We start from the raw sequence: 57,671 nt of genomic DNA, 5'->3' as shown, positions 1-57,671 counted from the left end.
TCGCCACGCTCGTGGAAGTTCTCGACCTGCCTGCGATCGCGACACATGCTGCCCTCGACGACGCCAGGGCGTGCGGTCAGCTCGTTGTCCGTCTGGTCACCGACCACGGTCTCCGATTCCGGTCCGCGCCGCGGTTCCCGGCGCTTCCGCAGCTACCGCGCGGAGGACGGTGCGCACCGCGTGTCACGGCCATACGCGCGGGCGAGCGCGGCTGGATGGCGAGCCTGATGGACAGGTTGCCCGAATCGATGCCGCATGCGCACGACCCCGCGTTGGAGGCCGCATATCGTGACCAGCTTACGCAGGCCCTCGCCGACAACAAGATCTCCGGCAAAGAAGCCAAAGCGCTCGCGCAGCAAGCGCGCACGGCCGGTATGAGCGCGGCCGACGTACGACGCGTGCACACTGAGGCGATTGGTTCCCTGCGGCGGCTTGCTGAGCAAGACGGAGTCATCACGCCGAAGGAGTATCGAGATCTCACCAAGGCCGCAGCCGCTCTGGGCGTACCAGATCTGGTGGCAGACCTGGAGTTCGTAAACAACAAGGTCGAGGCTGCTGAAAAAACGACCGTACCGCTCCGGCCTACGCGCGTTTTGGTGCTGGGGGTATCGCCTGCCGCCGACGAAACGCGCGCCCGGGTGCTGACCGAAGGGCTTGCGCTGGCGAAGAATCTCACGGCGACGGTGACGCATGTGGTGGTGGATCACACGGTGCCGGACGACGATGCCCGTAAGCGTAAAGCTGCTGGCTCTGACGTTGCGCTGTTGACCGTGGACGAGGTGGCCTCCGTGTTGGGCTGGACGACTCCGCAACACGCTGACCAACATGAACCGGCAGCCGAAGCCGTCCCGCACGAACCGCAACCTCCGGCAACGGCTCACCTGACGCAACCGCAGGACATTCCGGAACCACAGGGCCTTCCGTATCCGACCGGGCAGCCTGCCTTGCCGACCACGGAGCCCGTTGTGAACGTGCCTGCCCGGGCTCCCGGCTATCCCGTCCGCGCGTCCTCGCATCAGCCACGCCCGGCGCCTGCCCCGCGTGCCTCGGCGTTGCTGTTGTGGACCGCACGTCTCGTGCTGGGCTTCGGTGTCGTTCTCGTTGTCATGGACCTGTTGGCCGCCGCCGGTGGAGCTCCGGCCACCGCACTGATCGGCTTCGGGATCTTCGCGCTGATCGTCGTCGCGGCCGGTGAATTCATGCGCCGCAAAGCCCGAGGCCGCGTCTAGCCAACGACGCCAGAGGAGTCTCACTTAAGCCACACGCGGCCGCGTCCCGACCCGGTGATCGAGTCACGGCTATCCCCTGCCACCGCGAAGGCTGCAACGTAGTCCCCGCATGCGTCTCAAGGTGCTCTACGCGGATCGGACAACGGTTATGACTGCCACCGCGATCTTGTACCGGCTAGCGAGATCCGGCCCTGGTCGCCGATCGCGGAGCCGAACATGGCTTCGCCCTGGGCCTGCACCGGTGCATCATCGAACAACCCGTCGGTGATCTACTGGATTCTGCTGCTGTCTACAACCAGTGCTGGCGGTACGTTGCACTCCGTTGCGAACCTATCGTCAACGGACTCCGTCACGATGCTGCAGTCGTCTGCCCCTCACCCGGAGTCCTGGAAATCCTCACAAACCCGCGCAGCCGGTTGCGCGAAACGGGTGACTGTCACCGATCACGATGTGTCGAGGGCCGCGCAGCAGGTAGACACATCGGAATGGACGATGACGACGAGCTGGTGGAGGCGTGGGAATCCGCAGGGGCGAAGATCCTCGTGCTCGCTGAGGCGGGTGTGCTGCCCGGCCGGATGCCGGTCGTCAGGTACCTGGGGCTGAAGGCGGCGCCGTTCTACCGGATAGTGCTCGACGTCTTGGTCGACGAGGAGTCGCGGCTCGGCCTCCAGCTCTCCACCGCGACCATCACCCAGCGGGTGACCGAACGGCTCGAACAGGCCACCGGCGGCGCCGTCGACTGTCCTCCGGTCGCGAAACTGCTGGAGCAGCTTTACGAGTGGGGCAACGTCGACCGGATCCACAATACGCACCGCAAGGGCAGCCCTCAGGAGTACCTGCGGCAGGACTACCTGTACCAGATGACACCGGCAGGCACGGTCGTGCACCGCGAGCTCGCCAGGATCGACCAGGAGCTCGGCATGACCGGCGCGCTGCAGGCGTCGATGCTGCCTGAGGTGCGCGCGGCTCTGGTGGCGTTGGTCGCGGCGCTCGGCGAACCCAAGGCTGAGGACCGCGACCGGCAGGCATACATCGCCTTCACGCGTGTGGTGAATGGGTTCACGCAGCTGTCGGAGAACGCCAAGCTGTTCGTCCAGGGCCTGAACCGGTCGCTGAACCTCGACTCTGCGGAGAAGGCCGAGAGGTTCCTGGCCTACAAGCAGCTCGTGGTCGACTACCTGCAGACCTTCTCGATCGGCATCGCAAAGTACGCGGCGGGTATCGCCGAGGGCATCGAGGCCGCCGAGCAGCGCGGTGTGCTGGCTGCTCTTTCCGAGATCGCCGCGGTCGAGGCCGCACCCGCACTCGGCGTGTCCACGGAACAAGCCGCTGCCCGTGACGCGGAGGTGATGCGCGCCCGATGGCTCGGGCTGCGGCGTTGGTTCTTCCCCGACGGCGACCAGCAGCCAGTGGTGACCACGCTGGCCGACCGTTCCGTCGAGGCCATCAGCCGGATCATGACGACGGTGCGCCAGCTGAACGAAGAGCGGTTCCGTCGGGTGAACCGCAAGGCGGACCTGGTGACGATGGCGCGGTGGTTCTCCGCCGCCGACACCGACGTGGTCTCTCTGTGGCGCGCGGGTTTCGGGCTCTACCCGGCGCGCCACGTCGGCGCACCGCACCCAGTGGAGACCGAGATCGACATCCGTCCGGGCATCGGCTGGTGGGAAGGCGTCGCCCCGCCGATCTCACCGCGCCTGCGCACGCAGGGTCCCAGGGCGAGTGGCGGAGTCGCGTCGAGGCTGCCGAACCAGGGCAAGGCGAAGAAGCTGCTCAGAGAGAAGCAACGGGCGGAGGACGCCGCGGTGGAGGCTGCGGCCAGATCCCTCGCCGGGCGAAGTCCGTGCCTGCTGTCGAGTCTCACCCATCTCCCCGCCGAGGAGTTCGACCTGTTGTTGCGCTGCCTGGACGTCGCACTGGCCAGACGTGCGCACGACGGGGTTCGGTACGCGGAGACCAGCGACGGGCTGATCCGGGTGACGCTGCGGCCACCAGCGCCCGATGACACCGCCACCATCACCACACCGCGCGGAACCATGTGTATCGCCGACTTCCACATCACGCTGGAGGACATGGGGAGCGCCCTGTGATCCTGGAAGAGACTGCACGGGAGGAACTTCGCCAGGCCGCCCGTTATCTCGTGTTGAACCCGTTGCTGCACAACAATGGGCGCCACGCCAAGATGGCGGCGCTGGTGCACAGCCACGCTAAGACGCTCAAGGCGTGGTTCGACGATTACCTGGGCTGGCCGCTGGTGGTCGAACGAGACGTCATCCGGCTGGTCAAGGTGCCGGAACCGCGGGCGGTGACGCACCAGGACGACGCGCCGGCCGCCCGGTGCTGCGCCTTGTTCTGCCTCCTGCTCGCCACTTTGGAGGACGCGGGCGCGCAGACCGTGATCACGGAACTCGCCGACAAGGTCGCCACGATCGCCGCCGCCACCGACGGAATTCCCGCCTACGAACCGGCCGAATACTCCGAACGCAAGGCGCTCATCCAGGCGCTCCGGCTGCTGACAGCCCGCGGTGCGCTGGTTCCCGTACAGGACAGTGCGTCGACCCACGAGGACGAGAACCGGTACGTCGAGGCCGAGGGAGACGCGCTCTACGACGTGGACCACCGCACGGCGGCATTGCTGCTGGCCTGTCCCACGCCTCCGACGCGGGCAGAGAAGTACCAGCACATCACGCATCAGTCCTATCCGGATACCGTGGAGGGCGCCAACAGGCGGCGGCGTCACGCCGTCATGCGCCGTCTCGTCGACCATCCGGTGATGTACTTCGATGAGCTGACGGAGGACCAGCTGGACTACTTCCGCAACCAACGCGCGCTCTTCGTGCGCCAGCTACGGGAAAAGCTGGACACCCGCCTCGAAGTACGGGCCGAGGGCGCTGCCGTCATCGACGAAGAGCTGACCGACCTGACTTTTCCCAAAGACACCAAGGACCAGTTCGCCGCACTGCTTTTCGCGCACGCCCTCGCTGACGAACCGAACGCGACGGAACCAGGGAAGGCGGTGTCAGGCGAAGTCTTGACCAGAATCTCGGAGTGCGTGGCGCCCCACCTTGCGGCACGCGGGATCAAAGCGAGCAGTCCCAAGGACGTTCGGCAGGCAGCGCTCACCGTGCTGACCAAGCTCCGGCTGGTCGAGCCCCTTGATGACGGCGGCGTCCGCACACTGCCCGCACTCGGCCGTTACCGTAACGTCCGGGAACCCTCCGCACCGCAGGAAGAACCGGCGGCGGTGCTCTTCGCGCTGCCCGGCGACGAGGAAACCGATGTCACTCAGTCCTGACTCCGCGCAGCTGCGCAACGACCAGCTCACGACGTTGCTCTCCGGCAGTGCCCCGACTCCCACCAGCACCCGGTTCAAGCCGTTGCGCCTGGGCCTGATGGGCATCTGGCAGTATGGCAACGAGGAGTTCCACTTCCACGACGGCCGGCTGATCTTGCGCGGCCGCAACGGCAGCGGCAAGACCAAGGTGCTGGAGGTGACCAGCCCGTTCCTCCTCGACGCAAACCTCTCCGCCCGGCGGCTCGACCCGTTCGGCAACAACGCCCGGTCCATGCGCGAGAACCTTCTTTACGAGGGACGCACGCACCAGATCGGTTACGTCTGGTGCGAGTACGGGCGAATCACCGAGGACGGCAGCGCCGAGTACCGCACGATCGGCGCCGGCATGCGTGCACGGGAGACCAAGTCCGGAGCCCCGGAGTCCTGGTATTTCATCACACCGTTGCGCGTCGGCGTGGACTTCAGCTTATGCGACAACGCGGAGCGGCCGTTCGACGGCGGCGAGCTCGCCAAGCGGCTCGGCGACTCCGACGACACCGTGTTCACCAAGGCGGAGGACTACCTGGCCAAGCTCGCACGTGAGCTGTTCGGGCTGAGCCCGCAACGCCTGCACAGCCTGGTGGAGCTGCTAATCATCCTGCGCAGGCCCAAGCTGAGCGAGAACCTCAGCGTCGAGCGACTCAAGGAGATCCTGTCCAACGGCCTGCCGCCGGTCGACGAAGAGCTCGTCGCTGGTCTCGCCAAAAACTTCGACGAGCTCAAGCAGGACGAGGAGGACCTCAGGAAGTTCGTCAAGGCGCAAGAGGAGGTCGATCTCTTCCTCGACAGCTACCGCGTCTACGCGCGGAGAATGACCCGGCACATCACCAACGACGTCATCGACGCCACGGAGAAACACCAGAAGGCGCTCGACCGCGGCGAACGCGCAGCACGCGACCTCGAGAAGAACCAGGTCGCCATCACCGAGACGGAGTCCGCACTGCAGCGTCTCGACGGCGAGCAGAACATGCTGCAAGGAAAGATCCGCGCACTCGAGAGCAGTCCCGAGATGAAGAACCGCGAGGCGCTCACCCAACTCAAGTCCGGAGTGGACGAAGCGGCAAAGACAGCGAAGTCCGCCAAGCGCCGCACCGCGCGGGCGGAAAACCAACTGGTCACCGATCGGCAGGCGCTCAACGAAACAGCTGACAGACTCACCGAAGCACACAGGGCGACGGCTGAGGCCGAGGTCAACACGCGCACTCTTGCGTCGACCGCGGGCCTTCACCAGGAGCTTGAATCCGAAGTAGACAAACTGCGCACGGACTCAACAAGCGCGCGGAACACACTGGAGGGCTACATCTCGGCGCGCCGGACGGCTGTCAAGGAGACCCGGCGGTTGTACGACAACCAGCAAGAGGCCCAAGCCACGGTCAACCGGGTGCAGGCCGCGCACGACGACCTGGCCGCGCGCCGGACCAGCGCGGCAGAGCAGGTGCTAAGTCTCGAATCTGACTTCGACGACCAGGTGGCGCTGCTGTCCCAGGAGATCGTCTCGTGGTCAGGGCACTGCGTGGAGTGCCTACTCACCGACGAGCAGATCACCCGGCTTGTTGAAGCCGCGGAGCGGCTCGGGGACGAGGAAGCCCTTCGGCTGGGTGCATTGATTGCACAACACGTGGACGACGCTCGTGCCAGGTTGCAGGAACAGCGCAGCCACGTGAATGCCGAGCTGTCCAAGTTGGCCAGCGAACACGAAAACGTTACGGCGCAACGAGAGCAGGTCGCGAAAGAAACCTACCCACCGCCACCGGATCCCTTGGTCGCTCGCCGGGACCGAACCGGGGTGCCCGGCGCGCCGCTGTGGCGTCTGGTCGACTTCCATCCCGAGGTCGCGAACGACACGCGGGCGGGCGTCGAAGCCGCACTGCTCGGATCGGGACTGCTGGACGCCTGGGTCACTCCGGACGGCACCCTCGTCGACTCCGAGAGCTGGGACGCGATCCTGTTGCCGGGGCCGGCCCGGACCGGCAGTGACTCGCTGACCAGCTTGCTGCACGCCGTGCCGCACGAGCACGTCACGAAAGCTGTGGTCACTGCGGTGTTGGCCAGCATCGCGGTGTCCGGTGACGAGCAGCCGTGGGTCGCGCCTGACGGCCGGTGGGCTATCGGCCCGGCGCGCGGGCGTTCCGGGCAGGAGCAGGCAAGCTACATCGGCGCGACCGCGCGGGAAGCCGCCCGGCAACGCAGACTCGCCCTGCTCGACGGCCGGCTCGCCGAGCTCACCGCGCTGATCTCCGGTCTGGACGGCGATCTGCGGCTGTTCGACGAGCGGCTGCACGCACTCGCCGAGGAACAGCAGAAGCAACCCACCGACACCGTCGCGCGCGGTGTACTCAGCGAAATGACCGCCGCACGCAAGCAGGACGAGCAGCTCAGCGGTGAGCTGGCAAAGTCCGCGGCGCGACTTGGCACCGTGAAGGGCACGCTCGCCCAAACCGTCGAAGCACTCCGCGCCTACGCCCACGCCCACCTCACACCGACGACACCCGACCAGCTCGACACGCTGAACTCGGCCCTGACCGACCTCCACGTCGCCGTCGAACGACTCGTGGCCAGGATCGGCACAGCCCTACTCCTGGCCGTTCAGCACGGAGATGCCGAGAAACGCGTCCGCCATCTAGCAGAAGACCTCCACGGACTCGCGGAGGAGTCGGCAGCGGCAGAGCACCGCGCCACCGCGTTGCGCGAGGAGCTGGACGAAAGGACACGGCTGCTCGGTGTGGGTATCCAGGAGACATTGCAGCGGCTGGATGACGCGCGAAACGAGCTGAACAGGTCCGAGGAGGAGAGCACCGCACTCACCAACCGTTTGCGGGAGCTGGGCGAGAAACGCGGAGCCCTCAAGCAGGAGGTCGGCACCGTCACCGAGGAGGCCGGAAGGCTGCTGGACGTGCGGCAGGCCGCGGTCGTGGAGTTCCAGCGTGCCAGGAACAGGGGCTTTCTCGGCCTGATCCATGTGTCCGACGTGGATGATCAGGTAACCGACGACCTGGCTGAGGCCACTCGGGTGCACTCGCTGCTGGCCGGGGAAGAGTTCGGCAAGACCGCCAGAAACACCGCCCGCAACGACGTCGACAGCCAGTTCCGCGACCTGCAGCTGGAAATCGAGGGGCCGGACTGGCACCCGTGGGGTGATAACGACGGCGATCTCTTCGTGGTCCAGGTGACGTTCAACGGTGCCGACCACCCCGTGCCCGACCTGCGGGACCTGATCGCGGCCGAGATCGAGACCCGCAGCACGTTCGTGCAGGCGAAGGAACGCAAGCTGTACGCCGAGGTGCTGCTCGGCAAGGTGGGTGAGCACCTGCGCCAGCGCCGCCTGGACGCGAGCAGACTCGTGAAGGAGATGGACGAGCAGCTCAAACGCCACCCCACCGCCTCCAAGATGCGGATGAGCATCGACTGGAAACCCGCGAAGAACGCCGGCAAACAGGTGCACGACGCGATCAAACTGCTGGACCGCGGGTCCACGAACTTCCTCGCCGAGGACGCGCGCGACGCGCTTATCGAGTTCCTCGGCGAGCAGGTCCGGGAGGCACGTCAGCGCGCCGAGTTCGGTGACTGGAAGACCCACCTCGCCGAGGCGCTGGATTACCGCCGCTGGTCGGAGTTCGAGCTGCAGGTCCTGTTCCACGACAATCCCAAGCCAGTCGAGCTGACCGGCGAACTACACAAGAAGAAGTCCGGAGGCGAGAAGGCCGCGATGCTGCAGCTGCCGATGTTCGCGGCGGCCGCCGCCCACTACGCTGGTGCGGCGCCGACCTCGCCCCGGCCGATCTACCTGGACGAGGCGTTCGCGGGCATCGATGCAGAGATGCGGGCGAGCTGCATGGGTTTGCTGACGGGATTCGACCTCGACTTCGTCATGGCCAGCCACGACGAGTGGGGTTTCCACACGACCGTGCCCGGTCTGATGACATACGCACTGCGCCGCGACCCGGAAATCTTCGGCGTGCTCGCCACCCCGATCGTGTGGGACGGCACCCGGCGGCACAGGCTGGAGGACCGGTCTCTGAAAGCCGGGCCTGCACCGTCGATTCTCGACACGGACGAGCAGGAGTGACTGTGCGACGTGCGGTGGACCCAGCCTTGCTCGCCTGGACGAAAACCAACGGTGGCAAGGAGTTCTGTGCGAAGGCGCGGGAGAAGCTCGTGCGGGGCCGCAAGCTAGACAAGTGGCTCGAGTACACCGTGAGCGAGAAGAACCTCGAAGACCTGCAGGCGTTGTTCGGCCACGACGAGCGTGTCGTCAACGCGACCGGCGTGCAGCTGCGCAAGGCGGATCTCGCACTGCGCCGCACCCGATTCGGAATCGGCCTGCACCAGCTCCTCATCGCCGTCGACGGACCGGTCATCAGCGCGCGTGCCCGTAAACGCTACGACGACCGCGTGAGTCTGCTTCGCGTGGTGCAAGAACGAGCGGCTCTTCGGCAGGTCATGGTCCTCGTGCCGCAGCTCGACCGGGAATGCCAACTGCTCGAAGCACTCGAGCTGGGGCCGACCTCGCAGGTGCCACCGGGGTCAGCGACCGAAACGAAATCATGGCCCACCTACGAAGCCGCGATCAGAGCCGCTGCCTACTGGTACCCAGAGTCGCTGACGAGGGTCCCGTGGGAGAAGGAGGTGGCGTCCAACGCCCTCAGCGGCTCCAAGAGGTGGACGATGGCGCAGCTCGAGGCGTTCTCCCGGCTTGTGGGGATAGGCCTCAAGGAAGCCCTGCAGTGGACCGATTCGCTGATCCGCGTCGCCGGACCACTGTCGTGGACGAACCAGACACCAATCGCCGACGCGGGCCTGGCCACGCCGTGGATCGACATCCCTGCTCAGGGCTCGATCGAGTCCGGCGAGCTGCACTGCCCAGCAGACGGCGTATTGCTGGTGGAGAACCAGACGACGTTTGAGCACCTCCGCCGCAACACCGACCTAACTAAGACATGGCTCTGTGTGTGGCTCGAAGGCAACATCAGCAAGGGACTCATCCCGTTCCTGCGGCACATCAACCCGCGGCATGTCGCCGCCTGGTGCGATCTTGACCCTGACGGCATCGAGATCGTGCAGAGCGTGGAGAACGGCCTCGAACGCGACGTTCTCCCGGTCGGCATGACACCCGAGATCTGGGCAAACGGCGCGAAGCTCGCGGAGAAGAAGCCGGAAGATCACGTCATATGGCAGCACGCTGCCGCCGCACTCGCCGAGCACGGCCCGGAGCTGCTGCGCCCGCTCGCCGCCGCCATCGCCACCAACGGTGACCGCTGCGAACAGGAGACCATCCAGTTCGAGACCACACCGGTGGTCGTGCGGCAGCTCAAGCAACTCGTTACTTCATCTGGTGACATGCCATGAACCCCGGGCAACCTTGCCCTTCCCGATAACCTCATCCGCCCTGGTGAGAGTTGATTCGTCGGTGTCGACGCCGATCGCTGGAGTCGGCGCTCTCGCACGACTGGCGATCACCGCCGCGATCTTTCCGCCGTGCTGCTGCGACTGGCCTACCTGGGCATCACGAACGCGTTCGCCGTGCTGCGTCCCTGCTGCCGATGAGCGACTGAGACAAGGACATGGAGATCCTGGCCCTGCGCCGCTGCCACACAGCCACCCGTGAGCAGAGCTTCGCGATGTTGCCCGCCAGTATGCGTCGAGGGCTGCCACGAACGCCGGACGGTTGGCTGCGCCAGGTCGACCGGATGGCACTCGGAGCGCACGCGGGGGCGGCCAGCTGATCGAGTGTCCCCCGCACCAAGGACGGGGATCACACCTGCCGCCCCGACACGACCTTCATTTGGGTCAACTAGAACGACCTCGTCAAAGGTCCGCTTGAACCCCGGTTTCGGTACTTATCCGACGGTTCCGCGCGACACGCAAAGAACGACGATTTCGCCGCGAACAAAGCCAGACTTCTTGAGGCGCAGTGACTTTCGACAGCGACAACAGGCCCGAACCGGCTGGCGCTTGATCGCCATACACAGCTACCGTCCGTCGCATGAACACCTGCATTGCGCAGGTATGCCACGAATACGTGCCCGATTCCCCCCTCGGACACAAAACCTGGGGAAATTTCCCCAACGACCAGCGTCGTTGACCAGTGATATCCCGTGGCAACCTGTGGGTTGCCTCGGCGGTTGTGTTTGCGGTCATGTTCTGCATCTCCCTCCCTGTTCGTTGCGGGGTGGGGCTCGTGGCTGAGCAGATCGTGTCGGCTGTCGTACCCCGTGCGGGCGGCACGACCACGCCGTCGGTACGCCCCGTTCGGGATGTGGCGCGGGCGTTGCCGCTGCCGGTGTTACCTCATCAGGCGTCGATGACCTACGGCATGGGCCGGGTCGATGCTTCCGGCCGAGTCGCCCAGCGGTCCGTCCTGCGGACGCTGGGCTGGAGCCCGGGCGAGGCGTTGGTGATCAACATCACCCGCACCGTGATCGTGGTCCGGCGCGATCCGCACGGGCCTTTCTGCCTGGGGCACAAGCCGTACCTGGTGCTGCCCGCCCCGGTACGCGACCGCTGCCAGATCCGGGCCGGAGACCAGGTGCTGCTGGCCGCCGACCCGCAACGAGACGTGCTGATCGTGCACACCCTGGCCTCCCTCGATCAGGTACTGGTGGAGCGCCATGCCGGACTGCTGGGTGGTGAGACCGCATGACACAACCCGACAGCCAGCCCCAGGGCACTCCGGGGCCGGAGGTGCTGGAGGCGGCTCGGCTGGTGCTGCAGCGGATGGGTGTAAGCCCGCACGACCTGCTGACAACACCCGGGGACCGCACGCCAGTGCCGACCTTCGACGACTACATCACCAAGGTCTCCGACGCGTCAGCGCCGGAACCCGCCGCGTGTACAGCTCCTACTGGAAACGGATCCGCGAACACTGGGGCCAGCGCCGCCTGGACGAACCGACAGCATCCGAGATCAAACAACTCGCCGAACACGTCAGGACTCACGTCCTGCGCCGCCGCAACGCCCGAGGCGGCCGCAGCGCAGCAGAACACCTCATCGCCGCCCTGCGATGCCTCTACAACCACGCCGTCAACGACGGCCTGATCAACGAAGCCGACAACCCCGCCCGCCGCGTCCCCAAGCCCCGACGACTCCCCAGCACCCGACGAGGACTACAAGACCACCGCCTGGCCGAGATCAACCAGATCGCGGCCACCACAGGCAACGACCCAGCCCTGGACGCACTGCTACTGCGGTTGCACACCGAAACCGCCTGCCGCCGCGGCGGCGCCCTCGCACTACGCCCCGAAGACCTCGACGAAGACCAATGCCTGATCCAACTCCGCGAAAAAGGAGGCACCCACCGCTGGCAACCGGTCTCACCAACACTCATGGCCCACCTGCTCAGCCACGCCGACGAACGCGGCGCCACCCACGACGGCGGACCGCTGCTGCGCTACCGCAACCGAACACCACTGACCCGGCGCCGCTACGACCATCTCTGGCAGCGCCTCGGCAAACACCTGCCCTGGGTCGCCCGCCAGCAGATCAGCACCCACTGGCTCCGCCACACCACCCTGACCTGGGTCGAACGCAACTTCGGCTACGCCGTAGCCCGCGCCTACGCCGGCCACACCGACAGCGCCACCGGCGACGCGGGCGCCACCACCACCTACATCCGCGCCAGCCTGCAAGAGATCGCCACCGCACTCGCAGCCCTCACCGGGGAACCACACCCACTGGCCACACCACCCGAAAGGTAAACCGACACAACCCGACAACAGGAGTCAGTCCCGCAGTGCGAACCCACCCAGGCTACGGGGCTGACGCCCCAAGGTTCACGCATTTGCCCGGGTCACATCCAAACCCGGCGCTACACGAACGGATCGACCCGCAACCGGCTACGGGTTCACGATCACACGACGCGACCTCTCCTGCGGGCAGTCAGGCACCCTAGAACACCTGCTTCATCGCAACCGGTGCCGGAGCAGGAGAAAACCCTGCTAATCCAGCAAATCTCCCGCGAAACCGTATCGGAGGGCAGCCGAACCTGTCCCACTCGCGTGCGCGCTCGTCCTCGTCACCAGATCCAAGAGGCGCACGAACGTTCAGACCGTGTTACCGCACAAAACATGGAGCGAGCACGCCTCCGTAAGCCGACAGCACCGCCAGCAGCAGGCACGAACCACACAAGAACCACCGGTGCCATCGGCTACCAACCCGGGATACCTGAAGGGTGCGTTGCGCGATGAGATGGAAAGCCACGCCTATAACGTCGGGGCACCGGCCACTCACGCGGACCCCGCAATATGAGAATGATCACCACCTCGGCGCGTCACCGCACCACCGACCAAACCGAAAAACAGCCTCATCGAGAACTTCCTCCGAGCCAGCAGAGCCTCCGCGGCAGTGCCCATCCTCACCACCGAATCCCCAAGCAACGGCCTCAACGATCGCCGACGAGATCCTCGAAGCCGTCATCCCCTCGCACGCACGGCAGACCCGCACCACAGCAACACCACTCCCCCTCGGCGAACTGAGTGCGCCCTCTCGTGACGGCTCCCTGGCCTACGGCATGAGCCACCTCGATGCCTCCGGACGCATCTCCGAAAGATCGATCATGCGTGCGCTGGCCTGGCAACCCGGAGACCGGCTCACCATCAACGTGAAAGCTAGACTCGTCGTGATCCACACCGACCCGCGCGGCCTGCACACACTGCACACCAAACGCTGCGTCGCCCTCCCCGCCCGAGCACGAGCGCAATGCGGCCTCCGCGCCGGCGACCAAGTTCTGCTCGCAGCAGCACCAGACCACGGCGTGCTCATCGTGCACACACTCGCCGCACTGGACGCAATGATCATCCACTACCACAACACGTCTCAGCACAATCCAGCCGACATGAACGATTGCGGAAAATAGGCACGCCCATGGGCACAGAGATGGCGGAGGGCTCGGCACTGAACGGGCGCCGGCGATGTCCATGCGGTCGGACATCAGGTGGCCGCAAGCGCCTTCGAGGATGCGTCGCGCCCATATGGGGGCGTAAGCGGACGGCGTCGTGCACTGGAGTCGGCCACTACGGAAGAGCTCGTTCGCGCCGCGCCCGGTTGGAGCAGCAGGTCGAGAGGCAGACGCAGCCCAGCAGAGCGAGATCATATGTGATGTCGCCGTTGCGGTGGGCCAGAAGCGTCTTCAGGGGGACGCGACCAGCTACTTTGGACCTCAATCCATGCGTCGCGTAGCGCAACATCTTGATGTAACCCACCGCTGCCTGTTCAGGGGTCAGCCGAAGTCCCAGCGCCGCAGGTAACCCGACCAGACTCTGGAGAGGCCGTCAGTGAGGCGACCAAGATCCAATAGCGGCATCACGAACCTCCGAAGTCAAAGGGTCCAACAGCGGCGTGCTTGACTTCGAAGAACGGACCTAGATCAGAAAAGAAGAGTCTACACAGGCACTGACCTCGAAGACCCTTCGGCCGTCGGGACGACAGGATTTGAACCTGCGCCCCCTTGACCCCCAGTGTAGTCCACAAGAGACAGTCACCTGCGAAAACCGAGAAACCGCAGGACAAAGCGCCCCCGTTCGCAGCAGTTCGACGCAGTTGCCATGCCACTACGGTACATCCCTCGCTCCAGATTCGCTCCTGCTCCTGCCAAACGGGCCGCACGCAGCAATCGACACACTGTGCGACTGGCCGACGATCAACCTCTCAGGGGCCGCTACCCCGCGGGCCGGTTGGAGTTCGAGTCCCCGGGGGCCCGAACCAAGACGCCATCCCATCATCCTCGAGCAGAATTTGCTGGTAGTGCGCACCTGACAGCCGGTTCAGACGACGTCACACGGCAGATGTTCCGCCCCAGTTTCGTGCCCCCACCGGAGATCCGGCGGCTACGGGATGTCACCGCTACCGCATCGATCTGGTCAACGCCCGCACCGCGGAGAAAAGCCGGTTGGAGAAGCTCCTGGAAGACGCCTGCATCAAGTGGTCGGTGGTGGCCTCGGACATCTTCGAGGCCCAGTCGCCGCCGCGGTTATCCTCGCCGAGATTGGTCTGGACATGACCCGGTTCCCCACCGCCGGGCATCTGGTCCTGGGCTCGTTTCGCACCCGGGGTCAAGGAATCCGCCGGGAAGACGAAGGGCAAGGCCGACACCGGGCACGGCCGCCGTTACCTGGCGCGCATCCTCGGCAAGGCCGCCGCGGCGGCCCGCACCAACACCTTCCTCGATAAACGCTACCGGCGCGTCGCCAAACGCCGCGACAAAAAGAAAGCCCTGGTGGCCATCGGCCGCTCCCTGCTCGTCATCATCTGGCATTTGCTATCCAGCCTGACGCCCGCTTCCACGACCTCCGCTCCGACTTCTACGACACCTGAATCGTCCCGGCAAGAAACGTAACCACATCCGCCAGTTCGAAGCCCTCGGCTACATCGTCACCCTGACCCCCGCCGCCTGACTCGGGCGCACATCACCACGAACCCGGCTCCGCTGCGCTCGGCCGGGCGCTGCCACCTGCCCGGACACCGTTGGTTTTCGGATTAGTCGAGCAGCAACAGCGGCAGCTCGGTAGAACGGCCACTCCGATGCGGATACGAACCAAAGAAGCCCTGTCTGAGCGGTCCCTGCGACCGGCTCCGGGCTAACGCTGGCAACCGTCAAGCCGAGCTTGGTGGTGTTCACCCGTGCGACCCGGCGCAGTGTCATTTTGAGCCGTGTGGGTGTCGATGACGGCGGACGCAGCCGAGTTGGCCGCAGACCTTGAGTATCGCCCTTGAGACCCGTGTTGTCGTCGGCGCGCGACTTGGGAAAACACGCCGTCCGCGATTCAGCACCCTAATCTTCTCTGATGCCGGCGCGTGGCCGCGCACGTGCGATCCACAGCGTAACGTAACCGGGTAGCATCGGTTTGATGTCGACCCGACACTGCCGATACATGGCGCGCCGACCTTGGGTAGCGTGGCTGGACTGGCTTGTGGACAGGGGGCAGCAGGGTATGGACGGATCCGGCTGGGCCGCCGACGAACGGTATGGCGGCCTGTCTACGGTTGGTTACTGACCGGACGGACGCATGGCCGACGCCGATCTGCTCCGCGCCAGTCGCGATGGCGACCAGTTCCATTATCAGTGGGCTGCTCGGGAATCTCTGAGGCTGTTGCGCCCCGACACCGAGCTGATCGCGATAGCGGTGGAGGGTGGGTCGGCGCAGGACACCGGTGAGCGTGACGGCGAGCAGGTTATAGACCTCGCTGAGTACTACGGGTCGACGGACCTGCGAGACGCCACGCGTGTCGTCTATCGACAACTGAAACACTCAACCTACCAGACCGATCGAAAATGGACGGCTTCCGGGTTCGAGAAAACCGTGCGAGGGTTCGGCAGAAAGTTTCGTCGTATCAGCGAGGAATTGCCCGGGGCCGAGCAGAAGGTGTCGTTTGAGTTCGTGACCAACCGTCCGGTGAGCGACTCTGTCGTGCGCGCCGTCGAGGTACTCGCTTCCGAACTGGCCACACCGGACGACACCCGCGACGCGCGGAACCTCCGTGCATACGCTGGGTTTGGCGAGGACCGGGCCGCCGAGGCGGCCTTCTTCAGCAGGTTCCGTATCGATCCGACCGCACCTGGGCTGGCGAGGTTGGAGTCGCTGGTCCGCAGTGCCGTGGCGGGCATGCTGCCCGGATCCACCGATGTCCAGCACGTGATGCTGAAGGAGATGATCTCACGTCGCGCCACGTCGTTGGAATCGGACAGCACCGTTCATCGGGCCACGGTGCTTGCCGCTTTGGCGACCACGGAGATCGAGCTCCTCCCCGCCCCGAACCTGATTCGCCTGCCTGGACGCCTGGTCGCTACCGGCCGAATCCCGGCGGTAGCCGAGGAGATCGCCGCGGCAGCTGACCGGCCGGTGATTATTCTTGCCGCGGGCGGGATCGGTAAGTCGGTCCTGACCACCCAGCTGCAGCACCACCTGCCGGCCGGTTCGCTCACCATCGTCTACGACTGCTTTGGCGACGGCGGATACCGGCGCTCTAGCCAACCCCGACATCAGCACCAGCAAGGTCTAGTGCAGCTGTCCAACGAACTGGCCGCCCACGTCCTGTGTGATCCGTTGATCCCAGTGACAACAGCACAACCCGGCCAGTACTCCCGGGCCTTCCTGGTCCGTCTGCAGGCTGCGGCCGAGGCACTGACAACACGCTGTCCCGGCGCGCTGCTGACCATTGTTGTGGATGCCGCCGACAATGCCGCGATGATCGCCCGTGACCAGGACGAACGGGCCTTCGTCACCGACCTGCTGCGTGAGCAGCTACCTGTTGGTGTGCGGCTGGTGATGTTGTGCCGCACCGAACGCGTGGACCTGCTGGACCCGCCACCGCACGCGCACAGGCTCGAACTGGCCGGGTTCGGGGCCGAGGAGAGCGCCCGACACCTGCGCACGGTGTTCCCTGAGGCGACGGACCGACAGGCCGCCGAGTTCCATCGCAGAACCGGGGGCAACCCGCGAATCCAGGCATTCGTGTTGGAGGACGCCGACAGTCTTGAGGCGTGCCTGGCGTCGCTGGGCGAGGCGCGGGGGGTCGATGGATCGTTGCTCGATGATCTGCTTCGGCGTCGCGTGGCGGACTTCAAGGACCACGACCCTGCATCGGCCCGTGGTATGGACCGGGTATGCGAGGCTTTGGCCGCACTGCGTCCGCGGATCCCCGTTCACGTGCTCAGCCTCCTATGCTCGGTGCCAGCTACGCTCATCCACAGCTTTGTCGCCGATCTTGGACGGCCATTGCTCATCGACGGCGACACCCTGCAGTTCCGCGACGAGCCGACCGAGACCTGGTTCCGCATCCACCACCGGCCCTCCGGCACTGCACTGACCGACTTCATCGGCCGACTCATGCCGCTGGCCGACACCGACGCCTACGTGGCGGCGTCACTGCCCGAATTGCTGTGGGAGGCAGGCGAGGTCGATATCCTGGTCAGCCTCGCCCTGACTGATGGTGCCCTACCAGAGGGCAACGATCTGGAACAGCGCGAGATCGCCCAGCAACGCGTCCAGTACGCCCTCAAAGCGACCCTGCGCGCGGGCCGGGGCCTCGAGGCCACACGGCTTGCCCTCAAGGCTGGCACTCTGGCCGCCGGTCATTCCCGTACGCTGCGGCTGCTGCGCTGCAACACCGACCTGGCCGGGCTATTCCTTGACGCCACGACGGTTGAGGACCTCGTCGCCAGCCGCAGCCTGGTCGGCGACTGGCCCGGCTCGAACTTGCACTACGAGGGCGCACTGCTGTCCTCGGCGCCCGGTCAGAGCGATCTGGCCCGAAGTCGGCTACGCAGCGCCGTCGACTGGATGGTCGCCTGGGTCCGCCAACCCCATGAGCATGGCCATGGTGTGGAAGCGCACGATATAGCCGAGGTGGCGTTCGGCTTGCTCAACGCCGACGGGGCCGAAGCCTGTATCGAGTTTCTGTCACGGTGGAAGCCCAACCGCGTCGCCTTCGACGCGGGCTTGATCCTCGCCAACCGCCTCGCCGACGCCGGCCGTACCGACGAGATGGAATGGCTTGCGTGGTCGGCGGTTGGGGTGAAGTACCTGCGGTTCGCGGTCGCCTGCGCCGCGTGGCGGGCCAATCACACCTGTTCGGCTCCCGTGGCGCGCAGGCTGGTCACAATGCTCCGGCGGCAGCGCAAGGCCGTCTCGTTCTCGCATCATCGTCCGGGGCCCGATGAACACCTAGAGGTCCAGGCTGTGGTTTGGATCGTGGCTATGGGCCTGCGACACGGTGTGCTCGCCGATGACGAGGCCGAGAAGATCCTGCTGCGGTCCTTACCCGCAACGCTCAGCGTGACGGCATCCAGCAACAGCTCACCCGTCGAGCCATTGTTGTGCGGATACGCCTTGCTGGCCCGAGTTCGCCGACGCCCCTTCCTTATTGACGAGTTCGCCAGTGGTCAGGTCGTCAAGGCAGCGCAACGCCCGCCCTACAGCCACTCCCGCGCGTTGACCGACCATCGACGTGACATCGTGCCACTGGCTGACTGGGCCGCTGCGTGGATCACCTGCCTGGTAGGTGACGACATCGGTCTCAGCAGGCGCTTCAACGAGCTAGCCGCGTCTTTCGCACATGGGTGAGGGTGGGACGAACCCGGGTATGCCGGATGATCATGGCGGTTGGGTGGGATCGACGGCAAGCAGGTTGAGTAGTCGGGTCTGGACGGGCCCGGGTTGCGGGATGGTCGCGGGTTGGCCGGTGGTGGCGGGGATCAGCCGGAGTTCGGACAGGGCCTGGAAGATCAAGCGGCCGGTGGGTTTGGCTTTCTGACCGGGATACAGGCCGGCCATCCTGACCTCCGGAGCGATCGCGGTCCGCACGGCGCGTTCGATCAGGCAGAAGACGAGAAGGGCGAGACAGATCACGGTGAGCAGGGCGGCGATGCGCCGGTTGGTCTTGAGGAACATCGGTGCCACCGCCAGGGGGCCCTTGAACGCCGAGTAGCGGCGTTCCACCACTTCCTGGCCCTTGTAGCGGGTGAGGACCTCGGCGGCGGTGACGGTGGCGGGCAGGTTGGTCAACAGGGCGTACCAGCCGTCGGTGGAGGCCTCGGCATCCAGCGCGGTCTGATCGAACCACCACGTCAGGGTGGGTTTACCGGTGACGGGGTCGGTGCCGACCTGGGTGCGCAGGTAGGTCTTGACACGGCGGGTGCGGGCGATGGTGGTGACCCGGTCGGTGACGGCGTGCTCACTCGGGTAGTGCCGCGACCCCAGGCCACGCACGACCCGGTCGAGGTCGCCGCGGGCCCGGTCGAGTTTCTTCGCCCGTGCCGCCATGGCAGCCGTCGCTCGGGCGGTGGAGTGCACGAACACCCGTCGCAGCCGCAGTACCGGGTCGGTCTTGCGCTTGCCGGGCAGGCTCAGTGTGTCCTCCATGACCCGCCAGGCGCCGCGGCGATCGGCTGGTTTACCGGTGTCCCGTCCAGCTACGTAATCCACAACCGTGGCCGCCTGCGGGTCGAGTGCGGCCAACTCGGCGGCGCGGACGTAGAGCTTGGATGCCGGGGCGATGAATCTCACGCCCGCGGTGACCATGGCGTGCAGGTTGCCGTAGGAGATCAGCTTCGAGTCCCCCACCAACAGAAAATCCCGTGGCCCGGCAAGGTTTTTCAGCGCGGTCATCGCCCCCACTACCTGGGCGACCTCTCCCGCGCCGCCGTCGTAGCCACGATGCAGCACCGGTATCCCGCCGTCGCCGGTGACCGCCAGTCCGGCCTGGACCTGCTTGAGATCCGGGCGACGGTCTTTCGGGTGCCCGAATCGTGGTGCGGCGTAGCCGGGATCGGTCTGTTCGTATGCGCCATACAGCGAGATCGACGTCATATCCCAATGCAACCGGGACACATCCAGCCCGAACGCCGAGATCGCTCGCGCCCCCACCGATCCCACGATCCGGTCCAGCTCCGGGGCGATCGCGTCCAACGCGCGGGCGATCCGGTCGTCATTGAGCCTGGCGGGGTCGATACCCAGCACTTCCTCCACCGCCCATGCCCGCGCCCAATCGGTGACCCGCAACAACGGCGTCGGCGAGGTCAACCGATTCGCCACCAACGCCTCGATCACCTGCCCATGCGACAGGATCGCCACATCACGCACCGGGCAGGCCCGGTCGATAATCCCGGCCAGGTCCAACCTGCCGCAGTAGTCGGCCACCACCGGCAACGCACCCAGCATCTTTTCCACACTCGGCCCACCGAAGACCATCGGTTGCGGAAGCGGTCGTGCACGCATCCCGCAACGATAAGATGATCAAAGCGGAACGCTCTTCCAACCCCAACCACCCCCATGTGCGAAACACGGGGCTAGCCGACATGACTCTGAAGGACTACTCCGATTACGAGACACCCCGCGTGCTCATCAACGGGATCGCACGTCTGGGCGGAAGGATCGCTGCGTTCGGACTCTCGCAGCAGGCACAGCAACGACTCCTGGACTGGTGTCGGCGGCACGAACGCTACATCGCGACGAGCGCACTCGTGGACCTGGTGCGCGCGACTGCCGCCACCTCCGACACCGAGAACATGGCCGTGGCCGTGGCGCACCTGGTGCGTACTTCCTTGGACGTCGCGCACGTCGATGCCGAAGAAAAAGCCGACGACATGGTCGCCCTTGCCCGCGCAACCTACCGCTTCGCGCCGGAAGAAGCCTCGGAGCATTTCGCCCACGCCCGCGACCTCACCGACCGCGTCGGCGACGATGTCCACGCCCGGTGGAAGGCACTGCTCGCACTGGCCGGGGCCTCCGCGTTCCCCGATCACATCGATGACCGGCGCGCTTATCGTGTGGCCCAAATCGTCGAGGGTCTGGAGCCGTACCTCGGCGACGGGGCTGATCATGCTGACGCTCTCACCGCGATCGGCCGCCTGAGTCCGACAACCGCTGTCTCGGTCGCGTCACGCTGGCGCGACCGACGGTTCAGCGCCGACTGGCCCTTCATCCGAGCGGTCACCGCCGAGAACAGCCCATTGACCCCGAATCCGGTGGTGGCACTGGCGATGATGCCGTTCTATGACAATGCAACCCCATCGAGACTGCTCGAAGAAGCATTCCGGACAAGCCCCGGCGAGGCCGCGAGGGTGGCCACGGTCATCGGCGAGTTCCTGTCCCACACCGGAGTCAGCCCGAGACTCGTTGACCGTCTCGATCGGGCGGCCAGCGAACTCGGCATCGATTTGACCCACACCCCATTGGCGCCAACCGTCCGCTGCGCCGCGGGGCGACAGACCCATCACCTCGCCACCAGCATTGACTGGGGTGCTACTGCCGAAGTGAACCCGCACCGCGCGGCCGCGAAGACGCGGGCACACGAAGCTCTCACGGCTTGTGACCTGAGGACGCTGGAAGGCTGGGAGTGCGCCCGGTCGATAGTCGGCTCCCATGTCGGACTGGGATTCGACGAGCTCGCAGATCGGGCCGTGGGAGGCCGACTTTCCGAACTCAGTGACACCCTGGCAGCCTTCCTGGCCAATCCGCACTTCACCATCCACGACTACGACATCCTGATTGATCGGCTGGCGGTTATGACGCTGCTGCCACAAGCGGCTGTCAAACAGATCGGCCTCCTGGCTCGAGAAGCAGCAGCCCGGTTCTGCCGGGAACTGACGCTCAAGAGCTACACCGCTCTAGACCTGGACAGACTCGCCTGTCTTGCCGGAATCAACGAGGACCTGTCGGAAAGCGCCCTGCGACACCTGGGCACGCACCCCACCGCGCTCGATGCCACGGAGTGCTTTACCCTCGCCGCCTTCCTGGCACGACGCCTTCCTCCCGGCCAGGCGCAAATCGCCCTTGACGACCTCACGCGCATGTCGACCCAGATCGCCCCGGTCGACATCGGTGACGGCGACTTCGAGTCCCTGCCAACCGTTCCCGGCCAGCTTGGCCAGTGCATCGCAGGCTACGTCTGGGTAGCGCTGGGCGACCCGGAAGTGAACATGCGGTGGCGGGCTGCCCACTGCGTTCGGCTCCTGATCGGCCTAGGCTGCGGCGAGGAGTTGCAAGCCCTGCACGACTACGCGACCGGCGAACTGTCCGACACCGCGTTCAGCGACGCACGGCTGCCCTTCTACAACAAGCACGCTTTGCAGTGGCTGCTGGTTGCGCTTGCCCGCGCCGCGCAGGATCCCGCCGCCCACCAGTCGATGCATCCATTCATCCCGCTTCTAAAGCGAGTGTTGTTCCATGACCCACCGCACGTGGTGATGCAGGCCAATGCCAAGGCGGCACTGATCGAGCTGGCCGCGGCCGGTGCAGTCACCCTCACCGCCCAGCAACAGGCGGTATGCGAGCGTGTCAACACTCCCGTCGGATCTATCCGCACGCAGTGGTCCGACCGCATCGCAGGAAGCACAGGTGCAAGCGGACTCGGTGACGAGGGAACCGACGGCACGGTCGATCGGGATCAGCAATCTGGGGCGTTTGAGTTCTTCCTGGACTTCAAAGAATACTGGTGTGCCCCGCTCGCCGAAGCGTTCGGCTTGTCCGAGGACTATGTCGAGCGCCGCGCCGCCGAGGTCATCACCGGACGCTGGAAGGTTATTCTCGGACGCGACCATCCTGATCCTCGGCACACTTTGGGCTTGTACCAGCACCAACGCACCTATAGCTACAAGAGCGAGTGGCCGCAAGCTGATGACCTTCAATTCTACCGTGCAGTACATGCACTGTGGACTGTTGCGGGCGACCTACTCGCAAGCTATCCGGTGCTCCACGACGTGGACGATGACAAGGATCTGTTCACCCAGTGGCTCGGCCAGTTCCTCACTAGTCGCGATGACGGCCGCTGGCTTGCCGATCGACGCGATCCCTCCCCCGACAGCGTCTTCGCGGACGAGGACCGCGTAGTTACACCGGACTGGGTCTGGCGGCTGGGCTCTCACCACTTCGCGCAACGCCTACTGCTCGACGAGGGCTGGGTCACCGTCTGGGAATACTCAGACGACGCTACCTACGATGCCGCACAAGAGGTTCGGGTCCACAGTGCCCTGGCTGCACCAGAACGTGCTCGGGCACTGGTGCTGGCTCTGCAGACAGCCCCCTCCTACATGGCGTTCCGCATCCCTCATGCGCGCGATGACGACTACCAATACAACCTCGACGGCTTCGAACTGACAGGCTGGATCGTCGACCCCCAGCCACTCGATGGCGCCGACACCCACGATCCATTTGCCGCAGCTGTCCGGTACCCGCCTACACACCCCAGCGAAGACATCGTCCGGATGCTCGGCGTCACCCCCGATGCTGACATGCGCGCATGGGCCCGAGGTGGTCGTCCTGTGCTGCGCAGCAGGGTATGGAATGACACCAGCGATGCCGGTCAAGGACGATTGCGCGGTCGCCGCGGGCAACGCCTACAGATTCGACGTGACCTCCTGCAGGAGCTGCTGCATGCCACTGGGCGTAGCTTGATCGTCGAAGTAATGATCGATCGGACCCACCAACGCCTCAAGCAGTCCCATACCCCCGTGTGGAGGCACCACGATGACGACTCCCTCCCATCCTGGAGCGGTCCTTCAAAATTTACCTCTTCGATGAGTCAGGAGGATGCGGAGAGCTTTGAGCGCACCCTGGAACTGGGTAAAGAGATCGCACAGGACTTGTCAGACAGCGATGTCCTGGGCCGCTGGATGGCCCACCACATCAGCGACCTGATCGTGAGGGCCGAGAACGCCACCGACCAGCAGACCCTCGAACTTCGGCGCGAGACCGCCGATACGATCATCCGCTTGTGGGCGCATCGCTCGGCCGCGCCACTGCACAGCCGCCCCACGGAGGCACTCCAGCCGGTGATGGAGACCCTGGTCCGCTTGGAACAGGACGAACCGTGGCGGTTCTATGGCATGTTCCCGGCTGGCAGTGAACCGAGCGACGACACGACCCGTACCACACTGTTGCGATTCGCCCTCGAGTTGGAGGAGACCGTCCGCGATGTCGTGCGGCACGTCATCGTCGTCGCCGCCGAACAAGCCGCCCATGGGGAAGCCAAGTGGCTACGTCTCACCGAACACCTGGCAGAAGACGATCAGCGACACCTGTTGCGCCTGATTCGTCACATGGGCAGTCGACTGCGGACCGATGACACCGACACCGCAGATACAGACGACACGAACCAGCAAACGCATTCGATATCAGCACTACGCAAGGCGGAAAAGCGAATGGCCGAGGTCCGCCGTGCACTGGAGAAAAACTTGGCCGCAACGACAGACGAGGTAACCGGAGATCACACGTCCTGACACTTCGCCCCGCCTGGACCAACGCAGGAGAAGCATCCGCCAACCCTCCGTCCCCGGCGCCGGCGGCCGAGGCCTCGCGCGCCAGAGAACAGTTCTTCACGGTGCGCAGGTTGCATCACCTCGCGGTGCCCTCGGAAGACCGGACGCCGGGGTTGCATGCCCCGAGGGCCCGAGGGCGTGGTCTACGAGCGGGGTTGGTCCAGAGACTTGGACCACAACATCGACCGCATAAGCCTCTCCCCGCGCGAGAGGGGATGATCCCCTTGTATTTGTATCATAACGGCATCCACAGACATCAGCCTTCTTCCCCGCGCGAACGGGCGGTAACGGGAAGCAGAGGCGATGGGCTACAGTTTGCGCTTCTTCCCCGCGCAAGCCGGTGACTGGCCTGTTGTGGAGTTTGGTTCTTGCTTGCTGCTGGCACTGGTGTGGGTTGTGCTGGCCGCTTAGCGGTGGGCACGGATCTTGACGTACCCACCGCTACGGGTTGTTGCCCCACTGGCGCTTGGGCTCTGGTCGGGTAGGCGAACCTCAATCAAGGCTCAGTGCGCCTGGCCGTGTGGAGTTCGCCTTGTTGGACTGGTTGTTGCATATCCAACCGGCCACCCCCACCTGTAGGTGGAGAACGCCGGCGACTGGTTTGCGTTTCAACTTCAACGCGCGCACCGACCTGGTTTCTCTTCTTTTACCGGGCGTCACGGTCTGCTGCCGCAACGGGTGCGTGCCAGAAATCGAGGTGTGGTAAGGATTGTCTTGGCCCGGTATTGCGGGTAGCTGACCTAGTGTTCCGTAATTCTGGTTACTTTACTCTGGCTTGATTGATCGTCGTGCTGACTGGGGCCGTGGAACTGTCGACGGGTGAGGAAACCGAGCTGCGGGCGCTGACGAACAGTCGGGATGTGCCGGCGCGGGTGGCGACGCGGGCACGGATTGTGTTGTGGTGCGCGGAAGGCAGGCGCAAGAAGGAGGTCGCATCGTTGGCCGGGGTGTCGCGGCCGACGGTGGATCTGTGGCTGGACCGGTATGCCACGGACGGGATCCCGGGCCTGCTGGATCAGTCGCATGCCGCGCCTCGCGAGCAGGTTCCGGCCCGGATTCGCGGGCGGATCCTCGCGCTGATGCAGGCAAGCCCGCCGGGCGAGACGGGACTGTCGCACTGGTCTAGCCGGGAGATGGCCGCCTATATCAAGCGCACCGAGGGCGTGGCCGTGTCTCACAACTACGTGGCGAAACTGTGGCGAGAGCACGGATTGCCACCGCATCGGCAGGGCACGTTCAAGGTCGGCAAGGATCCCGAGTTCGCCGACAAGGTCGCCGACATCGTCGGACTTTACCTCCAGCCACCAGGTAGCGCGGTGGTGCTCTGCGTCGACGAGAAAACGCGTGCGCCACGAGGCGCTGATGGTAGCCGTGCGGGAGGTGGTGCCCGCCGCCGGTCATCGCAGTGACCGGTCGAAGCTGGAGGCAGGTTGAGCCCTGGGTTGAGGGTGAGGCCGGGAGCGGCCTTGACAATGTAGGGGCGGGTCGGTACTGCCAGACGGCTCGTGCCCGCTAGCAAGGACGGGAAGGCGTAGGGAAACCGAACCAGTGGCAGAAGCCCCGTGAGTCGTCAGCGGTCCGGCAAACCTGGCGGATGGATCGCTTTGCGGTGCTGGACAGGCCGTGGGTTTTGGCTTGTCCGCTTCCGTTGCCTGTGTGTTTTGGGTGGCGGGAGGCCCGAGCCAAGACTGCGATGTGCGGCTTGTGGCGATGCCGCCGGGGTATAGCTGGACGTCGACCCCGTCGTAACGGACATCAGCGAACGTGGGAAGCGGCCCGGTGCCGCCCGAGCCAGCCGCCGAGCCGCGGGGTTGGTGGGCAGGCGCGACGCCCGCTGTGGGCATCGGGTCGTGGCGGAGCCGTTGTAGTACTCCGAGCCGGGGAAAGCCCGTGCGCATGGGGAAGGACGGCAGCGTGATCAGCAGCTTGGTTGTGGTTGGGGAGGTCACTGTTGAATAGCGGTGCTCCGAGCGAGTCCGACCTCGCGAGGGCGGAACGGCGGGTACTTGACCACCAGCGGAAGCTGCACCGATGGGCAAGAAACGAACCGGACAAACGGTTCGATGACGTGTTCAACTTGGTTTGTGATCAGGCGACCTTGCTGGTCGCCTGGGAACGGGTGTCGGGCAACCGGGGCGCCAGGACAGCAGGGGTGGACGCGGTGACGCGCCGCCACGTCGAAGAGGACATCGGAGTGCCGGCGTTTCTGGACGAGCTGCGTTCGTCGTTGAAAGACGGCAGTTTCACCGCGTTGCCGGTGCGGCAGACGACGATCCCCAAGAAGGGCGGCAAGGTCCGTTATCTGGGGATTCCGACGCTGCGGGACCGGGTGGCGCAGATGGCCTTGAAACTGGTCCTGGAACCGATCTTCGAAGTCGATTTCTATCCGCATAGTTACGGGTATCGGCCGGGAAGACGGGCACAAGACGCCATCGCCGAGATCCACAAGATGACCACCCAGGGCTACGAGTGGGTGGTCGAAGGGGACATCAAAGCCTGCTTCGACAACGTCGACCACCACGTCCTGATGGACCTGGTGGCCCGACGCATCGCCGATCGTAAGGTGGTGCGACTGGTCCGTGCTTTCTTGCGGGCCGGGATCGTCGAAGAGCATGGCGGATTCGCGGCGAGTCTGACAGGCACGCCGCAGGGTGGGGTCGCTTCTCCTCTGTTGGCCAACATCTATTTGTCCGTCTTGGACCAGCACTTCGCGGCGGTCTGGGAACGGCAGATGAGCCCGCCGTGGCGGCGGCAACACCGCCGTCGGCGGGGATTGCCGAATTATCGGCTGGTGCGCTTCGCGGACGACTTCGTCGTGCTCGTGCACGGCAACCGGTCGGATGCCGAGGCGCTACGGAACGAGATCGGCGGGATGCTGGCGCGTGAGCTGAAGATGACCCTCTCGGCGGAAAAGACGCTCGTGACGCACGTAGACGACGGGTTCGTGTTCCTCGGCTTCCGTATCCAGCGGCGGCGCAGGGGCGATGGTCGTCGGGTGGTGCTGACCATCCCGTCCAAGCAAGCGTTGGCCGGGGTGATGCACAAGATCAAGCAGGCCACAGGGGCCGGCACCGTCTCGCTGGGATTGGGTCAACTGTTGCGGATGGTCAACCCGATCCTGCGGGGCTGGGCTGCGTATTTCCGCTACGGCGCGTCCAAGAAGACCTTCGCTTATCTGGGCTGGTATGCCTGGTGGCGGGTGATCTACTGGATACGTCGCAAGCATCCGCACCTGACCTGGAAACAGATCCGGCGGCGCTACTACGGGGCCGACCGGATCGCAGCGGACGGGCTGACCCTCTACAACCCGGCGAAGATGGGGGTCGAACGGTACCGCTACCGCGGAACGCAGATCGCCACGCCGTTCAACGTCGATGTGGTCAATCCGGCGGGAGCCCGTTTCCGCCGCACCAGCCACGACGACGTGGCCTTTGTCGGGCAGGTCTCCGAACTCGTCAGCTAGCCCTTCGGGACACGTGGAGAGCCCGGTGCGGGGACGACTCGCACGCCGGGTTCGGCGGGCGGGGACGGGAAAACCGACAGCCGAAAGGCTGCACGGCGTCCCGTCCCCGACCCAACAGGTCCAGGCCCTCGATCGCACGCAGCCGGTGCTGCCGATCGCCTTCGGTGCAGCCGAGAAACGCACCCACGACTACGTGCGGCACGGCACGACGAACCTCTTCGCCGCGCTCAACGTCGACACCGGCGAGGTCTTCGGCGAGTGCAAACCCACCCGCAACGGCGCGGACTTCCTGGCCTTCCTCAAACAGGCCGTGAAACCCCACCACGGCAAGGACATCCATGTCGTGCTCGACAACCTCTCCACCCACACCACCCCGCAGGTGCGGGCCTGGCTTGAGAAGAACCCACGGGTGAGGTTCCACTTCACACCCAAAGGATCCTCGTGGATCAACCAGATCGAGAACTGGTTCTCGATCATCACCCGGCAGGCGATCCGGCGCGGCACCTTCAGCTCGGTCAAGGTCCTCATCTCCCGCATCCGCGACTACATTCAGCACTGGAACACCAACCCGAAGCCGTTTGCCTGGACCGCAACAGCCGACGAGATCCTGGCCAAGGTCCGGCTCGTCCAGACCAACATCAAGAAGCTTGTCGACAACAACGCTAAGTAAAGAGTCCAGCATTACAAACCACTAGCCTAGTAGGGCTTTGTTACTTGTAGATCATCGTGTGGGATGATCTTGGGATGCTGCCGGCTGAGCTTGACGCTGTCCGTGACCGTTTGGAGGAATTCGCGGGTGAGGTGTTCACGTCGTTCGTCCGTAGTGAGCAGCGGGCGAATGGTGGGCTGTATCTGCGGGGGCTGATGCTGGACGGGCGGCGTAAGTCGATGCAGCCGATGGCCGAGCGGTTGGGGGTGGATCATCAGCGGTTGCAGCAGTTCATCACGTCCTCGACGTGGGATTATGCGGTGGTGCGGCGGCGGTTGGCGGCGCGGGCGGTGCAGGTGGTGTGCCCGGAGGCGTTCGTGCTGGATGACACCGGGCATCTCAAGGACGGCGAGGCCTCGCCGGGGGTGGCCCGGCAGTACACCGGCACGGCGGGCAAGGTCACCAACTGCCAGGTCGCGGTGAGCGTGCACGCGGTCACCGATGCCTGTTCGGCCGCGCTGGACTGGCGGTTGTTTCTCCCGCAGAGCTGGGATGATGAGTGCGCGACCGGCGCCGAGGCCGAACGCATCGCCGCCCGGCGGGCACGTTGCGGCATTCCTGAGGATCAGGGGTATCGCCCGAAGTGGCGGCTGGTGTTGGAGATGCTCGACGAACTGGCCGCCTGGGGGCACATTCCGCCGGTGGTGGTCGGTGATGCCGGCTACGGCGATAACGCGACCTTCCGGTGCGAACTGGGCGCACGAGGACTGCCGTATGTGATGGCCGTCAAGGCGGCCGCCACCGCTCATCCCGCAGACGCCGAGCCGGTGGCCGCGTCGTATTCCGGCCGGGGACGGCGGCCCGCACCCCGCTACCAGGACACGCCCGCCACGTTGCGGGATCTCGTGCTCGCCGCCGGACGCACGGGCCTGCGGTGGGTGACCTGGCGGCAGGGAACCAAGAAAACCCAGGGCAATCCCACCGCTGCGATGCGCTCTCGGTTCCTGGCCCTGCGGGTGCGGCCGGCCAACCGCGATATTCCCCGGGAGGCTGACGGCAGTCTGCCGGTGTGCTGGCTGCTGGTCGAATGGCCGCCCCGCGAGCCCGAACCCACCGACTACTGGATCTCCACCCTGCCCGAGGACACCCCGGTGCGTGAGCTGGTGAGGCTGGCCAAGATCCGGTGGCGCATCGAACACGACTACCGGGAACTCAAGACCGGGCTCGGGCTCACCCACTTCGAAGGGCGTTCCTTCACCGGCTGGCACCGCCACGTCACCCTCACCTCCGCCGCCCATCTGTTCCTCACCGAACTCCGGTTGACCAGCCCAAAAGCACCTGGGGCGGCCTGACTCTCTACAAGATCCTCCACGCCCTCCAGGTCCTGCTGGCCACCTGGACAGGCCGATGCCCCACCTGCCACCAGCAACCACCATGACCACCTAACAAAGTCCTACTAGGAGGATAGGCGATTTCTGAGTTTTCCGGCGTAGACGAAATGTCGTTGGGAGCAGCTGGCGAGGGCGGTGTGGCGCCGGCTGGGTTGTTGGCGGCGGTGACTGCGCCGTGGGCGAAGGAGGGGAAGACCGGGACGCCGCATCCTCTTGTGTGCCATGCGATTGATACGGCTGCGGTGGCGGAGTTGTTGTATCCGGTGATGCTCGGCCCTCAGGTGCGCGCGGAGTTGGAGTCTGGGCTGGCGCCATTGGGCGATGTATGGCGGTGGGTGGCTGTGTCGTGCGGGTTGCATGACTTGGGCAAGGTTTCGCCGGTGTTCCAGGCGCAATGCGCTGAGATTGCGATTGAGCGGATGGGGAATCGGGCGGCGGGGGCGATCAGGCGGGCGCAAGTGGCTACTGGCCGGAAGCCAAGGAAAGATCTCGATCACGGCCTGGCCACTGCAGCGCACTTCTACCTTCGACTACAGCAGTGGGGAGCTCGTCGTGAGGTAGCGGATGCTGTGGCGTGTGCGGTAGGTGGGCATCATGGCTGGCTGCCGGACCGGTTCACGATCAGGCAGGCGATCGCTGCCCGTGCCCACCTCGGTGGGGAAAGCTGGGGACGGTTGCGGGACGCCACGGTGGAAACGGTCGTGGGATTGTGGGGGCTGCCCCTGCCGCAGGAACTCCCGTGGAAGGCGGTGCGGGTGAGCTTGGTGGCGGCACTCGGGCTGGCCGGTTTGACGACGATCAGCGATTGGATCGCGTCGGGCAGGGCGCGTTTCCCGTGGTGCCCGGAGGTCACGGATCTGGTTGCCTACCACCGTGAATCGCGTGAGCAGGCGCAGCGGGTGGTCGCTGGGTTCGGGTGGGTGCCGTGGCGCCCGGCTGAGACAGGTTTTCAGGCGCTGTTCGGGGAGAGTCCGCGTTGGCTGCAGGTGACCGTGCAGAGTCTGGTCGAGGGGCGTACGCGGCCTGGGGTGCTGGTGATCGAGGCACCGACCGGTGAGGGCAAGACGAAGGCGGGGTTGCAGGCGGCTGCGAGCATGGTGCGGGCCTTGTCGCTGTCCGGGATCTACGCGGCGTTGCCGACGCGGGCCACGGGCAAGCAGTTCTACGACGAGGTCAACGAGCTGCTGGTGCGAACAGGCTGCTCGTTGCGGGCGGTTCCGGTGCATGGTTTGGCTTTGCAGCAGGTCCGCGCCGAACAGGCCGGGCAGGACGCGAGCATCATGCCGGAGGATCTGGGGTCTGATCTCGGTGAGGAGCAGGCGCGAGCGGAGCGGATCGCGGCTCGTGAGTGGTTTGCGATGAACCGCGGGCTGTTGGCGCCGATCGGTGTCGGCACTGTCGACCAGGCGCTGCGCGGGGTGGTGCGTTCCCGGCATACCTTCGTGCGCCTGACCAGCTTGTCGAGCAAGGTGCTGCTCATCGACGAGGTCCACGCCTTCGACACCTACACCTCGCGGTTGCTGGACCGGCTGCTGTGGTGGTGTGGACGGCTGGGCATTCCGGCGATCCTCATGTTAGCGACGCTGCCCGCCCAGCGCCGTGACGAGCTGATCGCCGAGTGGCGGGCCGGCGCACGCGTCGAACCCGTCGCCACTGGCGATCACGCGACCGTGGAGCCGAGCGGCTGGCGGTTGACCTGGGCCGACGCCGAGGAGGCTCCGGCAGCGGTGCCTGTCGTCACCGAGCAGGACACCCGCCGTGTGCGACTGGCCCCGCTGTCCGATGACGAGCTCGTCGACTGGGTTCTGGACCGGATTGGCACCCACAGCAGCGCGATGATCGTCCACAGCACCCTCGTCCGAGTCCAAGCTACCGCGACGGCGCTCAAGAAAGCCCTTAAGTCCAGAAACGGCGGCACCGTTGTTCGTGTCCTGACTCGAGGCCCGGATGACGCCGACCGTGCCCGTATCGAAGAGGACCTGCGGTGCCGGCTCGGTCCGAAAAGCAAGTATCCGCGCAACGTGATCGTGGTGGGAACCTCCGCGCTGGAGAACCTCGATCTCGACGTCGACGTGCTGGTCTCGGATCCTTGCCCGATCGACCTGCTTCTGCAGCGGCTTGGTCGACTCCATCGTCACAAACATCAGGACCGGGCAATCAAGGAGAAGGAGATCGGGCTGGTGGGTATGGCCGGCCAGCCCGCCCCCGCCCACGGCAAGGTCAGGTTTCCCCGGGGGCCGGCCAATCTCTACGGGCGCTACCTGCTGGAAGTCAGCTGGGCGGTCCTAGCCGGGCGAGACCAGCTGAGCTTGCCCGAGGACATCCCCGACCTCGTACACGCCGTGTACGCACACGACCATCAGACCCTGTCCTCGATGCAATACCGCCGCAGTACCGACCTGGCCGACTACCGCGGTCACGTGCCCTGCGTGCCTCGCTGCGACGATCACGACAGCTTGCGCGACCTGACCGAACGCCCCGGCAGCCCCAATCAGACCCGTCGCAACACCGGCCCCCAGAAAGACCGATCATGACGTTCACCGGCCACGATGACCAGCCCTCACCGTTCGAGGACAGCATCACCCTCGTTCCACTGTGGACGACCGACCAAGACCTACCGGTCAGCCGGCACGGCACGCCTGTCGACCTCGATGCCATCGAGCTTCCTGAAGCCACAGCCGTGGAACTCGCCGCATCGGTCGTTCATCTCACCGTGCCCGACGATCTCTCCCCCGATGCGTTCGCCGCGCTCATCGACCTTGCCGTACCCGAATGCTTCGCCGAGTCCGACTGGCTGACCGACCACCGGCCGCTCATTCTGCGCGATGGGCACTGCACCCTCGGGCCACTCACCTTCTACAGCACCGCGGAGGGCGATCTTCTCATGAGGGAACGTTCCGATGGCGAGTGATGACCGAAAAGCGAGAGAATACACGCCTTTGGCATATTCCAGCAGCGCTTGTTGTTGGGCATTCAACAGTGTTATCCGAGGTAGCGCGGCGAAAGTCCCGGCATGTATGGGGATCTTGAAGGCTGCCACGGGGGCTTGCTATCGTCGAGCGCCGAACAGTGGGGGTCCATGGTTCGAAATCGGGAATCAGCGTGTACTTGCCCTTGCGAGTAAATGTAGTTCAGCTTGTGCGCCATGACCGACGCGGACAACGATCGCGTGCACGGTCAACGTCGACGTTGTGGGGCGTCGCTGCCCTTTGACGAGGAGAAACCGTTTGGCTTTCGATCTGCTGGATGAGCATTGGGTTCCCGTGGTCGGCGAGGATCGGAACCCGGAAGAGGTCGGACTGGCCGAGGCGTTCACGCGGGCGCACGAATTGCGGTGGGTGGAAGGCGAAGCCCCGGTGGTCACCGCTGCTGTCTACCGGTTGCTGTTGGCGCTGGCTCACCGTGTGTACGGCCCGGACAGCGGAAAATCCTGGCACGCTCTCTGGGACGCGCCCTGTTTCCCCGACGGGCCGTTGCTGGAGTATCGCTCCAGATTCTTCGATCGCTTTGACCTGTTCGGAGCTCGTCCGTTTCTTCAGTGCCCTGGCCTGCCGCGGGAGAAGATGGGCTCGGCCGCTCAGCTGGTCTTGAATCGTTCAGTGGGCAACAACGCGACGCTATTCGATCAGACCACGGCAGGTGATCGGCCTGAGCTTGATGCCGCAGTGGCCGCGCGCTGGTTGGTGACCGTGCATGCCTTCGATCCCGGTGGGTTGAAAACCCCGTACCGCAGCGATAAGTCGTCCGAGCGTGCGTTGTGCAACTTCTTCGGCACGGTGGTCGTCGAGGGCGCGACGTTGAAGGACACGCTGCTGTTGAACATGCCTGTGTACGCACCCGGACGAGGCAAACCGAACCCCACCCGTCCCGACGACTGCCCACAGTGGGAACTCGACACCCCTCCGAGCCCGGAGCCGGACAAGGAACGACGTCCGCCGCGCGGCTGGACGGATCTGCTGACCTGGCCCTCCCGGCGCATCCTGCTGCAGGAATCCCGTCACAACGGGAGATCGACCGTCAACGGCGTAGTGATCACCCCGGGCACCCGCCTGCGTACCGAGCTCGCGGATGCCGAGCTCATGGCGGCGTTCCGGCAACGGATGACCAAGACCAAACACGGCTTGTTTCCCGCCGGACCGAAATATCCTGTGGTGCTGGAGGAATTGCGGGGCGTCTGGCGGCACTGCCGTGAGTTGCTGCTGCCGGCGCCGCCGGCGAACCCCCGCCAACGCCCGCGGGTGCTCGATCACGTTGCCGAGTACGCCCCGGACGACGAGGTGTACTCGCTGCGGGTGTTCGGCCAGCAGCTCGATCCCAAGGGTGGCGCGGTGCAGACCTGGTTTCAGGAGACCGTGCCCGCACCAGTGGCTTTGCTTCGGGTCAACGACACCGACGACCGTGTCGAGCAGCTGCTCGGGTATGCGGTCGGTTTGGCTGACGACATCGGAGCGGCCTTGCAATGGCTGGAAAGGCTCTACGACGAAGCGCTCGCGGCCGAGCGGGCGCACGCCCGACGGCGCAGCACATTGAGCCAGTGGTACTGGCCGGAACTACCCGCGCCCTTCGGCACCGTCCTTCGTGACCTTGGCGTCGTGCTCCAGAACGCGCAGACCGCCGGCTCGGTCTCGCAGGCAGCGTTGTTCGCGCCGTTTGAGTGGTGGAAGGAGACGGTGCGGCGCGTCGCGAACGCCGCGGTGCGCACCTGGGCGTGGCAGCTGCCCCGGGAATCAGGGCGGCAGCTGTTGGCGCTCGCGGATGCCGAAAGCCGCTTCCAGTCGCGACTTGGTGGGTTGTGCCGCGACTACGACATCGACCTGGACCGCTGCCGAGATGAGGACGAGGACAATGGTGACTGACGACCACGATCGCCGACGTGCGTTCATCTCGAACCTGTACCAACTCGGAGACGCCCTCCACAGCCACGGCCACGACGCGAGGACGGCTGACGCGCGGAAAACCCTAGCTCAGCTACGGCGCAGCCTGACGCGGGAGTACCAACCCGCTGCGCTGGATTTCCTTTTCGAACAGAATCCTCCGGCGCGAGAAGAAGAGACTTGGCTGCTTGTGGCCGGGTTGTTCGCACTGGCCCCCAGCTCCCCGAACCACGGCGAGCGTCGTCTTCCTCTCGGAGCGGCGATGCGCAAAGTCGACCAAGGGGCGTCTGAGGCGCGGATGAGGCAGCTGCTGTCGGTGGCGCCGAACAGCGTGGCGCATTACGTGCGGCAAGCCGTCCAGCTGCTCCGTGGTCACAACATCGCCCTGAACTTCGAAAGCCTGCTCGACGACCTGGTCACCCTGAGCTCCGCGCCACCCAACAGCCGACTCGCGCACCAGGTTCGTATGAAGTGGGCGCGAGATTTCCACCGCGCAATTGATTCCAGCGTTCACGCCGACACCGACGATCGCTCCGGAGGGGCTTCCGCATGATCATCGAGCTGCACCTGCTTCAATCGTTCCCGGCAAGCAACCTCAACCGTGACGATGTGGGCCAGCCCAAAAGCGTCACCTTCGGTGGTGTCCTCCGCGGCCGGATCTCCAGCCAATGCCTCAAGCGGTCCGCCCGCTCGCTGTTCCAGAAGCATGGGCTGGATATCTCGGAGACGGGTGTGCGGACCAAGCGATTGCTGACCGAGACCGCGCGGAAACTCGACGGCACCGACACTCCCGAAGCCGCTACCGAGGACGTTGTCCGGGAGGCGCTGCGCGAGCTCGGGTTCGGGATCGCCAAAAACGACCTGACCGAGTACCTGATGTTCGTCGGCCATCGCGCCGTCGACGAACTCGCCGGGTTCTGCCGCACGAACTGGGACGCTTTCACCGACCTCGCCGCCAAGCGACACGCGGCCGCACAGAAGTCCGCCGCGGACGCCAAGAAAATCGAGGCCAAGCTCAAAAAGATCAAGCCGGACCGCGAGCGTCTCGAGGAGGCGCGCCGGATCCTCGACGCCCGGCGGGTCGCCGACATCGCCCTGTTCGGCCGCATGGTCGCCGACAACAAGGACTTCAACGTCAACGCCGCCTCCCAGGTGGCGCACGCGTTCTCCACACACGCGGTCAACACCGAATTCGACTACTACACCGCCGTCGACGACCTCAAACCCGAAGCCGAGGCCGGAGCCGACATGATCGGCACCGTCGACTTCAACGCCGCCTGCTACTACCGCTACGCCAACCTCGACCTAGACCAGCTCACGCACAACCTCGACAACGACAAGGACCTGGTCGAGCGGGCAGCCACCGCATGGCTACGATCATTCATCCACGCCACCCCCAGCGGCAAGCAGAACTCCACCGCCGCACGCACCATGCCCGAAACCCTGCTGACCGTAGTACGCGATCACGGCGCATGGAACCTCGCCAACGCCTTCCTCCGCCCGGTCACCGGCACCGACGTCCTCACCACCTCGACCACGCGGATGCGCGAACACTTCACCCAGCTCCGCGGCTTCTACGGCGAGGACGAAATCCGCCAGGTCACCGCAGCTACCCTTTCCGAGCCCGTCCCCGCGCTGGCGGAATCCGACACCGTCGGCTCGATGACCGAACTCACCCACCGAACGTTGACCTCCGCCCTGGGATGATCCGTGTGAGCACCGCAACGCTGGTCCTGCGCATCGACGCCCCCATGCAATCGTGGGGACTGCGCTCGAAATTCATCCGCCGCGACACCGCCGCCGAACCCACCAAATCCGGCATCGTCGGCCTCCTCGCCGCGGCCTGCGGCATCCGCCGCACCGACACCGCCGGAATTACTACGCTCGCCGAACTGGAGATGGGCGTCCGGGTCGACCGTGAGGGACTCGTCGAGCGCGACTTCCACGTCACCGAAAACGTCCCGAACACCCACGGCAAGAACCATCGCACGGTGGTCAGTGACCGATACTACCTTGCCGACGCACTCTTCCTCGTCGCCCTGCACGGCCCGCTCACGACGATCAGCGAACTCGATGAGGCCATCCGCCGACCCCGCTGGCCACTCTATTTCGGGCGCAAAGCCTTCGTACCCGCCAACCCACTTCTCGAACACCCATCGCGACGCGAGCAGCACGGGACCGGCGTATTCGAGCAACCGCTGCCAGAGGTACTGAAAACCCACCCGTGGCTGGAAAACAGACGCGAATTCCGCCACCAGATCTCCCGCACCGACGGAAACGCACTGCTGCGCACCGTCCAAGATACCCCGCCCTGCGACCCCGCCGCGGAACTACGACACGACCATCCACTGTCCTTCGCTGACGGCGACCGACGCTACGCATCCCGCACCGTCGTCACCGGCCACGTCGAACTCACCCCCGCCATGATCGGAGACCGCGCGTGTTCCTGAGCAAGCTGCAGGTCAACGTCGCCTCCCGCGCTTTCCGAACCGACTACGCCAACATCCACGACCTGCACCGCACCGTCATGTCCGCCTTCCCCGACCTCCCCAAGAACACACCAGCACGCCAGGAACACGGCGTCCTATGGAGACTGGACGCCTCCCCCAGCGGCTACACCCTCTACATCCAAAGCCAGATCCACCCCGACTGGGCCACCCTCCCCGAGGGCTACCTACGCGACCGAGCATACGTGCGCTGCCTGCAACCAGTCCTCGCAGCCATCCAACCCGGCCGCCGGTTCGCCTTCCGCATCATGGCCAACCCCACCCAAGCCATCTCTCCCGGCGACAAGCCACCCGCACCACGCAGACCAAGCAAACGCGTCGCGCTGCACCGCCCCGACGACCAAATCAACTGGCTCCTCCGCCAAGGCGAACGCCACGGCTTCACCATCCCCCACACCGGAGACCACGGCCCCGACATAGCCCCCTCCCCTAGCCCCCAACTCACCGGCTACAAAACCGCCACCAACGCACGCTCCGGCCGACACAAGATCACCATTTCCCCTGTCCGGTACGACGGCCACCTCATCGTCACCGACCCCAACGCCCTCGCCGCAGCCGTCCAACACGGCATCGGCCGAGCCAAGGCATACGGCTGCGGCCTCCTCAGCCTCGCCCCACCCCAAACAGCACCATGACACCCTGACGACCACTCACGCGATCACCACCAGCAACCTGCCCGACCACACCCGAGGCGCCCACCACACCCAAACAACCTCATGAAACAGCAACGCAACCCAGCCTATCTAGCCTGCATCCGATCAAAGACCGCATCACACACCTCTATCTCGACACCGTGCGCGTAGTCTGCGACCGCAACGGCATCTGCGCCCAGACCGAACACCCCGACACCGGCCACATCGACCGCGTCTACCTACCCAGCGCCAGCCTCGCCTGCCTTCTGCTCGGCCCCGGAACCAGCATCACCCAAGCCGCCATCACAGCACTCACCCGAGATGGCACCGTCGTCGTCTGGGTCGGCAACGCCGGAGTCCGCTGCTACTCCGCATTCCTCCACCACAACACCTCCACCCGGCTTCTCCACCAACAAATCAAAATCGTCGCAGACTCCTCAGCACGCATACAGGCCGCACGACGACACTTCCAACTCCGCTTCGGCGAACCACCCCCGTCCGACTCAACCCTGCAACAGCTTCGCGGCATGGAAGGCGCCCAAGTCAAGGCGACCAACAAATACCTCGCCAAACAACACCGTGTCGGCCCGTTCAAACGCTCCTACGACCCGCACGACTTCGACGCCGGCGAACCGGTCAACAAAGCACTCACCGCAGGCAACGCCGCCCTCTACGGCATCACCACCGCCGTCCTGCTCAGCCTCGGTGCCTCGCCTGCCCTGGGACTCATCCACGAACACAACCAGCGTGCGTTCACCTACGACATCGCAGACCTCTACAAGACCCAGTACATCCTGCCGACCGCGTTCTCACTCGCCCGAAGCGACAACCCACACCGCGACATCCGCCGCCAACTGCGCGACGACCTTCGCCTCCTACGCCTCGTGCCCCGGATGATCCGCGACATCCACTACGTACTCGGCGACGACAGCACACCCGATCATGAACCCCGACCACACCACACCGGATCACAAAACAGCAACGCAATAGCATTTCACCAGGTCGCCAAGCCGATTCCCCGCGCGAGCGGGGGTGGTCCAGTGTGCTAGATTTAATTGACTAGCAGAATAGCCGATTCCCCGCGCGAGCGGGGGTGGTCCCCATCGTGGGGCGTCCTCAAAGAGCTCGCGAACCGATTCCCCGCGCGAGCGGGGGTGGTCCCCTGTGGGACTCCAACGCCGCCAAGGGCATCCCCGATTCCCCGCGCGAGCGGGGGTGGTCCCGTGTCCGACCCGAACTGCACCCGCGACGACTGCGATTCCCCGCGCGAGCGGGGGTGGTCCCAGCCGAAGCCACTGGCGTGCCCGATCCGCCGACGATTCCCCGCGCGAGCGGGGGTGGTCCGGAGAAACGCATGACGAAGGATCTGGATACTGCCGATTCCCCGCGCGAGCGGGGGTGGTCCGACACCGGACACGGCCGTCGCGATCAAGACCGGCGATTCCCCGCGCGAGCGGGGGGGTCCCGCGTCAGGCCAGTCCGACAGGACCAGTTCGGCCGATTCCCCCCGCGAGCGGGGGTGGTCCGACGTAGGGGACGGCAACCCCGATGACCTCCGCCGATTCCCCGCGCGAGCGGGGGTGGTCCCGACCTTGTTGAGGTCGCCCGCAGGCTCGTACTCGATTCCCCGCGCGAGCGGGGGTGGCCCCAGCGTGCAGCTCTCCGGACTGCTGGCATCGCTCGATTCCCCGCGCGAGTGGGGGTGGTCCTGGGCACAGCAGCACGGCGACCCCGCTGCCGCCCGATTCCCCGCGCGAGCGGGGGTGGCCCGTCGGTTGGGCCGAGCTCGCGTCAGCCACACCGGCAGTCACCACCTCGCGGCCATCCCCACCACCGCGCCACCGTGGTCCGCCCCCAGCCGAGAAGTCGCCCGACGGGCACTTGCCCGCACCCTGCCCGACACCGAACCGACCACGGCAGCCCAAGTCAGCAATGCAGCCCTCCACATCGCAGCAGAATGGGGCCGCTTCCTCCGACGCGACGACCTTCGCCAGGTCCTCGCGCACTGGCAACGCACAGCGTGGCTACGCACCAGCCCGCCAGCACCACGACGATGGGTCACCACCGAACTCGGTCACCGCACCTTCCGCGCCATCGCCCGCGCTACCGGAACGCGCCTACCCCGACGCCCCCGCATTCAAGACCACGACCACGACCGGCTGACCGCCCACCTCGTCGGACAACTCGCCGCGACCCACCCCACCGTCGTCGGCCCACTCCGCATCGCCCGCCGAACCAGCCTCGGAAAAGGCCAATCCTGGATCATCCCGGACGCCCTCGTCGGTTTCACCCTCGAATCCGGACCACTGCTGCTCGCACTCGAAGTAGAGCGCCACGGCCGATACGACAACCTCAACCGCCACATCAACAACTACCTACTCCTCGCACAGCACCTGCCCGAATTCCGCCTCCGACTGCTTGTCGCCACCAACCAGACCAGTCTCGGACGCCACCAACTCATCACCGACCGAATCGTCGCCACACGCCACCACCAGCCGCCGCTCGACATCCAAGCAGCACTCACGACCACCGCAACGGCCCTCAATCACCTGGCAGCCTGGGGAATCCACCCGACCACCCCCGCCTGGGACCCCTTCCCGCCACAACCCGCACAGGCGAAGTAACGAGAAAACGTCCGGAAGCCAACCTTGCGACGCGGACCAAACAAAGCCCTCCACCTGCGAAAACAAGACTCGAGGAACCGCCCTACCGTCATTCGACGCAAAAAACGAGAAACGTCCAGAAGCCAACGACATCCGACACCCAGCCCAAACCTCCTACCAGCACAAACAACCCTCGAAAGCCCGCTCGACGGTCATCGTGATCTGGGCAGCAGACATCGCGCCGACGACACACGTGACATCGCGGTGCCCAGGTAATAAGGAACGGTCCCCAACATCCGCAACCTCTTCGACCCCGCCACCCATGAGCCAGGGGAAGCGGGCGCCCTCCTTTCCGTGAGCTCTGTGCTTCCCCTCGTAGCGTGGAGACCTGAGCTAGGAGAGATGATCAGGTCGTGGGAAACAAGAGGCGTCGGTTCGATCCGGAGTTCCGGGCGGGCGCGGTGCGGATCGTGGCGGAGACCGGGAAGCCGGTCGCGCAGGTCGCGCGGGAGTTGGGTGTTAGCCCGTACACGCTGCATAACTGGGTGCAGGCTGATCGTGGGCGCACCGAGCAGGAGCGAGGCGCGCTGGATGAGGCCGAGCGCGCGGAGCTGACGCGGTTGCGGGCAGAGAAAGCCGAGTGGGACAAGGAGATAACGGAGTTAGAGATGGAGCGTGATGTCCTCAAGCAATCCATGGTCCTGTGGGTCAAGGATGCGATGAACCAGTGATCGTGGCGGAGTTCATCGCGTCCCAGAGGACCGGTTTCGGCGTTCCGCACGCGATCGCCTGCCGGGCCCTGGGAGTCTCGCAGTCCTGGTTCTACAAGTGGATCAACCGTGAGCCCACCCGGCGTGAGCAGCGGCGCGCACAGCTGGATGAGCAGATCCAGACGCTGTTCACCGCCTCGGGCGGCACCTACGGCAGCCCCCGGATCACCGATGATCTTCGGGAAGCCGGCTGGAAGGTTTCGGAGAAAACCGTGGCGGCACGGATGGCCGAACTCGGCCTGGCCGGCCGTCCGGTGAAGCGGCGCCGGTCGTTGACGCGGTCTGGAAAACGGCCCGTGGCAAGGGATCTGGTGCGCCGGAAGTTCACCGCCGTGGCTCCGGATGTGCTGTGGTGCGGTGATGTCACCCAGATCGACACCGATGAGGGACCGCTCTACCTCGCCACGACCGAGGACCTGTTCTCGCGGCGGATGCTGGGCTATGGAATGTCGGCCCACCACGACTCGGCGCTGGTGACCGCGTCCCTGCGGATGGCCGCCACCAGCCGGGGCGGCCAGGTCGACGGGGTGATCTTCCATTCTGATCGCGGATCCGAATACACCGCCGCGGCCACAGGCAGGACCTGTCGCGCGCTGGGCATCACGCAATCGATGGGCCGGGTCGGATCAGCGCTGGACAACGCCGCCGCCGAGGTGTTCAACTCCACATGAAGGTCGAGTTCGTCCACCAGCACCACTTCGCCACTCGCGCCGAAGCACGCCTGAAGATGGCGACCTGGATCGCGGACTTCTACAACACCACTCACCGACACAGCGCGAACGACGGCATCGGCCCGATCCCGTTCGAGCACCACATGGCACAAGCGCGAGCCAACACAACAACGCAGGTCACACCCGAAGTGGCATAACACCGTCTCCACGGTTCAAGGGGATTGACACTGTTGAGATCATTAGGCAAGCCGTCGCGACCGGCGATGCGTACAGTACGTCGCGCAAGGCGTCCTCGACTATCGCTTATGCCAGCAGGCCAAGTCGGACACCAACCGGCGAGCACTCACCCAGGTCATGGAGTCAGCGGGCCTCGATAGCGGAACCGTGCGAGCCGCAGTCCTCGACGACCTCATGATATCTGCGGAGAGGAGTGAAAGGTTCCTGGAAGCGGTGCTCGGCCGGCAAGGAGGCTGAGATCAAGTCTGGGGGCGAGATTGTTGTTTGACGCGGCTTTTGGGCTACTTCTATGCGGATGCTCGCGATCAGTGTCGGACCGCTCCGATCGCAACCGGACCGACAGGTGCAGGTAGGAGCATTCTTACTTGGCAGTGCGTGCAGTTGGAGCACGCCCAGTGCAGCTCGGCGCGCAAACGCATCAGCTCTTCTCCGGTCTCGGCTGGAACAGGGTGGGCTGCACGCGAGGTGCCGGGTTTCTAGGGTTGATCCCGGTCCTTTTCGTGCACCCTCCCTCCGAACCACGCGGGCATCTTTCGATGCACGTGGCTCTCCAGTGACTATGCCGCGTTCGTGACAGGAGTGGCGTGAATGGCGTCGTGGCATGGTCGGCAGACCACGAGGGTCTTCCGCCGTTTGGCTGCCATGATCGACGCCCACGCCGGTTGGTCAGGTCCGGGCTGACCGAGCCGGGCGAGTTTGGCGACGTGGTGGACCACCACGGGGCCGGTGTCCTCACACAGCTCGCACCTGCTCCGCACGAGTCTGTTGACGATCTCCTTGCGCGGGTAGGGAACCCGGACTGGAACGCGGTCGGTGATGATCGCGCTCTTGTTCCGTGTCAGGGATATCCCGCCGAACCGTGCTACCAGGTCTTGCTTGCCGTCGCGGTGAACCCAGGCTTCGAAACACGTGCGCAGCCCGTACGGTGTTTCGATCTTGGCCCGATGCCGGGCCGCCATCGTCATGACCGTGGACTTGTGCTTGGCCGCCAAGGTCTTCAGCATGGACGTCTGCGCGTTCCAGTGCAGCGTGTGGAGCCGCCAGACGTCGATAGCAAGAAGATAGTAGTTGACCACGCCCCGGTATTCGGCCGCATAGGTCCGCACGATGTCGTAGTCGTGCAGGTTCTGCATGGCCGGACGGTGCCAGGGTTTGCCGTGGCGCCGGTAGAGGGCGCAGTGGGCCGTGATCACATCGCGGGGCACGCGCAGCGCGATCGCTCCGTTGGCCGATCGTCGGCCGTAGGTGAGCTTGCTGTCGGCGTGCTGGACGGTGATTTCGTAGCCGAGGAACCGTGCCGCGTCGGTGCGGGCGTGGGTGATGAGCGTCTTGTCGGCGCTGAGGTCCAGTGCGAGTTCGTCGCGCAGGAACCTGGCCAGCTCATCCTTGATGGCCTCGGCTTCGGCCTTCGGTCCGCTGAACCCCAGGATATGGTCGTCGGCGTAGCGGCAGTACCGCAACCGCCGGTATCCGGGGTCCACAGGATCACCCGAGGGTAAGGTGCGCAGTTGCTTGGTCAGCTCCCGCGTTGTGGCGCGGTCGCCGCGCGTGCGCGCCTCCTGCCGCCGGCGTTTCACCCGTGAGTATTCGGGATTGCGCCGTCGGCGTTGTCCTCGGGTGTACTGCGGGATGAGGATTTTCTCAACGAACTCGTCCAGCTTGTTCAGGTAAATATTGGAAAGGACGGGGGATACCACACCACCTTGCGGAACCCCGCTTAGCGCCTCGTGGTGTTCCCAGTCTTCGAGGTACCCGGCTTTGAGCATGTTCCGAACAAGCCGGAGAAACCGGTTATCGTGGAGCTTCTCCGCCAGGATCTTGATCATTATGTCGTGATCCAAACTGCCGAAACAGTCAGCGATATCGCCCTCGATAAACCACACGGTGCCGGTCCAGGTATGTTCCACTTCGCGTAGTGCGGTGTGGCATCCCCGTTTCCGGCGGAATCCGTGTGAGCGGTCGGAGAACGTCGGCTCGTAGTAGGCTTCCAGCAGGAGGCGCACCACTTCGCCAACGAGTTTGTCCGACCATGACGGCAGTCCCAGCTGGCGCATCTTTCCGTTCTTCTTCGGGATGAACACCCGGCGGGTGGGAGTGAACCGGTAGCGTTCGTGGCGCATCGCCTCGATGATGGCGTTGATTTTCTCCTCGGACATGCCGTCCACGGTCTCGTCCGTGGTCCCGGGAGTCATTGCGCCCTGGTTGGCGTAGATGTTCCCGTATGCCAGCAGGTACAGTTCCTTGTTGAACATCTGGCGATAGAGCTCATCGCACGGCAGACCTTTCCTGCCTCGGTCGTGGAGGACGTCCAGTACCGTTTCGGCTTTCTGCATTACGCGTACCTTGTGGCCTTGTTGATGTCCGATCACCTGGACCCCTTTGCCCTGTAGACGGGTCTTCGCCGTCCTCCGTGGCAGGGCGTGACTCCTGCGGCTACTACGGGTCCTCTGTCACCTTAGGACTCGCATCCCGTAGGTGATCCCACGTTTGTCAGTGTCATACGTATCTAGCGTGACGTAGGCGTCCCACTCATCTCCTTGAATGTCCTTATCGGACATCGCTCCGGTCCCCGGAAGTCTGTGGCAGGCCATTCCTCATCCTGCCGCAGGGGTCGGCGTTGGTTACAGGCGTCTTTCCAACGGGTGTTCAATTGCACCTTCTGGAGATTAGGATTCAGACCGTCTAGTTTTCGCCGTATCACGCGGATCCCTCGACGCGCCACCCCATACGCCTGGGCATGACCGTCGATTTCCTGCCATGCTACTGTCCCCGTTTCCTTTCGGATTAAGGTAAGGCATCAGATCCAGAGACGTACCTCCAATCTCTGCCCGCTGCGCGGGCGATACGACACTGCACCTCGTGGCGCAGGGAATGCTCGGAACCTGTGGATCGGCTGGGGAGGGGCGTACCTTCCCAGTGATCGGATGAAGGTTCCAAGCATGGCCGACGTTGCCGCGTCGGTCGGGAAGGTACGACCCGATGCTGAGCATAGTCCCTGACCCTGATTCCCGTGGTGGCGGCAGCCCTGCTTCCGCGTCGTTGATCGATGAGATTGTGCGTGAGGGTGCCCGTCAGATGCTGGCCGAGGCGTTACAGGCCGAGGTGGACGCCTACATCGCGCAGTTCGCTGACCAGCGCGACGAGCGTGGCCACCGCTTGGTGGTCCGCAACGGCTACCACCAGCCTCGCGAGGTCTTGACGTCTGCTGGAGCGGTCGAGGTCACCGCACCGCGGGTCAACGACAAGCGCACCGATCCCGGCACTGGTGAGCGGTGTCGGTTTTCCTCGGCGATCCTGCCGACGTGGGCGCGCAAGACCCCGAAGATCACCGAGGTGCTGCCGCTGTTGTACCTGCACGGTCTGTCAAGCGGGGATTTCGTGCCTGCACTCGGGCAGTTCCTTGGCAGCAGCAAGGGCTTATCCGCTGCGGTGATCACGAAGTTGACCGAGCAGTGGAAGGCCGAGCACCGTGCCTTCGCAGATCGTGATCTGTCCGAAGTGGACTTCGTGTACCTGTGGGTGGACGGTATTCATGTGAATATCCGTTTGGAAGAGCACAAACTCTGCCTGCTGGTGATGATCGGTGTGCGTGCCGACGGCCGTAAAGAACTCGTCGCGCTGGCCGACGGCTACCGCGAGTCCACCGAGTCCTGGGCCGACCTACTGCGTGACTGCAAGCGCCGCGGGATGCGCGCCCAGGTGCTCGCCGTCGGGGACGGGGCGCTGGGGTTCTGGGGCGCGCTGCGCGAGGTTTTCCCCGACACCCGCGAGCAGCGCTGTTGGTTCCACAAGATCGGCAATGTGCTCGCCGCATTGCCGAAATCGGCGCATCCAGGGGCGAAGAAGGCCCTGGCACCGAGATCTGGAATGCCGAGGGGCGCCGGCACGCCCTGGAGGCGGTGACAGCGTTTGACGCTGCCTACGGGGCGAAGTTCCCCAAGGCTGTCGCCAAGATCACCGACGATGTCGACGAGCTGCTGGGTTTCTATGACTATCCCGCGCAGCACTGGGTGCATTTGCGCACCACGAACCCCATTGAATCGACTTTCGCGACGGTGCGGCACCGTAGCAAGGTCACCAAGGGGCCAGGCTCGCGCGCGGCGGGGCTGGCGATGGCGTTCAAGCTAATCGAGTCAGCCCAGGACCGTTGGCGTGCGGTCAACGCACCAGAACTCGTCGCCCTGGTGCGCGCCGGAGCACGCTTCGAAAGCGGCAAACTCGTCAAACCCCCGACGACCACGCCCCATCCACCGCCGCCTAATAAGAATCTTGATCCACAGGTCTTGACTATTCCTCCGAGGCGAGCGTGTTCTCGCGGTCCCGGATGTATGCAAGATCGGCAACCGCGGCCGGGCGGAACCGGTTCAGCAGAACGGCGAGTGCATCCCGTTCGGAAGGGCTGATCGGGATCTGTCGGGTAACCAGGCTCGCCGACAACAAGTCGACCAGCATCGACCACTCACCGACGCGACTTAGCCTCGATCCGCCGGTGGTGTTTGTTGGTGATCTTGACCTTGGGGTTTGATCGTCTTTGAGGTCGGTTTGGGTTTTCGGGCGTGTGTGGGCTGCTGGTCTGCCCAGCTTTTCCACGTGTGGTTCCGGTCGGGCCCTTGGGGGGCGGGGCGGGTGGGGTCAGGCTGTTGTTGGTGGGGCGTGGGTGGCGGTGAACAGCTGTGTCCAGGCGTGTTGCCAGGGCCAGTGTTTGGGCAGGTGCAGGGTGAGTTTCCGCGCTGAACGGGCGATGCGGGCCGGGATGTGGATCAGCTGTGCGCGGAGGGTGGCGGTGGTGGCTTTGGCGTGGAAGACCGAGGCCAACGTGCCGGTAGCACGGAGCAGGTTGTAGCTGATGGCCCACAGGATCAGCCAGGCGGCGTTGGCGTTGAACCTGCCGGAGGGCAGGTGGGCCAGGGGGCCGGATTTGCCGTCGGTGATGACCTGTTCGATCACGGCGTGGTCGCGGTGTTGTTGTTCGGCTTGCAGGGTTTCGATGTGGCTGTCGGTGAAGATCGGGTGGTAGCTCCTCGACAAGATGGCGAAGAAGTACCTCGACGAGGAGAGTTTCGATGTGGCTGTCGGTGAAGATCGGGTGGTAGCGCCAGACGGGAAACAACTCGCCCTGCTCACCTTCGATGGGTGGTTTGGCCAGGTCGCGGACCCGGCGCACGATCAGGCGCGCGGTGACCTGCTGGTGTTTGGGCTTGCTGGCGAACGCGGTGTAGGCGGGGATCTCGGCTTCGGCCTCGGAGATCAACTCGCCGGTGTCGGGATCGACGACCGCTCGGGGATAGCGGATCTGCCGCCAGGCATCGGCGGCAATGCCGGCGATCGCGGCGGCGATCGAGGGGTTCATACCCGTCGACAGCGAGGAATACGCCCCGCGCCGGCGGCAGGCGGCGACCACATCAGCGGTGTAGAACTTCGAGTCCGCCCGCACGATCCGCATCCCACGGCACCCGGTTTGGTCGGCGGCGGCCAAGGAGTCGGCGACGAACCGGGCTGCGCCACGCACATCGGCCGCTTTGCCCTCGCGCAGCCGCACCGCGGCGATGACCGGCCGCGCGGTCGGTGTTGAGATCGTGGCCAGCAGCGGATGCAGCGTGCGGATACCTTTGAACCGGCCGATCCGCGCACCCTGCTTGGCCCGGCCATAGACCCGTTTGTGGGTCGGGGCGATATCGATGAATGCCACCTGCCCGGCTCCGGGCAAAAGCGGTGCGTGCGTGGCCGGCTCACCCAGGAACTGCCGGTGCACACGATGCAGTTGCAGGCCATGTCCGTGAGTGAACGACCGCAGAAAAGTGCCCACAGTGGAGGGGGCCTTGATCTCGTCGAACACGACCGGCATCGCCGAGTGCCGAAGGCGGTCGACGTCATCGATACTGTCGGCGCCCGCGGCCATCGCCGCCACCACCGTGAGCACTTTCGCCGCCGGGTTGGCCCCGCCGCTGTTGTCGGCCCCGCTGATACGTACCGCCTCGCTGACCAGCTCACCCAGCCGGGCTCGTTCCGCCAGCCGCACCACCGGGATCAGCCCGGCATCCGCGATCAGGTTCGGATCATCAAACACCGCGCCCAGCCGTGCCGGACTATGAGAAGATCGCACTCCAGAGATGCCCTCTCACTAGGACCGATTGGTTCCTTCAGCAAGATCAATCGTCCCAGCTCAGGAGGGCATCTCGCCTTCTTACGGCCGAACCGTTACCCAAAACCACCGGTGGATCGAGGCTTAGTGTGCGGTACTCCTCCAACCGGTCTGGTGGGAGGCGATCCGCCAGCCGCTCCAGAAGGGCATGTGTATCCATGTGCCGCCGATCAACGGCTCGACCACCGCCGGGACAGATGGCCCCACACTCCGAGCCGGCACGTACAACTCACGACGAAATCCGCGTTGCGCACAACGCCGGTGAGCCAAAATTCGGTCAAACAATCGTTGAGCGACAACGGATTCACGATCGAACGCATCCGTGCCGACCGAATCCTCCGCGAAGCGCTGACCGCAGGCCCGGACCCTCTGCATTTGTCGCTCGTCTTCGGCATCTCCCACAACACCGCACGGCGCTACACCACCGTGGCCGAACGGCTGCTCAGCGACGAACTTGAGCAGCCGGTAGAGCCGTAATGCCGTCCGACGCCGCTAGAATCAGGCCCCACGAACCGCCGCAGTTATGAACCTTCAGGACCGAAAGGCCTTGGGTTCCAACTGAAATCGCTTCAATCCGGCCGGACTCACGGGGGAGCTACCGGTAACCTCGGATATCAGAACTTGCGGAATAGGCTGTTGCAACGCTGGGCTGGCGGTCGGGGTTGTACCAGGCGTTCCGCCTTAGTTTGGGACGGGGCTGTAGTCGCAGATCCTGCCTGGCGCATGACGCGCAGAACTACGCGTGGAGGTGCCGCATCGCGTCCATTACTGCGGCCACGGCCGGCCGGCTTAGGCTGCTTTCCCGGAGGACGGCGAGGACCGTGTAGTGGGCGCTGGCAAGGTTCAGCTGCTTGAGCGCGACTGGGGGAAGGAATGCCGCGAGCTTGGCGTTGACCGGCAGGATCGAAATGCCGTAGCCGTTGCTGACAAGTGTCGTCATGAGGGTGTAGTCGCTGCTGCGGTGGATGACGTCCGGTTCGAACCCTGCTTCACGGCAATACGCCGAGATGAGAAGATTGATCGTTTCCCCGGCGATCCACTTTTCAGAGCTCAGTTCGGCGATCTCGATCGGGTCGTCGCGGTCAGCCAGCTCGTGGTCCACCGGCAGCATGAGGTAGAGGCTGTCGGTGTAGAGGTCTTCGACGTGCAGCCCTGGTGCCAGGCCAACCGACTCGCGAAGGTACGAGGGCATGATCGCAACGTCGAGGTCGCCGGTTGCTAGTGCCGCAAGTGCGGACGCGGCGAGCATTTGGCTGCTCTCGAGGCGGATCTCGGGGTAGCGGGTGCCGAGGTCGTCGAGAAGCTGCGGGAACATGCGTAATGCTGCGGTCTGGAACAGGCCGATTCGAACGCGGCCGGCCACCGTGTGCTGGGCCTGCTCGATCAGCGCATCTATTGAGTCAAGCTCGTGCTTCAGTCGTTTCACTGACGATGCGAGCACATGACCGGTCTCGGTCAGCTGAAGTCGGCGCCCGACCCGTTCGGCGACGGGCACGCCGACCTCGCGTTCGAGGACGGCAAGCCGATGGCTCGCGGCGGAATGGCTCAGGTAAAGAGCATCGGCCGCTTGGGCCAACGTGCCGCGGATTTGGAGCTCGTGGAGCAGGAGCAGGCCACCTACATCGACCATAGGTGTACATTACTCATCTATTTGTGGAGAAACAATGCATACTGTGCAGGTCATCTCGAGTAGGTCTTTGCTCGAGCCACAAGCCGCCGGGCGCGGTCGACGACCGGTTTATCCACCATCCGCCCGTCGACAACCACGGCGCCACCGTCGTCGCGCTGGAGGACCTCCACTGCCCAGGCCAGTTCGTCCGCGTCGGGGACAAACGCCTCATTGACCGCTGTGACTTGACCTGGGTGGACGCACAGCTTGGCTGCGAATCCCAGCTGCCGCCCGCGTGCGAGGTCGGAGGTGAGCTGGGCATTGTCGTGTAGCGCCGTAGTCACTCCATCAATGGGAGGGGCGATGCCTGCGGCCGCTGAAGCTAGGACGACAGTCGACCGGGCGTGCCGCAGGGCCTCGAAGTCATCAGGGTCCACGCCGAGCGAGGTGGCCAGGTCGATACTGCCGAACGCCAGCCGTGCGACGCCGCACGTCCGGGCAAGTGCCTGTGCCCGTAGGACTCCGCACGCGGTCTCGATCAGTGGAATCGACTGGAGGCCGAGACCCTCCAGGACAGCCGGGTCCTCTGCTTTAGGAACGATCACCGTGCACTGGTGCTGCCGAACCAGTGCGAGATCCTTGTCGAACCATTCGGTATCAGGGGCGTTGATCCGGACTGCGACATCGGCGCCAGTTTCGGCCAACCACGCGGCTAGCTCGGCGCGGGCTCGGTTCTTTACTCGAGGCGCAACGGCGTCCTCGAGGTCCACGATCACTTTGTCGGCTTCGCTCGCGAGGGCTTTATCGAATCGATCGGGCCTGTGCCCCGGGACGAACAGCCAGGAGCGTGCGCTCTCGCACGTCATCAGAATGTCACCTTCATGCTCGCTTGGCGGCCACCGCTGGCCCGGTCTACGGACGCCTGGATGACGTCAGGCCCTGTGTGCCTGCCTCGTACCACGACCGTGTCCCCGGTGAAGGTCGGCTGATGCAGGCGGAAGTCGACGGAAGCCAGTGGCCTGGTTGTGTGTCGCCGTACCAACTCGGCCATGAGAAGGACCTGCAGTGGGCCCTGCACGACCAGGTCGGGATAGCCTTCGATCGCCGTCGCGTAGTCCGCGTCGTAGTGAATCCGATGGGTGTTCGCGGTAAGCGCGCTGAACATGAACAGCTCCAGGGCATCAAAGCTGTGCGGCATTTCCCATGTCCCTGATGAAGCCGGAGACTCCGGCCTCTGCCGGGCGACGCCGCCTTTCCCGCTCCGGTAAACATAGTCGAGTTCCTCGACGACTCGAAGTTCGCCGCCTTGTCGGAATTCACTGCGCACGGTCACGAACACCAGCTCTCCACTCCGGCCGCGCTTGACGACGCAGTCCTTAAGGGATGAAAGTCGGCGAACCTTGTCACCCACTCGCAGAATTCCCGGGTACTGGACGCGGCCCCCAGCGAACATCCTCCGCCGGTCCGGGATCGGCGGTAGGAAAGGTCCAGCGGCGGGGTGGCCGTCGGTGCCGAGTTCGTCCTGACACGGCCAGGCCAGAAACGACAGCCAATGCCACAGTGGCGGCAGCGTGTCACCTGGACCTGCGACCGGTGCCACGTTCAACAGTGCTGAGAACGCCTTGACCGCATCTGGGGACACGACGTCGTAGTCGGTCTGCGCTTGCGGGCGCCAATTGTCGAGTGTCGAACTGAACGACACCGTCATGCCGGCACCGCTTCCTTTGGCCGAGCGAATGCATTCTCCGACTTCGCGATCACTACTGTCGCCAGCGAGTTCCCGGCGATGTTGACCGCGGCGCGAGCCATGTCGACGATGAAGTCGACGGCGAGGAGCACCGCAACCCCGCTCGCGGGCAAGCCGATGGCCTGGGACGCCGCCAGCAGGACGACGATCGACGACGACGGGACGCCTGCGATTCCCTTGGTCAGCAGGGCGAGGATCGCGACTGCCACTAATTGCTGGCCGATGGACATGGGCACGTCATACGCGTGCGCCACGAACAGAAGTGCGATGGTCGAGTAGAGCGCGGAACCGTCCGCGTTGAATGAGTACCCGAGCGGAAGGGTGAATGACACAACCTGCCGTTGTGCACCGATTTGCTCCAGCCGCTTGAGCAGAGGAGCGAGGACAGCTTCCGTGCTCCTCGTTGCGTAGGCGATGAGCATGAGGTCCGAGACGTCGCGCAGCAGCCGAAATACTGCACCCTGAAGATCATCGCGATGGCTGGGAAGATCACGACAAGCAGCAAGAGGCAGCCGGCGTAGACGACCACGATGAAATGCCCGAGGGACACCAGGAGCGAGAAGCCATACGTCGCTACCGCATATCCGACGTAGCCGAATACGCCCAGCGGGGAGAGCCGGATGACGTATCGGATGACTGTCAGCATGATTTCCGACAGGGCGTCAAGGGTGTTCTTCACCGATGCGGCTCGCTCGCCGACTGCGGCCAAGGCCAGTCCGAAGAAGAGTCCGAAGACGATTACTGCCAGTAGGTTGTTCGTGCTGAACGCCGCGAAGATATTGCTGGGCACGGCGTCCAAGAGGAACTTTTCGAAGTCGATTCCGTGGGAGAGGCCCTCAGTAGACTTCGTCGCGACCTGGCCGACGGGGACACCCGAGCCAACGTTGGTGACGTTGCCCAGAACAAGGCCGATAAGCAAGATCACGGTGGTGACGATCTCGAAGTACAGGATGCTCTTGCCTGCAAGCCTGCCAAGCCGACCGAGGGATCCAATGTTGGCGATGCTGAGCGCCACCAGCGGGAACAGCAGTGGCACGAGCATCATCTCGATGAGGTTGAGGAATAGCTCGCCCACGACTTTGAGTACTGGACCGGCTGCTGGAAACAGCATTCCTAGGGCGACGCCCAGCGCCACCCCGAGGAACATTTGAACGGGGAGGGGCGGTGGGAGGTAGCGCCTCCGCCCCATAGGTCGGGAGGCCGGGGGTAGGTCAGTTTGATTCGGATGCCACTTCATTGTGACCTCACCTTGTTCCGTCGTCGTTGATATGGCTGGCTCTTGATCAAGCGGTTTCGCACGCTGGTATGCATGGCTCGAAATACCTGGTGCAGCATCGTGACCTCCCAAGGCGACGGCGCCAGCTGGGGAGATCTCGCGTTGCCGAACGCCACCTGGCCGCGAGACAACCCGCCGGTGATCAGCTTGTGTGCTTGCCGAACGCGCCTTTCTTGCGCAGATCGGCGACTTGGGCGGCGGTGTATCCGAGTTGGGTCAGCAGGTCATCGTTGTGTTCGCCCACCGTGGGGGCAGCCGTGTATTCCGGGGTGTACCCGCCCAGCTTGATCGGTGTTCCTAACGCGGAAACGTCACCGAGTGCGGGAGATTCGTAAGTTGCGAGCATGTCGCGACTTGAAACCTCGGCACGGTCCAGTGCCTCCTCCATGCTGCGAACAGGTGCCACCGGAACGGCACCGCGCAGCAGCCTGACCCACTCCTGTGAGGGTTTCCGGCGGAATTCCTCGGCGAGCCGGTTGAGGAGCTCCTCCCGAAACTCGCGGCGGCCGGCGAAGTCGGCGAAGCGCTTGTCACCGGCGACGTCCGTAAGTCCGAGGCGTGCAACAAGTTCGGTGAAGAACCGCTCTTTGCCGCAGGCAACCGCGATGTACCCGTCTGCTGTTTCGAAAAACTGGAAGGGGACGATGCTCGGGTGTGCCGACATGGAGTGCCGCTGCGCAGGCACTCCCGCCGAGAGGAACCACGCGGCCTGGTAGGTCAGCATGGCAAGTGACGAGCGATAGAGGTCTACGTCGACATCACGGCCCGTTGCGGTGCGTCGCGCGTCGTGCAGGGCGACCATGAGCCCAAGTACGGCTGTGAGTCCGCCGATGAAGTCCACAAGAGACAGTCCGCTTTTCGTTGGCGGACCGCTCGGTTCACCGGTGATCGCCGCCCACCCCGCCTGTGCCTGGATCAGAGCGTCATAGGCGGGAAGCGTCGCCTCCTCTCCTGCGCGGCCGTAGCCGGTCAGCGCTGTGCAGACAATCCGCGGATTAACCTCGGAGAGGTGCCGGTAAGTCAGTTGCAGGGCCTCCAATTGGTCGCCGCGCAGGTTGCTGTAAACCGCATCGGCAGTGGCCGCCAGCGCGCGGAAGACCTCCCGGCCGCCACTGCTCTTCAAATCCAACGTGATGCTGCGCTTTCCCCGGTTGAACGCTTCGAAGTACAGGCTGCTCGTGCCGGTCTGGATCGGCGGAACATAGCGTGCGACGTCTCCGCCCGTACCTGGGTCTTCGATCTTGATGACCTCAGCGCCGAGGTCGGCCAAGTAGAGACTGCCGAATGGTCCCGCGCCGAACTGCTCGACCGCCAAGATTCGCAGACCCTGGAGGGGTGCCTCGGTGTTCATGCCGCCTCACCTCGCCTCCCGATGAGGGCGAGCACGCGGCTCATCTCGTTGGTCACGATCATGAGCCCTTCATCGACCCCCATGCCCGGCTTGTTGTAGATGAGGTCGGCACGCATCCCCAGTGCGAGGTTGGCGGTGATCCGGCTCGATTGATCGGTGCCGTTGCAGGTGCCCCCGAGGAACGCCTTGACCCCGTTGGCCCGGCAGACTTCCACGGCCTCAGCCGAGTTTGTGATGGAACCCAGGTCAGGGGTCTTCACCTGGATCATGTCGGCCGCACCAGCCTCGGCGAAAGCTCGAACGTCACCGAGGGTATTGCACCAGTCATCCGCGCAAATCTCGGTGTCACACTCGCGATCACGGAGAGCGGCCCTCAGCTTGGCCATCTGCTCCATCGTCCCGTCACGTGATCCCGCATCGACAGGAGCTTCGAGTCGAAGCTTGAACGGTTTCGCCGCTGCGGCGAGCGTGACCACGTAGTCGGCGACAGCGTGCATGTCAGCATCGAAGATGCGGCCGGGCATGCCGTAAACGTCAAGGTGGAACGTTGGTTCGTACCCCTCGTCGCCGTGCAGCAGAATCCGATCGCGTAGCCACTCGATGTATGCGAGGAGGACTTCCCCCTTTTCTCCGACCTTGTCGACGCTGTTGAACAGGCCCTGGGTGATGGCCGGAACCTGTTTGAGGATCATCTTGTCGGCACCGTCGTGCCTGTCGTCTCCGGACTGCGCAAGGACCGGAATAGGAGACTGACTGACTTCTGATCCGTATTCGTCAGCGGCGACCTCCGCCATCGTGCGACGTTGGACCAGCGACAGCGCGTGGAGCACGGCCTGGCTGGTGCCATACCGGAGCCCGGTGTGCAACTGTCGGTCGCTCTCATCGCGGATCCGTTCCAGCTCGTTGGACAACGTACGTAGTGAGCTGAGTTCCTTTCCTTCCAGGACAGGCGCGATATAACGCTCGATATGCGGCAGGTACTCATCCGCAATCAGTACCGGGTCCCGGCCCACCACCCCCGAGTATTGGATCGCGACGGCGTCGCCGAACCCCACCTCGCCGGAGTCGAGCTCGAGCATCACCGAGATGCTCTCGCCCGGCTGTCGCACCTTGTGCTGCCCCGGAACCACCGGATCCCCGACATAGAAGAACCCGTCGCGCCGAGCGCCCGCCTTGATCGCATGCAAGTCGTCGAAGTAGTACCCGCCCAGCCCTTTCGAGGCATGGACCTTCCGGATCTTGACCACCTTTGGGCCTCCTTGCCCCGTCTGAACTCTCAACGCAAGAAGTCAAACAGCACACAATGCATGCGACAAGCTCATATGTTCGACCCGGATCGTTCGAAATCGTGCAGCAGTTCTTTCGGCCGACACCCTGGCGAAAAGCCTGTCCTGGAACCGTTGACGCCGGTACGAGACCGCCGAAAGGGCGGTGCCGCAAGGAAATACAGTGATCGTCTGGTGCTGGACGCGATCTTGTTCGTGCTGCGCTCGGGCTGTCAGTGACGGATGATTCCCCGCGCTCTGCTGCCCTGGGACGCCACCTACCGCTGGTTTCGGACCTGGACCACAGATGGCCACCATCGACCGTGTTCACGACGCGCTGCGCGATCAGGTCCGTATCCAGGCCGGGCGCCGGGCGAACCCGACGGCGGCGGTGCTCGACGCCCAGTCCATCAGAAGCAGTGAGGGCGGCGAAGCGCGTGGGTTCGATATGAGCAAGAAAACGACAGGCCGCAAACGGCACCTCATCGTGGACACCCTCGGCGGACAGGGTTGGCGGGCGGGAGATCCTGCAACGCCTGGCCGCGCGGTTTCCCGCGATCGCGCTGGTCTGGGCCGATGGTGGATACGCCAACTCCATCGTCAATGGTCTGCTGGCCTGGGCGAAGGAAAAACTCGGACTGTTACTGGAAATCGTCAAACGCAGCGACGATGTCAAGCGGTTCCAGGTGCTACCGCGCAGGCGGGTGGTCGAACGAACTTTTGGGTGGCTCGTTCGCAGTCGGCGTCTCCTGACCGCCAACTCCGAAACCGTGATCAAACTCGCGATAATCCGCCTCAAGGCCGGCCGGCTGCCGGCCAAGCCGTCCAGTGGTCCAACGCCACCGAACGCCAAGTCGCCCGTAGACTGAGCGTGGAGACCCATCTCGCAGCGTAATCACTCACATACCCAACAGCCTCTTACTGGACTGGAGAGCCGCAAACCGGCCGCAGTCTCCCGACGACCCGGTAGAGCATCGTGCGCTGGCGACATGCCTGGATCTGATGGAAGTGGAACGCCCGGCTCATAAGTGAGCCACGTCGGGCGGTCGATCAGCGACGGCTCCTGGTTTGCGGCGATCACCGAGGAACATCACGAGACGTCACATCCGAACCGCAGCAGGGACGATGACCGCTTCACGAAAAGTGAGACAGAACGAATTTTCACCCGCCGTCGAAACGTCGGACGTGGAGAGTGATGCAGCCGTGGGTGATGTTGCGGCGGCCTTGAGCCCATCGTGAGGAGTGTTTGTGTAGAAGAAATTGCCGTAGCGGGAAATACGGACGGGCCACGTGGCCACGATGTCGTAGGTGGACTGCGTTTGTGGTGAACAGGTTCCGGGCGTCCACTTTGGTCTTCTTTGTGCGCTTCGTGCTGATACATTAGGCTTCAGTACCCCTGCACAGTGGTTTCGACGGTGGCGAGTCGGCTGCGCACATCCGAGGCCCGTGGGTCCGCGAGGCTGTCGAAAAGGGACAGCGCTTCCGTCCATGCCGCGCGTGCTGCGTCGAGGTCCCCAGAGGTATGCAGGATCTGCGCCCGCACATGCAGGCATTCAGCGATCCCGCTGCGGTCGTCCAGCTCTCGCCGGATGCGTATCCCTCGTTCGACATAGTCCAAGGCCCGCTGCGGTTGCCTCAGGGCGTGGAATGTCTCGCCCAGGTGTAGGAGCGCGAGCGCCGCACCGTCGCGAGCGCCTGCGTCGTCGAATAGCCGTAACGCGTCGGTCAACCGGCCGCGAGCCTGCTCGGCGTTGCCGAGTCGCTGCTGTGCGGTGCCTAGCCCGGCGAGCGCGCTCGCCGTCCCGTAGGCAGGGGCGACCTGTGTAAATGTCTGCCAGGCTTGCTCGAACTGTTCGTGCCCGTCCGAATATCGCCCCATGTCCAGGAACATCGCTCCCAGGACGCACCGCGACCACGCGAGGCCCTGCTGGTCCTCGATTTCCGCGCGAAGTCGTATCGCCTCGGCGAGCGCGGGCAGGGCGGCGTCGTAGTTGCGCAGGTGGGCCCATGCGCTGCCGAGGTGGTGCAGGCACCAGCTCTCTCCGGCGCGATCCTGGGAGACACGGGCGATTTCGGTTGCCGTGGAGTACACGGAGATCCACGTCTGCCATGGTCGGCGCAGCTCAAGGTACGTGCCGTAGACCACGGCGAGTTTCCACGCGGTGCTGTGG

General features: G+C 64.9%; 37 protein-coding genes, 5 pseudogenes and 1 CRISPR repeat array (2 of these 43 only partly in view). Of the genes and pseudogenes, 30 read left to right on the top strand and 12 right to left on the bottom strand.

The features are described 5' to 3' along the window. The 9 genes from BJ970_RS24275 to BJ970_RS24235 all read left to right on the top strand — a co-directional run. On the top strand, positions 1-1,229 hold the 3' portion of the coding sequence (locus BJ970_RS24275) for a 3'-5' exonuclease (protein ID WP_184728345.1). It extends 445 nt beyond the left edge of the window; only the last 1,229 of its 1,674 coding nucleotides appear in the window; its start codon lies off the left edge, out of view; its stop codon occupies positions 1,227-1,229. A gap of 485 nt (positions 1,230-1,714) precedes the next feature. Then, entirely contained in the window at positions 1,715-3,319 is a 1,605-nt protein-coding gene (locus BJ970_RS24270) for a TIGR02677 family protein (RefSeq protein WP_184728344.1), read from the top strand. Beyond that, positions 3,316-4,524, top strand: a complete 1,209-nt coding sequence (locus tag BJ970_RS24265; RefSeq protein WP_184728343.1) for a TIGR02678 family protein — start codon at positions 3,316-3,318, stop codon at positions 4,522-4,524. The genes BJ970_RS24270 and BJ970_RS24265 overlap by 4 nt, the downstream gene beginning before the upstream one ends. Next, positions 4,508-8,629 carry a TIGR02680 family protein gene (locus BJ970_RS24260; RefSeq protein WP_184728342.1) on the top strand — a complete coding sequence of 1,374 codons (4,122 nt, stop codon included), beginning with the start codon at positions 4,508-4,510 and terminating at the stop codon, positions 8,627-8,629. Before BJ970_RS24265 ends, BJ970_RS24260 begins: the two co-directional genes overlap by 17 nt. A 2-nt stretch (positions 8,630-8,631) precedes the next feature. Beyond that, a complete protein-coding gene (locus BJ970_RS39605; RefSeq protein WP_184728341.1) occupies positions 8,632-9,909 on the top strand; it encodes a Wadjet anti-phage system protein JetD domain-containing protein in 1,278 nt (425 codons plus the stop codon). Between the two features lie 215 nt (positions 9,910-10,124). Then, a complete protein-coding gene (locus BJ970_RS24250) occupies positions 10,125-10,286 on the top strand; it encodes a hypothetical protein (protein ID WP_184728340.1) in 162 nt (53 codons plus the stop codon). A 455-nt stretch (positions 10,287-10,741) separates the two neighbouring features. Then, positions 10,742-11,203, top strand: coding sequence for a hypothetical protein (locus BJ970_RS24245; RefSeq protein ID WP_184728339.1), 462 nt, complete (start codon positions 10,742-10,744; stop codon positions 11,201-11,203). A 187-nt stretch (positions 11,204-11,390) separates the two neighbouring features. After that, positions 11,391-12,257 (top strand): tyrosine-type recombinase/integrase, encoded by an 867-nt coding sequence (locus BJ970_RS24240; RefSeq protein ID WP_312864380.1) that lies wholly within the window; start codon positions 11,391-11,393, stop codon positions 12,255-12,257. A gap of 812 nt (positions 12,258-13,069) precedes the next feature. Then, positions 13,070-13,414 (top strand): AbrB/MazE/SpoVT family DNA-binding domain-containing protein, encoded by a 345-nt coding sequence (locus BJ970_RS24235; protein WP_184728338.1) that lies wholly within the window; start codon positions 13,070-13,072, stop codon positions 13,412-13,414. A 986-nt stretch (positions 13,415-14,400) separates the two neighbouring features. Here BJ970_RS24235 and BJ970_RS40365 read toward each other — a convergent pair. Then, positions 14,401-14,649 (bottom strand): hypothetical protein, encoded by a 249-nt coding sequence (locus BJ970_RS40365; protein WP_184728337.1) that lies wholly within the window; start codon positions 14,647-14,649, stop codon positions 14,401-14,403. A 914-nt stretch (positions 14,650-15,563) separates the two neighbouring features. On the opposite strand from BJ970_RS40365, the gene BJ970_RS24225 reads away from it, so the two are divergent. Next, positions 15,564-18,620 (top strand): hypothetical protein, encoded by a 3,057-nt coding sequence (locus BJ970_RS24225; protein WP_184728336.1) that lies wholly within the window; start codon positions 15,564-15,566, stop codon positions 18,618-18,620. Between the two features lie 30 nt (positions 18,621-18,650). Here the strand turns inward: BJ970_RS24225 and BJ970_RS24220 are convergent, their stop codons facing one another. Continuing rightward, a complete protein-coding gene (locus BJ970_RS24220; RefSeq protein WP_246470688.1) occupies positions 18,651-20,273 on the bottom strand; it encodes an IS1634 family transposase in 1,623 nt (540 codons plus the stop codon). 80 nt (positions 20,274-20,353) lie between these two features. On the opposite strand from BJ970_RS24220, the gene BJ970_RS24215 reads away from it, so the two are divergent. The 17 genes and pseudogenes from BJ970_RS24215 (at position 20,354) to BJ970_RS37165 (ending at position 42,070) form a co-directional block, all read left to right on the top strand. Next, positions 20,354-24,274, top strand: coding sequence for a hypothetical protein (locus BJ970_RS24215; protein ID WP_184728335.1), 3,921 nt, complete (start codon positions 20,354-20,356; stop codon positions 24,272-24,274). A gap of 827 nt (positions 24,275-25,101) precedes the next feature. Then, entirely contained in the window at positions 25,102-25,722 is a 621-nt protein-coding gene (locus tag BJ970_RS24210; protein ID WP_312864467.1) for an IS630 family transposase, read from the top strand. A 659-nt stretch (positions 25,723-26,381) separates the two neighbouring features. Beyond that, complete coding sequence (ltrA, locus tag BJ970_RS24205) at positions 26,382-27,776, top strand: group II intron reverse transcriptase/maturase (protein WP_221467299.1); 1,395 nt, start codon at positions 26,382-26,384, stop codon at positions 27,774-27,776. A gap of 25 nt (positions 27,777-27,801) precedes the next feature. Then, on the top strand, positions 27,802-28,446 hold the full coding sequence (locus BJ970_RS24200) for an IS630 family transposase (protein WP_221467298.1): 645 nt from the start codon (positions 27,802-27,804) through the stop codon (positions 28,444-28,446). 74 nt (positions 28,447-28,520) lie between these two features. Further along, complete coding sequence (locus BJ970_RS24195; protein ID WP_184726914.1) at positions 28,521-29,777, top strand: IS701 family transposase; 1,257 nt, start codon at positions 28,521-28,523, stop codon at positions 29,775-29,777. A gap of 146 nt (positions 29,778-29,923) precedes the next feature. After that, a complete protein-coding gene (cas3, locus tag BJ970_RS24190) occupies positions 29,924-32,350 on the top strand; it encodes a CRISPR-associated helicase Cas3' (protein ID WP_184728333.1) in 2,427 nt (808 codons plus the stop codon). Further along, complete coding sequence (locus BJ970_RS24185) at positions 32,347-32,727, top strand: hypothetical protein (protein ID WP_184728332.1); 381 nt, start codon at positions 32,347-32,349, stop codon at positions 32,725-32,727. The genes cas3 and BJ970_RS24185 overlap by 4 nt, the downstream gene beginning before the upstream one ends. Before the next feature lie 316 nt (positions 32,728-33,043). Then, positions 33,044-34,672, top strand: a complete 1,629-nt coding sequence (gene casA / locus BJ970_RS24180) for a type I-E CRISPR-associated protein Cse1/CasA (protein WP_184728331.1) — start codon at positions 33,044-33,046, stop codon at positions 34,670-34,672. Continuing rightward, positions 34,662-35,243: a type I-E CRISPR-associated protein Cse2/CasB gene (casB, locus tag BJ970_RS24175; protein ID WP_184728330.1), complete on the top strand. Its 582-nt coding sequence runs from the start codon at positions 34,662-34,664 to the stop codon at positions 35,241-35,243. Before casA ends, casB begins: the two co-directional genes overlap by 11 nt. Further along, a complete protein-coding gene (gene cas7e / locus BJ970_RS24170) occupies positions 35,240-36,397 on the top strand; it encodes a type I-E CRISPR-associated protein Cas7/Cse4/CasC (protein ID WP_184728329.1) in 1,158 nt (385 codons plus the stop codon). The genes casB and cas7e overlap by 4 nt, the downstream gene beginning before the upstream one ends. Positions 36,398-36,402: 5 nt before the next feature. Then, positions 36,403-37,140 (top strand): type I-E CRISPR-associated protein Cas5/CasD, encoded by a 738-nt coding sequence (cas5e, locus tag BJ970_RS24165; RefSeq protein ID WP_312864379.1) that lies wholly within the window; start codon positions 36,403-36,405, stop codon positions 37,138-37,140. Next, a complete protein-coding gene (gene cas6e, locus BJ970_RS24160) occupies positions 37,131-37,832 on the top strand; it encodes a type I-E CRISPR-associated protein Cas6/Cse3/CasE (protein WP_184728327.1) in 702 nt (233 codons plus the stop codon). Before cas5e ends, cas6e begins: the two co-directional genes overlap by 10 nt. A 158-nt stretch (positions 37,833-37,990) precedes the next feature. Then, positions 37,991-38,689: pseudogene (gene cas1e, locus BJ970_RS40160) on the top strand (type I-E CRISPR-associated endonuclease Cas1e); the annotation flags it as partial. Between the two features lie 151 nt (positions 38,690-38,840). After that, a CRISPR array of direct repeats spans positions 38,841-39,596; the repeat unit is 25 nt; unit sequence CGATTCCCCGCGCGAGCGGGGGTGG. Positions 39,597-39,604: 8 nt separating this feature from the next. After that, positions 39,605-40,453, top strand: coding sequence for a hypothetical protein (locus BJ970_RS24150; protein ID WP_184728326.1), 849 nt, complete (start codon positions 39,605-39,607; stop codon positions 40,451-40,453). A 392-nt stretch (positions 40,454-40,845) separates the two neighbouring features. Further along, the gene (locus tag BJ970_RS24145; RefSeq protein ID WP_184728325.1) at positions 40,846-41,163 is read left to right on the top strand and encodes a transposase; all 318 of its coding nucleotides are present in this window, start codon (positions 40,846-40,848) and stop codon (positions 41,161-41,163) included. Beyond that, the gene (locus BJ970_RS24140; protein ID WP_221467297.1) at positions 41,160-41,873 is read left to right on the top strand and encodes an IS3 family transposase; all 714 of its coding nucleotides are present in this window, start codon (positions 41,160-41,162) and stop codon (positions 41,871-41,873) included. The genes BJ970_RS24145 and BJ970_RS24140 overlap by 4 nt, the downstream gene beginning before the upstream one ends. Continuing rightward, positions 41,870-42,070, top strand: a complete 201-nt coding sequence (locus BJ970_RS37165; RefSeq protein ID WP_221467296.1) for an IS3 family transposase — start codon at positions 41,870-41,872, stop codon at positions 42,068-42,070. Before BJ970_RS24140 ends, BJ970_RS37165 begins: the two co-directional genes overlap by 4 nt. Before the next feature lie 597 nt (positions 42,071-42,667). On the opposite strand, the gene BJ970_RS24135 is transcribed toward BJ970_RS37165, so the two are convergent. Continuing rightward, a complete protein-coding gene (locus BJ970_RS24135; protein WP_184728324.1) occupies positions 42,668-44,443 on the bottom strand; it encodes a reverse transcriptase/maturase family protein in 1,776 nt (591 codons plus the stop codon). 646 nt (positions 44,444-45,089) lie between these two features. Between BJ970_RS24135 and BJ970_RS24130 the strand changes: the two are divergent. Next, positions 45,090-46,345 (top strand): annotated as a pseudogene (locus BJ970_RS24130) (IS256 family transposase); the annotation flags it as partial. A 52-nt stretch (positions 46,346-46,397) separates the two neighbouring features. On the opposite strand, the gene BJ970_RS24125 reads toward BJ970_RS24130, so the two are convergent. Further along, positions 46,398-46,562: a hypothetical protein gene (locus tag BJ970_RS24125; protein WP_184729426.1), complete on the bottom strand. Its 165-nt coding sequence runs from the start codon at positions 46,560-46,562 to the stop codon at positions 46,398-46,400. A gap of 180 nt (positions 46,563-46,742) precedes the next feature. After that, positions 46,743-48,213 (bottom strand): annotated as a pseudogene (locus BJ970_RS24120) (IS1380 family transposase). A gap of 327 nt (positions 48,214-48,540) precedes the next feature. Here BJ970_RS24120 and BJ970_RS37160 point away from each other — a divergent pair. After that, positions 48,541-48,729 (top strand): hypothetical protein, encoded by a 189-nt coding sequence (locus BJ970_RS37160; protein ID WP_221467295.1) that lies wholly within the window; start codon positions 48,541-48,543, stop codon positions 48,727-48,729. A 259-nt stretch (positions 48,730-48,988) separates the two neighbouring features. Here the strand turns inward: BJ970_RS37160 and BJ970_RS24110 are convergent, their stop codons facing one another. From BJ970_RS24110 to BJ970_RS24085, 6 genes and pseudogenes are all read right to left on the bottom strand, one after another. Next, entirely contained in the window at positions 48,989-49,882 is an 894-nt protein-coding gene (locus BJ970_RS24110; protein WP_281399481.1) for a LysR family transcriptional regulator, read from the bottom strand. A gap of 50 nt (positions 49,883-49,932) precedes the next feature. Further along, positions 49,933-50,727 carry an HpcH/HpaI aldolase/citrate lyase family protein gene (locus BJ970_RS24105; protein ID WP_184728322.1) on the bottom strand — a complete coding sequence of 265 codons (795 nt, stop codon included), beginning with the start codon at positions 50,725-50,727 and terminating at the stop codon, positions 49,933-49,935. Continuing rightward, on the bottom strand, positions 50,727-51,569 hold the full coding sequence (locus BJ970_RS24100) for an HTD2 family dehydratase (protein WP_184728321.1): 843 nt from the start codon (positions 51,567-51,569) through the stop codon (positions 50,727-50,729). The genes BJ970_RS24105 and BJ970_RS24100 overlap by 1 nt, the downstream gene beginning before the upstream one ends. Continuing rightward, a pseudogene (locus BJ970_RS24095) lies at positions 51,566-52,719 on the bottom strand (dicarboxylate/amino acid:cation symporter). Before BJ970_RS24095 ends, BJ970_RS24100 begins: the two are co-directional and overlap by 4 nt. 307 nt (positions 52,720-53,026) lie before the next feature. Next, a complete protein-coding gene (locus BJ970_RS24090) occupies positions 53,027-54,235 on the bottom strand; it encodes a CaiB/BaiF CoA transferase family protein (protein ID WP_184728320.1) in 1,209 nt (402 codons plus the stop codon). Beyond that, complete coding sequence (locus BJ970_RS24085; RefSeq protein ID WP_184728319.1) at positions 54,232-55,482, bottom strand: methylaspartate ammonia-lyase; 1,251 nt, start codon at positions 55,480-55,482, stop codon at positions 54,232-54,234. The genes BJ970_RS24090 and BJ970_RS24085 overlap by 4 nt, the downstream gene beginning before the upstream one ends. A gap of 141 nt (positions 55,483-55,623) precedes the next feature. On the opposite strand from BJ970_RS24085, the pseudogene BJ970_RS40155 reads away from it, so the two are divergent. Beyond that, positions 55,624-56,369, top strand: a pseudogene (locus BJ970_RS40155) (IS5 family transposase); the annotation flags it as partial. Positions 56,370-56,887: 518 nt separating this feature from the next. On the opposite strand, the gene BJ970_RS24075 reads toward BJ970_RS40155, so the two are convergent. Next, positions 56,888-57,671, bottom strand: the 3' portion of a protein-coding gene (locus BJ970_RS24075; protein ID WP_184728318.1) for a tetratricopeptide repeat protein. It continues 734 nt past the right edge of the window; the window shows 784 of its 1,518 coding nt (coding positions 735-1,518); the start codon falls outside the window, past its right edge; its stop codon occupies positions 56,888-56,890.

This window comes from Saccharopolyspora phatthalungensis (assembly GCF_014203395.1).
GTDB lineage: Bacteria > Actinomycetota > Actinomycetes > Mycobacteriales > Pseudonocardiaceae > Saccharopolyspora > Saccharopolyspora phatthalungensis.
The sequence above is the reverse complement of the archived record's forward strand: the minus strand, read 5'-3'. Positions and strand labels throughout refer to the sequence as shown.

What these genes read in the sequence shown, in the direction of transcription:
- BJ970_RS24250 (WP_184728340.1), top strand. Translation starts at nt 10,125, where the DNA reads ATGGAGATCCTGGCCCTGCGCCGCTGCCACACAGCCACCCGTGAGCAG.
- BJ970_RS24215 (WP_184728335.1), top strand. Translation starts at nt 20,354, where the DNA reads ATGACTCTGAAGGACTACTCCGATTACGAGACACCCCGCGTGCTCATC.
- BJ970_RS24260 (WP_184728342.1), top strand. Translation starts at nt 4,508, where the DNA reads ATGTCACTCAGTCCTGACTCCGCGCAGCTGCGCAACGACCAGCTCACG.
- BJ970_RS24185 (WP_184728332.1), top strand. Translation starts at nt 32,347, where the DNA reads ATGACGTTCACCGGCCACGATGACCAGCCCTCACCGTTCGAGGACAGC.
- cas7e (WP_184728329.1), top strand. Translation starts at nt 35,240, where the DNA reads ATGATCATCGAGCTGCACCTGCTTCAATCGTTCCCGGCAAGCAACCTC.
- BJ970_RS24100 (WP_184728321.1), bottom strand. Translation starts at nt 51,569, where the DNA reads ATGACGGTGTCGTTCAGTTCGACACTCGACAATTGGCGCCCGCAAGCG.
- cas3 (WP_184728333.1), top strand. Translation starts at nt 29,924, where the DNA reads ATGTCGTTGGGAGCAGCTGGCGAGGGCGGTGTGGCGCCGGCTGGGTTG.
- BJ970_RS24135 (WP_184728324.1), bottom strand. Translation starts at nt 44,443, where the DNA reads ATGCAGAAAGCCGAAACGGTACTGGACGTCCTCCACGACCGAGGCAGG.
- BJ970_RS24220 (WP_246470688.1), bottom strand. Translation starts at nt 20,273, where the DNA reads ATGCGTGCACGACCGCTTCCGCAACCGATGGTCTTCGGTGGGCCGAGT.
- BJ970_RS24090 (WP_184728320.1), bottom strand. Translation starts at nt 54,235, where the DNA reads ATGAACACCGAGGCACCCCTCCAGGGTCTGCGAATCTTGGCGGTCGAG.
- BJ970_RS24110 (WP_281399481.1), bottom strand. Translation starts at nt 49,882, where the DNA reads ATGGTCGATGTAGGTGGCCTGCTCCTGCTCCACGAGCTCCAAATCCGC.
- BJ970_RS24195 (WP_184726914.1), top strand. Translation starts at nt 28,521, where the DNA reads ATGCTGCCGGCTGAGCTTGACGCTGTCCGTGACCGTTTGGAGGAATTC.
- BJ970_RS24235 (WP_184728338.1), top strand. Translation starts at nt 13,070, where the DNA reads ATGAGCCACCTCGATGCCTCCGGACGCATCTCCGAAAGATCGATCATG.
- BJ970_RS37165 (WP_221467296.1), top strand. Translation starts at nt 41,870, where the DNA reads ATGAAGGTCGAGTTCGTCCACCAGCACCACTTCGCCACTCGCGCCGAA.
- BJ970_RS24270 (WP_184728344.1), top strand. Translation starts at nt 1,715, where the DNA reads ATGGACGATGACGACGAGCTGGTGGAGGCGTGGGAATCCGCAGGGGCG.
- casB (WP_184728330.1), top strand. Translation starts at nt 34,662, where the DNA reads ATGGTGACTGACGACCACGATCGCCGACGTGCGTTCATCTCGAACCTG.
- BJ970_RS24125 (WP_184729426.1), bottom strand. Translation starts at nt 46,562, where the DNA reads ATGCTGGTCGACTTGTTGTCGGCGAGCCTGGTTACCCGACAGATCCCG.
- BJ970_RS24225 (WP_184728336.1), top strand. Translation starts at nt 15,564, where the DNA reads ATGGCCGACGCCGATCTGCTCCGCGCCAGTCGCGATGGCGACCAGTTC.
- BJ970_RS24105 (WP_184728322.1), bottom strand. Translation starts at nt 50,727, where the DNA reads ATGACGTGCGAGAGCGCACGCTCCTGGCTGTTCGTCCCGGGGCACAGG.